A 57,671-nucleotide genomic window follows, 5' to 3' on the forward strand; every position below is an offset into this window, starting at 1 on the left:
TTTCACAGCCCCAGTTATTGGCGCTTGGAAGATTCGAACTGGCAGCAGATTGCACGGTTTCCGTGATGCTGGTACGGCACTGTGATGCAGCCAGGATCACTTCAGACACTTTTGCACGAATGGTGTAGTCCTGATAGGCAGGCAGAGCCACCGCAGCCAGGATACCGATAATCGCCACGACGATCATCAATTCGATCAGGGTAAAACCCTTTTGGATTGAACGCTTCATAAAAACTCCTTGGTTAAAAACCGGCTGTAGCAATTTAAACAGTTACGGCAGTTTGATGCCAGTTTAGATAGTTACAGCAATTTCTGAACCATATTAAAGAGTTTTCTTTTTTTGCGATTTTAAAGCTACAAAAAGCCGAAAAATTACTTTTTTGACGTATGTCTTTAAACTTCACGACATTTCTGTCATTTGATGCAGACGGATCGGACCATCTTTAAATCTGTCATGCCCATGAGTACCTTTTCCATGCCATCCATCTTGAGCGTCCGCATGCCGCTGTTGACAGCGCTTGCAAACAGCTCCGCGACACGCGCCCGCTCCTGGATCAATTTTTTGGCAGCATCATCGGCAATCATCAGTTCATGCAAGCCAATACGGCCCTTGTAGCCGGTCTTGTTGCACTTGTCGCAGCCGACCGCACGGTACAAGGTCAATTTATCGTCCTTCCCATAGCGCGCCATCCAGTCTTCATAGAGTTTTTGTGACTCGCCACCAGGATCGGCTTTCCAGGCTTCGGTATGGCGCAGCTCTTCGGCGTATTCCTTGATGAAATCTTTGACTTCCTGAGCACTCGGCTGATAAGCCTCTTTGCAGTCGCAGAGTTTTTTGGCCAGACGCTGAGCCAGGATACCCAACAATGCGTCCGCAAAATTAAAGGGATCCATGCCCATGTCCAGCAGGCGGGTGATGGACTCGGGGGCCGAATTGGTGTGCAGCGTCGAGAAAACCATGTGCCCCGTCAATGAAGCTTCCACGCCCATCGCCACGGTTTCTTTGTCGCGGGACTCACCGACCATGATGATGTCGGGATCGGCTCGCAGGAAAGCACGCATGACCAGTGCGAAGTCAATGCCCGCCTTCCTGTTAATTTGCACCTGACGCAAACCCTTCTGGGTAATTTCCACGGGGTCTTCGGCGGTCCAGATTTTGGTGTCCGGGGTGTTGAGAAACTTCAGGATGGAATGCAGGGTCGTGGTCTTGCCGGAGCCTGTGGGGCCACATACATAAAAAAGACCATAAGGCTTGGAGATCGTTTTTTCCAGTCGCTCCTTGTTGTGCGCCGTCAATCCGAGTTTTTCAAGCGGGATCGGCTCACCTGCGGCAAGAATCCGCATGACCACATCTTCCACACCACCGGCGGATGGAATCGTGGCAACACGCAACTCGATGTCCAGTGGGCCGTATTTCTTGAACTTGATCTTCCCATCTTGCGGTTTGCGCTTTTCAGAGATGTCCAGGTCGCACATGATCTTGAGCCGCGTGACCATGGCCTGGCGAAACTGCGCCGGCACTTCGATATAGGGCTGCAAGGTACCGTCAATGCGAAACCGGATACCGGTTTTGGCTTTGCCTGGCATGGGCTCGATGTGAATGTCCGAAACCTTCTGGTTGTAAGCGTCAATGATGACCTTGTTGACAAACTTGACCAGCTCGTTGTCCGCTGCGGCAGACTCCAGCGAAGAATCGTCATTTGACTCACTCTCCAGTGGTGAGTCCATGTCTGCAAGCAATTGGTCGATGGTGCTACTGTCTGCAGCCACGCCAAAGAGCTGCCCCAGGGTTTCTTCAAATTCGGTCTGGGTTGTAACGCGGTAAGAAAATTTGGAGACGCGGGGAAACACCTGTGGAACCACGCGTGCCCCTCGCACAGCCTCCGGATCCACACACATGATCACGAGGCCTTCGGTAGTTTCCTCCAGCGGAATCCAGCCTTGCTGTTCAATAAAGTCCCGTTTTAACGCACCATGCAACATCTCCGAGCGAATCCGCCCAGCATTGAATGCTTCGTAGGCCACACCAAAAAACTTGGCAAGCGAAGCACCAATCTGAGTGGGCCGGATGTGGAAGTTGGCCATGAGCATATGCTCGACAGACTGACCTTCTTCCCGGGCCTGGCGGATGCATTGCTGTAATTCTTCTTGGGACAGCACACCTTCCGTCACCAAGCCGTCGTACTTGGTAGCTTTGCGCCTTTGGCTGTCGCCCGCTTTTTGCATTCGCTGGCGTATGGCAATGCCCAAAGTCTTGCACAGCTGCAGCGCACCGTCTTCCTCAAGTTTTCCAAAAGGCTGATCGCTCCGGTTGTTGATAACCTGCAGCACGCCGTACAACGTCTCTCCGTCCATGACGGGAGCCACCAGCATCTGCTTGGTTCTGTACCCGGATCGCTTGTCAACTTCCTGGAGAAAGCTCAACGCAGGATGAATTTTCTTCAGCGCCTCCTCATCGTAGACGTCCGCAATATTCACCATCTGGCGAGCCATGGCAACGTAGCCCGCAATGCTCTGCGCACTGACCGGGAGTTTCAGGTCGCGGCTGGTATTGAGCCCCGTCTTGACCTTGGAAACAATGGAACTGCGGTCTTCGTTGACTGCATAAAGTGTTAACCGGTCTGCGTTAAAAAGCTTGCAGATGTCCTGGCTGGCTTCGAGCATGATCTGCTCGACATTTTCCGTTTCGTGAATCCGGTTGGTAACCAGCTGAAGCTGCCGGAAATACAGGGCTTCAAAAGTAACGCCCCGCTCCTGGGGAGGCAACATCTGCGAGTCAAAAAACTCGTCCTCGGGGTCACGTTGCAATACGGCGCTCATAGCTCAAACTCCTGGCCCGCCCTCAACCACCGGATGTCGTGCGATACATTCGGGCCAAACGGGCGGGTTTGGTCAAAACGCTGTATCTCGGCCATGATCAGGTCGGTCTCGGCCGGTTTGGTATGGGTAATGTAGATGGGATAACTGTGTCCTCGCTCGATGCAATCGAGTTCATTGGCAAGCGCATGAGGAGAAAGATGAAGGCTCCGCTTGGCAAGGTCGCGCTCACGATTGCTAAATGCCGTTTCGATGACCAGCATGGCAACCCTTATCTGATTAATGCGGGCCCACAGAGCCGGATTCTGTTCCGTGTCGCCCGTGAACACCCAATACCCCTTGCCCGTGGCCACCGCGTAGCCTGCAGCCGGGACGGTATGCACGGCAGGTAGAACCTCTATTTGCTTACCAGCCAATAACAAGGTTTGTCCGATTTCCAGAGGGTGAAAACTGACAAACGGGGCCTCGGGGCTGGGAATGCGGGAAAAGTCGGGCCAAATGGTGTTGTTGAAAATATGCGCCTTCAGTGCGTCAATCGTGCCCTGCAGCGCATGAATCTGGATAGGTGTTGTTCGCCGGGCGGCAATGGCGTCCACCATCAACGGTAACGCGGCCACGTGATCGAGGTGCGAATGCGTCAACAGAACATGGTCAACACCGGCCATCTCATCCAGCGTGAGATCTCCCACTCCCGTACCGGCATCAACCAACAAATCATGGTCAAGCAAAAAAGACGTGGTCCGGCAGTCTTTGGCAATGGCTCCCGAGCAGCCGAGTACACGTACTTTCATGAGATTTCCCGGTTGGCCTTGACTTGGAGGGTTGTGCTATTTGGTTTCAAAATTGGTTGCGCCATCCCATTCCGGATCAAAAGGCAACAGCCTCATAGAGGCTACACGCTCCGCATACAGCCGGTAAAGGAACTTTTTGCCATTTATCCGATGTAAATTGAGCAATTGCACATCGCATTGATCCCAATCCTGCGCGCGATAAGCTTTTAACGCCATTCCCCAGGTTTTCAGCTCAGCCGCAATGTCCTTGTCGATCTGGTCTACCGGCACCAACGGCCAGAAAATGGAAACCGCCTGATCTTTGCCCTTCACGCGAACCTTGTCGAGTTCCTGCCATGCAAAATCATTCGCCTGCTTTCGGGTTGACTCGCTGACCACGATATCCACTCCGTAGGTTTTTGAGAGCCCCTCCAGACGCGAACCCAGATTCACGGAATCGCCAATCACGGTGTAACTGCGGCGGATATCCGAACCCATGTCACCCACACACATCGTGCCCGTATTGACACCGATACCTATGCCAATCTCGGGTAAACCCTTGATCTTGTGTTCCTCGTTGATCTTCTTGACTGCATTCGACATCTCAAGTGCCGTTTTGACTGCAAGACCAGCATGATCTGGCGTGTCGACAGGGGCCCCCCAAAAAGCCATCACGCAGTCACCCATGTATTTGTCAATGGTGCCGCGATTGCTGCGAATCAGGTCTGTCAGCCGGCTGAAAACACTGTTTAGCAAAGCCTGTAGTTGGGTAGGCTCCATCGACTCCGACATTTTGGTGAACCCGCGCATGTCGCAAAACATGACCGTCAGCTCCTTGGTCGTTGCCTTCATGCTGTAGCTGTCGGGATCTTTCACCATCTCGTCAACCAGTTCGGGGGGTACATAGGTGCCGAACAGATGGGCCAACTCACGCTTGGATCGGCTTTCCACGAAATATCCATAACTCATGTTCAACGCAAATGCGGTCAAAGCCATAACCAGCGCACTGGCCAACGGCAGCACAAGACCGTAACCAGAATAAAGCCAGAAATTCAAGCCGGCTATGGCGGCAATCACCGCCAAGCTGACCAGCACCGCACGGGAAGCCGAAAGCAGGGGCAGTGCAAAGGCCAGCGTCAGCCCCGAAAAAAGCAGGATGACCACCTCAAATCCGATGGCGTAGTCCGGCTTGACGAATACCTTCCCGTCAAGGAAACCGGAGATGACATTGGCATGCGTTTCCACCCCCGGATAGGTTTCCCCTACCGGAGTCACTCTCAAATCGAGCAGGCCGGGCGCTGTGGTGCCGACCAGGATGATCTTATCCTTGAGCGTGCCAGGCGCAAGGCGTTTGGCCAGGACATCCGCTGCGGAGATATACCGAAACGAGCCGCCGTTCGCACCACCATTACCCCTGAAGGGCACCAAAGTGGCTACGCGATCATCGACCGGAATCGCCAGGGTTTTGTTGCCTTGCTTAAGCAGAATGCTTTCCAGCCCTTGATAGTTCCGGGTCAGGAATTTTTCCTGCGGAAAACCAGGCTCGACCTTGGGCAAACCCGCAAGCATGCGAAACATGGCGAGCGCCAATGACTCGTAGTACTGCCCCTTGAACTCCGCCAGCAAGGGAATAGAGCGCACCACACCGTCGCCCTCGGTAATGGAGTTGAAGAAACCTCCCAAAGGGGCCGCTTTGGCCAACAACTCAATGTTGGCCCCGTATCCGTTCCAGCTGGTGAATTTGATAGGACGGCCACCAAGCGCATCGCTGCCCATAACCGGTGGCGGCAAAACGCCATTGACCCGGCCATCCCTGTCGCTGGTGAAGTAATACCCCATCACGACGGGGCGTTTTTCGATCGCTTTCGCGAAAATCGCGTCGTAATCCAGGCTGGTCTGCAGCTGGCTGAGTTTTTCCGAGAAACCCGGTTGATCTTTCAGCTCCGCCTGTGCAAGCTGCTTGAGCCGCTTTAGACCCGAGCTTTCGTCGGCTTCGGCAAATACGACATCAAACCCCAACAGCGCCGTTTTTTGACGATCCTGCAGCTCTTCGACCAGCTCCGCCAACCTGTTACGGCCCCAAGGCCACCGCCCCACCTCCGCAAGGCTCTTCTCATCGATGTCAACGATAACAATGCGTTCGTCCAGTGTATGCGGCATGGTCGCGCGCAGGCGTGCATCGTAGATGATGTCGTCCAACCTTTGCAGAACACCAATGCGAGCGACCCCGCTGGCATGCATCAATGCAAACACCAGCGGAATCAACGTGACGGCGATACGAGGCCAGTGCCGGAAGAGGAGTCTCATGCGACCTCGTTTGAAGGGTGCTTGCGGTCCGCTTGGTGCGAGACCTCTCAACACCAATGTCAGTGTTGGACGAACTGCATTTGCGTTCCGGCCAGCTCAAGCATGTCCCCATTTTTCAGGACAACCGGCTCAGCCCCGATGGGAGCTCCGTTAAGCGTGGGCTTGCCAGTGCCCTCTACATGGGCAACGACAAAACCCTGCGGCCGCTTGGTAATGGCGGCAACTGCGACCCCGGGCTTTCCGATGGTTGTGACTACCTTCACCAATGCCACTTCACGGCCAGCTGCAGCACCTGACATCACTTTGATCGCCGCCGTGAGGCCCGTACCACCGGCTTCAGTTGATGCCGCTGGCGAACCTGTCGGCGCCGGAGGCACAAGACCGGCAGAGCCAGCCTTGATAATCATGGTTTTCTCAAAGCCTGCGGGTGCAGCTTCGTTGACGTACTTGATTTTGTACTTGCCAATTTCAACGGTATCGCTATTTTGCAGCAGCAGCTTTTTAACGGCCTTCCCGTTGACATAGGTGCCATTGGTGCTGTTGAGATCCTCTAGATAGACCTCGTTGCCGGTCATTTGCAAAACGGCATGCTCCCCGCTGACAGCTAGGTTGTCGATGACAATGTCGTTGTAGGGCCTACGGCCCAAAGAAGTCCGGTCTTTCGTCAACTGGACTTCCTTGATCACAACGCCGTCAATAGAGACGATCATTTTCGGCATGGCCGACTCCTGTCTGTTTGTAATATTTCAGTCATCGCTATTTTCCCAGCATTCTGGACAAAAGGCCGCGCTTGGTCGAGTCTTCTTTCGCGTATGCCAACAGTACGGAAATATTATCGCGTCCACCAGCCTCATTCGCCGCAACAATCAGCTGTTTCGCTTTTTGCTCCAAGGTCCCTGCGCCTGTAAGGATAGCCGCAATGCCCGGATCCGCAACCATGTCCGAGAGCCCATCCGAACACATCAGATAAAGGTCCCCCGCGTCCACACGATGCTCATTGACCTCAACCAGCACCGTGTCTTCGACGCCCAAGGCGCGTGTGACCAAGTTCTTGTTCAGGGAAGTCAGTGCCTGCTCGGGAGTTATCAGCCCGGCGTCAATTTGTTCTTGCAGCAGCGAGTGGTCTTTGGTGATTTGCTGCAGCTCCTGGCCGCGCAGACGATAGCAACGGGAATCGCCAATATGACCCAGCATCAGTCGCCCGTCCTGGAACACCCCCACCACCAGCGTGGTACCCATACCCGCGTACTGGGGGTTGGAGTTCGCCGCGTTGAAGATCGAATGATTGGCATTTTCCACGCAGATTTCTAAAGCCCGGCGCACTTCCTTGGCATTGGCATGCCTGCCCGCCTGGGAAAGCCAACGGCCCATTTCCGACTTGATGAAAGCGGCAGCCATGCCGCTTGCAATTTCGCCTGCGTTATAGCCACCCATTCCGTCCGCCAGGATGCAAAGCCGCGTCGCAGCATCAAAAGCAACCGCATCCTCGTTGTTGTCCCTCGTCAACCCCGGGTCGGTATGTGTACAAATCTCGTAGTTCATCTTGTTCGTGTGATCACTGGGTGTCGGTATCGGCAGCAGGTGCTTTGGAAACCACGGTTTTCTCAAATGTCTGCGTGCCGTCGACATTCACGGCCTGGGTCGCATCATAGGTCTTCGGGCCAGCAGCTGGTACAGTCGCTGATTGCACGACCGTGGCGTCAAATTGGGCTGCTGGCGCACCCTGTTGAGGCGCAAACGATGGGGCCGGTGCAGTACCTTCCATTGCGGCAATGACAGCGCGCAGATCTGTCGCCAATCGATCACCATCCTGATACCGCAACTCCGGCTTCTTGGCCAGAGACAGCGCAACAATCTCGGCCAGTCGCGCCGGCAGCTCTTTACGGATGATACGGATATCGGGGGCTTCTTCGTTCGCGATCTTGTACATCAGTTCGGCCATGGAATCGCCACGGAATGGCAACACGCCAGCCAGCATCTGAAACAGCATGACACCCAGCGAGTACAAGTCCGAGCGCCCGTCGACTTTTTTACCTGCAATCTGCTCCGGCGACATGAAGCTGGGCGTCCCCAATACAAGACCGGTCTTTGTTTTGCTTGAATCCGTAATGCGAGCGATGCCGAAGTCGGTCACCTTCACCGTATCGCTTTCGATTTCATACATGATGTTGGCCGGTTTGATGTCCCGGTGCACCACATTCTGCTTGTGTGCGTAAGCCAGGGCTTCAGCCACCCGTGCCACGATGGACAGGACCTTCGGGACCGGCAACAAATGGCCGTCCTTGGTGACATCTGCCAGATCCTTGCCCTTCAGAAACTCCATGGCAATGAATGCCAGGTCGTGTTCTTCACCCGCATCAAAAATCGTGACAATGTTCTGGTGCTGCAGCCGGCCAGCGGTCTCGGCTTCCCTGAAGAAGCGCTCCCGCGCATCGTCAAGCTCCTCGCCCTCGAACTCCTGACTCAAAGCCATAGTCTTGATGGCGACGACACGGCCAATCTTTGGGTCCTTGCCGAGGTACACCACGCCCATGGCGCCCTTGCCCAATTCCTTTTCGACTTGATAGCGACCCAACATGGGCTTTTCAACACCCCCACCGTCAAGGAGCATGGTCCCGCCCGGGTGCGCGCCGCCACCGCCCAAAATGACGGTTTCCGACAGGTTTTTGGCCCGATTAAGCTTGGACTGCAGGTCTTTGTGGTTCTTGTTGTAGGTGGCCATGTACTCGTACACGGCTTGAGCTTTGTTGAACTGGCGCTTGCGCTCGAAATCCAGCGCTAGGTTGTTCATGTTGTCCATCAGTGCGTCAGTGAAAGGTACGCGGCGAAAACGATCAAACGCCATGTCGAGCTGGCCTTGACCTTGCAGCGCCAGACCCATCATGCGATTGGTCTCGGCCGATTCCTCGTCGGACTTGAGCTTGCCAGCCTCGGTCATGAGGAAGCGCTTGGTCGTCAACGCCAGGTGGCCGATCACCAGCAGGGCTGCGGGAAAGACAAACTTGAGCCAGGTCGCGGCCGCCGACAGCAAGCCGAACTCAACCACCAGCAACACCAGGAACAGTGCCAACGTGATGACCGCAGCCTTACCAGCGGAGAGGCGAGGCAACCCGGCGATAAGGTAAGCCGCAACCACGAGCAGAACAGCCAACGTAGCCCAGACACCCCAAGTCGGCTGGACAATGAAGTGTTCACTCAGGATGCTGGAAGTGATGTGCGCAATGGTCTCTGCCGGTGACAGCCCCGGACCGGCCGGCGTCGTGAAGAGGCTACCCACGCCCTGCGCCGTGGCGCCGATCACCACAATCTTGTCCGCATATTTGGTGGCAGGGATTTTGCCCGTCAGCACGTCATAGAAGGAGTCAACTGCAAAAGCAGGCTTGCCGCCGCTGCCTTTATAAAACTGCGGCAACATCAGGGCCGACTCGTCGGTGCGCACTCGGAGCTTGCCGATTTGCACCGACTCCCCCACGTTGAGCTTGATATCAGAGGTGTTGAGGTTGAGGCTTTTTGCGGCAGCCAGCAGCGCCATAGAGGGCACACCCTTGCCGTAATAATTGACAAGCAGCGGCTCCTGGCGAACTGCCCCATCAACGGGATCCTGTATCTGGTTCAGGTGGCCTATACCGGCGGCGGCATTGCCTATGGCTTCAATCGGCTGGGTGCCGCGTATTGCCGCAATGGAAAAGCCGTTGCTCTCGTCAATCGCGCTTTTGAGCGCGTAGGCCGGCAGCGGATTGTCTGGCCTGCCCTGCGGCTCGCCAAGAGTAAACACCGAGGGCACAAGCACATTGCCGGCATTGACCATACTGGCAGCCAGCTTGGCATCGCTATCCAGCGCCACCTCGGCATCCGCAATCACCTTGCTCAATTGCTCGCCAATACCAGTTTGCGCGACAGCAGGATCGCCGAGGACCTCTTTCATCTTGCGGATAAAAGCGAGACCTCGGTCGGTTTGAGGCTCAAAGAAAAAAGCCGTGTGGACGACTGTCTTGGTCTTGGCGGCTGTCAACTGGTCTATCAGCTTCGCATGGACGTCCCGGGGCCAGGGCCAACGGCCTATATTCGCGATGCTTTGGTCGTCAATCGCAATAACCGCTATACGGTCTGAGGGCTGACGATTGCTGCTGGTGCTCGCATAGTCATAGTAACGGCGCTCAAGTGTGCCGAAAAAATCGGTCAGGCCATGCAAAAAAAGGACGGCCAGCACCACCAGAACGCCCACAAACCAGTCGGCCCGCCAGAACTGACTCAATTTCCTAGATGTTTTGGCCACTTCCCGTCCCTTGTCCTGATTCGCTATGCATAGCCCCAGCCATTTTTGTAATTGCTTTGTACTATCGGTCCTCCGGCAGCAAATTTCGTGCGCCGGATATCACCCGCCGACTGTTTCGGCAGGTTACAAGTCTCCTGACAATGGACATTAACAGACGGGGTGCGGCTGGACAAGCGACTTCTGCACCGCAAGCGTGCCGACTGTTGCAAATAAGTGGTTTTCTGGTATGCGCGGCGCGCATCCGGTCCGCAGCAGGTGGCGAACGCTAAGAAACGACCCTAACCGCCAAAGGGGCTGCGGCGGCCGGGCCGTACGCCGGTTCAGGCGGAAGGCGCCTTTGTCTGCTGCCGTTTGGTCAGGTAGGTGCCCAGTGCCACCACGAGCACGGCACCCACAATCCCACCGGCAGTCACCGTATGGTCGCTAACGGCACCAAAATAGCTCACCACCGCAGGATCCGTCAGCAACATCTCACCCGCCAGGAAGCCCAAAAGAGCTGCACCGATGGTAATGATGATGGGGAAGCGCTCCATGACCTTGGTCAACAAGGTGGCGCCGAAAATAATCAGCGGGATGCTCACCAGAAGACCCAGTACCAGCAACGGGAGGTTGCCCTTGGCGGCTGCTGCGACTGCCAGAACGTTGTCCAGGCTCATTACCAGATCGGCAATCAGGATAGTGCGAATCGCAGCCATCATGCCGTTGATTTCGTGGCCTTCGCCGTCTTCATCTTCTTCGCCTTTGAGCAGGTCCACGCCAATGTAGACCAGCAGTACGGCACCGATCATCTTCAGGTATGGCAAGCTCAACAGCTGAATGGCCACAATGGTCAGCACGATACGCATCACGATCGCGGCGGCGCTGCCCCAGAAGATCGCCTTGCCACGCTGCTCGGGTTTGAGTGTGCGCGCAGCCATGGCAATTACCACGGCGTTATCCCCAGACAGCACGATGTTGGCAAGAAGGATGGAGCCGAAAGCGCTCCAGAAGAGGGGGGACGCGAGGTCCAGTCCGAAAAACATGGCAGCTCCTGTTATGAATTAAAAAAGCGCTGGGAAGCGCTTTTTTGTTTTGGAGAGTCTAAGCCGCAATAGGCCAATCCCGATTGGTATTACTGCTTACCTGCTTGACCGTGGTCAAGTTTTCAAATCACTTTTTTGTGGTGGCGCCTTACAGCAGCGCTTTGAGCAGTTTGGCCATTTCCGAAGGATTGCGCGTCACGGTGAAACCGCAGGCTTCCATGATGGCAAGTTTGGCATCGGCCGTGTCGGCGCCGCCGGAGATCAGCGCGCCCGCATGGCCCATCCGCTTGCCGGCAGGGGCAGTCACACCAGCAATGAAGCCAACGATCGGTTTTTTCATGTTGGCCTTGCACCACTGGGCGGCTTCGGCTTCATCGGGACCGCCGATTTCGCCGATCATGATGACGGCGTCAGTGTCCGGATCGTCATTGAAGGCTTTCATCACGTCAATGTGCTTGAGGCCATTGATCGGGTCGCCGCCGATACCGACTGCACTCGATTGGCCCAGGCCGATTTCGGTCAATTGCGCCACAGCTTCATAGGTCAGCGTGCCGGAGCGGCTGACTACGCCGATACGGCCCTTGCGGTGGATATGTCCTGGCATGATGCCGATCTTGATTTCTTCAGGCGTGATCAGACCGGGGCAATTGGGGCCCAGCAGCAGGGTTTTCTTGCCGCCGGCAGCTTCCTTGGCTTTCATGCGGTTGCGCACTTCCAGCATGTCCTTGACCGGAATGCCTTCGGTGATGCAGATCGCCAGGTCCAGGTTGGCTTCAACAGCCTCCCAGATGGCGGCGGCAGCGCCTGCAGGGGGCACATAGATGACCGACACGGTTGCGCCGGTCGCCTTGGCGGCTTCGGTCACGTTGGCAAAAATCGGGATGCCTTCGAAGTCTTCGCCGGCTTTCTTGGGATTCACACCGGCCACAAAAGCTTCTTTGCCGTTCGCGTAGTCGCGGCACATGCGGGTGTGGAATTGACCGGTTTTGCCGGTGATGCCCTGGGTGATGACTTTGGTGTTTTTGTTGATGTAGATGGACATGTTCTTGGCTCCGGGCTTTTATTTGACAGCGGCGACGATTTTGGTCGCGGCTTCGGCCATGGTGTCTGCGGCGATGATGGGAAGGCCAGAATCGGCCAGCATCTTCTTGCCCAGGTCTTCGTTGGTGCCCTTCATGCGCACGACCAGTGGAACCGAAAGGTTCACGGCCTTGCAGGCGGTGATCACGCCGTCGGCGATGGTGTCGCACTTCATGATGCCGCCGAAGATGTTGACCAGGATGCCTTTGACATCAGGGTTCTTCAGCATGATCTTGAAGGCTTCGGTGACTTTTTCAGCTGTTGCGCCGCCGCCCACATCCAGGAAGTTGGCTGGCTCGCCACCGAAAAGTTTAATGGTGTCCATGGTCGCCATGGCCAGGCCTGCGCCGTTGACCAGGCAGCCGATGTTGCCGTCCAGGCTGATGTAAGCGAGGTCGAACTTGCTGGCTTCGACTTCGGCCGGGTCTTCTTCGTCCAGGTCGCGATAGGCCACGATTTCGGGATGGCGGAACAGCGCGTTGGCATCGAAGTTGAACTTCGCATCCAGGGCCATGACTTCACCCTTGCTGTTGCGGTTCAGGGGGTTGATTTCAACCAGCGACGCGTCGGTCTCCATATAGCACTTGTAGAGCTTTTTCAGGATGTCGACGGTCTGCGCCACGGAGTCGGCAGGCATGCCGATGCCGGCGGCGATTTGCTTCGCCTGGGCGTCCGTCATGCCGACCAGCGGATCGACAAACACCTTGATGATTTTTTCAGGGTTGGAATGAGCCACCTCTTCGATGTCCATGCCGCCTTCGCTGGAGGCGATGAAGGCCACCTTTTGCGACTCACGGTCGGTCACGGCCGAAACGTAGTATTCCTTTTGGATGTCGGCGCCGTCTTCAATATAGAGGCGGCGGACTTTCTGGCCTTCTGGGCCGGTCTGGTGCGTTTTCAGCTGCATGCCGAGGATTTCGCCGGCAATGCGCTTGACGTCGTCGATGGTTTTGGCAACCTTCACGCCGCCGCCCTTGCCGCGGCCGCCCGCGTGGATCTGGGCCTTGACCACCCACACCGGGCCACCTAGCTTCTGGGCGGCTTCCACCGCCTCCTGCACCGTGAAGGCCGGGATGCCGCGCGGCACTGGCACACCAAAATTGCGCAAGATTTCCTTGCCCTGGTACTCGTGAATTTTCATGAAAGACCTTCAGAATTCAGTAAAAGAGGGGGGTGCAACAGGGATTTGGGCAGAGGAATGGGGTGTCGGAAACAGGCCACACCGGCCCAAAAAACCACGTCGGCGGTCACTGCAGGCAGCAACGCAGAACTGTATCATGGTGCGACGCACAACTCTTGTGCCCGCCTTACACCCCGAAAAGGGCCGAAATTGACCTCTGGGGCGGCCAGCCGCCCACTTTGTTTTGTACCTGGAAGCCCATGCCTAAAGTATTTATTGACGGCGAAGCCGGCACCACGGGCCTGCAAATCCGCGAGCGGCTGCAAGCCATGCCGCAGATCGAACTCGTCAGCATCGCGCCCGAGCTGCGCAAGGACGCGGCCGCCAAGCGCGCCCTGATGGCGCAGGTGGATATGGTGATCCTGTGCCTGCACGACGACGCGGCACGCGAATCGGTCGCCATGATTGACAGCTTGACCGGCAAAAAGCCCAAAATCATTGACGCCTCCACGGCTCACCGCACCGTGTCCGGCTGGGTTTACGGCTTTCCCGAACTGACCCAGACCCAGCGCGCCGCCGTGGCCGCTGCCGACCGCGTGGGCAACCCCGGCTGCTACGCCACCGGTGCGATCGCGCTGATCCGTCCGCTGGTTGACGCCGGCATGATCCCGGCCGACTTCCCGCTGAGCCTTCCCGCTGTGAGCGGTTACTCCGGCGGCGGCCGGCAGATGATTGAAGACTACGAAGCCGGCACCGCTCCCCTGTTTGAACTTTACGGCCTGGGCCTGAAACACAAACACCTGCCCGAAATCATGAAATACACAGGGCTCACACGCCGGCCGGTGTTCATTCCGTCGGTAGGCAACTTCAAGCAGGGCATGCTGGTGCAATTGCCGCTGCACCTTGACTTGCTGCCCGGCAAACCAACCGGGGCGCAGTTGCAGGACGTACTGGCCAAACACTATGCCGGCAGCGAATGGGTAACCGCGGAGGCCGCGCCCGAGTCAGGCAAGCTGGATGCGCTGGCGCTGAACGACACCAACAAGATGGAGTTGCGCGTGTTTGCCAATGAAGAGTACCGCCATGCGGTGCTGGTGGCGCGGCTGGACAACCTGGGCAAGGGCGCATCCGGCGCTGCAGTCCAGAACCTGAAGCTGATGCTGGGTCTCTAATCGTCCGGACCGGACAACCAAACTCCTTGCCTCCCAAAGTTGAAGCTCAGCCTTCCCTTTTGATGTGTTCAAGCGCCTTTGGCAATTCACTGCCGACTTTCTTTACTACTTCTTCCCAACAACGGCTCTCGCCTTGGCGGAATAGGCGCGCCGTGGGGTACCAGGGGCTGTCGTCCCGTTCAAGCATCCAGCGCCAATCTGGCCGATAAGGCAGCATGAGCCACAGCGGTTTTCCCATCGCGCCAACCAGATGGGCGACGCTGGTGTCGACGCTGATGACAAGGTCCACGCAATCAGCCAGAGCAACTGTGTCTTCAAAGGTTTTCAGCGCGTCACCTGCAAAGAAGATGCCGGCCGACTCGACCAGCTCTTGGTCAGCCTCACGCACCTCTTTTTGCAGGCACACCAGCTGGCAGGACTGCGGCAAAGCGTCCAGCAGCGTCGCCAGCGGCATCGACCTGTTCGCATCATTCTGATGTGTCGCGCTACCTGACCAGACCAAGCCCAGCCTTGGGCCGCGCTCTGTGCTGAGCTTTCGCAACTCTCCTTCCCATCCTGTCTTCAGGGCAGGAATGCTTCGCAAGTAGGGAATGGCCGCCGGAATGCTGGTCAGGTCGGTTTCAAACGCGAACGGTAGGCTGAACAATGGGCAGTGAAAGTCAAAATCCCCAGGCAATTGCCCGCGGCCCACAAGAATGCAGTCATCCTTGAAGTCCGCGCAGAGCGGCTCTATCGAAGCCGGGACCGATAAAAATACTTTCGCGCCTCTGGTGGCAATCAAAGGGATGTAGCGCAGCAACTGTATGGTGTCGCCCAAGCCTTGTTCACCATACAGGAAAATGCTTTTACCAATAAGCGACTCGCCGGTCCAAATAGGCTTGCCGAAATTGGGCCTAGGCGGACGCGGACCAAGCGCGCTGGCAAACCACCGCCATTCGTATTCAGGCCAGCCTTGGCGCAGGTCGCCAAGCAGCAAATGGGCAACGGCCTTGTTCCAGTGGAGATTGGCATGGTCGCCCTCCGCCGCGAGACCGCGATCAGCAACCGTCACCACTTCAGCACAGCGACCCAGATTCAGCAGGGTGCAGCCCATGTTGTACAGAACGTGCGTATTTTGCGGCTGCAGGCTAACGGCGCGTTCATGAAAAGCCATGGCCTGATCAAGCCGACCCAACCGGTCGCAGGCCGCACCGGCATTCGACAGCGCGTCCGCATGCTGGGGCTGCAATGCGATCACCTGCTCGTAACTTTGCAAGGCTAACGCATGCTTGCCCTGTGCAGCCTGAATCGCCGCTTTGCCGTCGAGCGCCGGAACATTCCCGGGATGTTCAGCCAGAATGGCATCGATCAGGGCAAGGGCTTCGTCATGGCGGGCCAAACCGTTCAGCGCGCACGCTTTCTGGATGCCGAAGCCATGGGGTGCTCCGTTTTTCATCTGCCCGTCCGCCACCGTGATGACCTCCTGCCAGCGCTGCAAGTCAAGCAACAGCTTGACCTGGTTGGCTGCCGCATCTACAAAGGCCGGATTGATACGCAGGACCTGCTGGTAGCTATCCAGCGCCGCATCCACCTGGTGCAAATTTTCCTGCACGCGGGCCAGCTCAAACCAGGCCAAATCAAAATCAGGCTTCAAAGTCAGAGCCGCTCGGAAACTGCGGACCGCGTCTTCAACCAACGTCTGGCGCATCTGCACCTGTCCCATCAGGAAATGGGCATCCAGAAGACCGCCGTCCAACGCGAGGGCCTGCCTGAAGCTAGCGCTGGCCTCAGGCAGTTCGCCCAGTTCCATCAGGCCATAACCCAGGTTGACATGGGCCAAGCCATCGTTCGGTGTCATGGCAACCACCTGGCGATAGCAGTCGGTGGCCTCGGAAATCCTGCCTTGTGCCAACAATTCGTTGCCACGTGAGCGCAATGACTGGGCATCTTCGTCCGGGACAATCGGTCCGGCAGATACAGCGCTTTTATTGCGTGCCAGTAGGGTGCGGATACTCTGGAAAATGGCTGACTCCTGAAAGTTTTTCACATTCCCAGGCCAGACTTTGGGAGGAAGGGCCACTGCAGCCTGGATCTCAATACCCTTCCTTGTCGGGATTTTTGAGGACCCACGATGCAACCTCCAGTGTAAAACCTCTTCCCGCCAGAAATCGGATTTGCCGGGCATGTTCTGCGGGGTTGGCCGGGGCTGTGCCAAACTTTCGCTGCCAGATGTCTCGCGCCCGTTCGCGCTCGGTGGCCTTAAGCTGCCCAACCGCCTCCCGTATGGCCGTCACGTCCAGTCCTTTGGCCTGCAGCTCCTGCTGGATACGCGAGGCGCCCAGCTTGCGGGAACGCCGGTTGATGACCGAATCGATGACACGCTCTTCGCTGATGAAATCCTTGAGCTCAAGGTCGTCGAGCACCGCCTTCAGCTGGCCCGGCGTTTCTTCATGCGGAGCCAGCTTGCGTTCAAGTTCGGCGCGTGAATGTTCGCGCGCGGCAAGGTAACGCAATGCGCGGCCCTTGAGGGAAAGGCCAAAACCCGCACGGCGGGCGGGTTTGGCGGGGGAGCTGTCTGCCGGGTTTTCCATGTCAAAGGACCCAGCCAGATTGAAATGCAAGCGCTACTCTTTTGATAGCTGCTTGCGCCCATTCTGATTGGTATGTCGCCTTATTTGGCATTCAAAAGACAGGCTCAGGCGGCTACTTTGGCGGGTTTTTCGGCTTTCTCGGCCTTGGGCGCCTTTTCAGCCGGTGCTGGCTCGGTGCCGGCCGCGGCTTGCACCAGCGGAATACCCAGCGATTCGCGCACCTTGTTTTCGATCTCGATGGCGAGTTCGGGGTTTTCTTTCAGGAACTCACGCGAGTTGTCGCGCCCCTGGCCAATTTTTTCGCCGTTGAAGGCATACCAGGCGCCGGCTTTTTCGACGATGTGGCCGGCCACACCCAGGTCCAGCACCTCGCCCAGCCGGCTGATGCCCTCGCCGTAGAGGATGTCGAACTCCGCCGTCTTGAATGGCGAGGCCACCTTGTTCTTGACCACCTTCACCCGGGTTTCGTTGCCGATCACCTCTTCGCCTTTCTTGATGGAGCCGATGCGGCGAATGTCCAGCCGCACCGAGGCGTAGAACTTCAGCGCATTGCCGCCGGTGGTGGTTTCGGGCGAACCGAACATCACGCCGATCTTCATGCGAATCTGGTTGATGAAGATGACCATGCAGTTGGCCTTCTTGATGGTGGCGGTGAGCTTGCGCAGCGCCTGGCTCATCAGGCGGGCCTGCAGGCCGGGCAGCGAGTCGCCCATTTCGCCTTCAAGCTCGGCCTTGGGCGTGAGCGCCGCCACCGAGTCGACCACGATCAGGTCGACCGCGCCGGAGCGGGTGAGCGAATCCACGATTTCAAGCGCTTGCTCACCGGTGTCGGGCTGGCTGATCAGGAGGTCTTGCAGGTTGACACCCAGTTTTTGCGCGTACTGGATGTCCAGCGCGTGCTCGGCGTCCACAAAGGCGCAGGTGCCGCCCAGTTTTTGCATTTCGGCGATGACCTGCAGGGTCAGCGTGGTTTTGCCCGACGATTCAGGGCCGTAGATTTCAACCACACGGCCGCGCGGCAGGCCGCCGACGCCCAGGGCGATGTCCAGGCCCAGGGAGCCGGTGGAAACGACCTGGATGTCTTCGATGACCTCGCCGTCGCCCAGCTTCATGATGGTGCCTTTGCCGAACTGCTTTTCGATCTGGGCCAGCGCGGCCTGCAGGGCTTTGGCCTTCTCGGTGTTCAGGGCGGCGCTTTGTACAGGGTTTTGGGCGGGGTTCAGTTTGCTGGTCAGTTCCATGAAAAACTCCTTGAAAATCAATGATGTAAAACTTTTTTCTCTAATTTCCAGCCTCTGCTTTTAATCACAGCGCTGGATGCATGATCAGTACTTTATGAGCACCATTGAAATAAGTAAACCATATTTTTAGTCAGTTTGCCTGATCAATTGGGTTACCATGATTTCATGGCCGAAACGCCCATTTCACCGACCCTGTCCAGCCCCTTTGGTGCCACCGAAGCAAGCTGGCGGCAGACCCACTTCGGCCGCCTGATGGGCCATGCGCTGCGCCGCTTTGATGAGCGCGTGCTGTCACTGATGGCCAGCAGCATCGAGGTACCGCTGGCGCTGTCCAACCTCGCGGCGCGCGACCAGGTCGGCGCCGCGCACATCCACATCACACGCCACCTGGCCGTGGGCGGCTCGCGCCTGACGGACCTGGCGCAAAGCGCGGGCATGAGCAAGCAGGCCATGGGCGACCTCGTCGACCAATGCGAAGCCTGGGGTTTGGTGACGCGCCAGCCCGACCCGCACGACAAACGCGCCCGCCAGGTGGTGTTCACCGAATCGGGCCTGCTCTGGCTGGAAGCCTTTCACAGAGCGGTTCGGCAAGCCGAGGATGAGTTTCGCCAGGCTGTGGGGCATGATGTAGCTACGGTGGTCGCGCTGGGACTCGAGGCCTACGCAGCAGCCTGATCCCAACCGACGTCAGCAAACCTCTGGCGACAAAAGCCTAAAATTTGCCGAACAAGTAAAACTGGCCCACAGCTCCCGTAATGCGGGCCACTCCCCGGAGACAACCATGCGTATCCTGATTGCCGAAGATGACCAGGTCCTGGCAGACGGCCTGCTGCGCACTTTGCGCGCCTCCGGTGCGGCAGCCGACCACGTGGCCAGCGGCACCGAAGCCGACGCCGCGCTGCTCACCAACACAGAATTCGATCTGCTGATCCTGGATCTGGGCCTGCCGCGCATGCACGGGCTGGAAGTGCTCAAGCGCCTGCGCGCCCGCGGCTCGGCCATGCCGGTGCTGATCCTGACCGCCGCCGACAGCGTGGAAGAACGCGTCAAGGGCCTGGACTACGGCGCCGACGACTACATGGCCAAACCGTTTTCACTGCAGGAACTCGAAGCCCGTGTGCGCGCGCTGATCCGCCGCGGCATGGGCGGCGCCAGCAGCACCATCAAGCACGGCCCGCTGGTGTACGACCAGGCCGGACGCGTGGCCACCATCGACGGCCAGATGCTGGAGCTGTCGGCGCGCGAACTCGGCTTGCTCGAAGTGCTGCTGCAGCGGGCCGGCCGCCTCGTCAGCAAGGACCAGCTGGTGGAACGCCTCTGCGAATGGGGCGAAGAAGTCAGCAACAACGCGATCGAGGTGTACATCCACCGGCTGCGCAAGAAGATTGAAAAAGGCCCGGTGCGCATCGCGACCGTGCGCGGGCTCGGTTACTGCCTCGAAAAAATACCAAATTGATGAGCCCCCACGGTTGCTCACTGCGTGTAGCGCCCTGCCCCCCGAGGGGGCCGCTGCGCCTGCGGCCCGGCAAAGCCGGTTCCGCGGCCCCTGCTGGCATGAAGAGCATGCGCGCCGGACGGACGTCCCGCACGCTTCTTGACCTGTGGCTCTGAGACTCTTCCAGCGCGAGCGCCGAAGCCTCTTCGGCGAGATCCTCGACTGGATGCTCACGCCGCTGCTGCTGCTATGGCCGATCAGCCTGGCGCTGACCTGGCTGGTGGCGCAGAACATTGCAGGCAAGCCATTTGACCGTGCGCTTGAATACAACGTGCAGGCACTGGCCAAGCTGGTGGCGGTCAAAAACAACCAGGTGCAATTCAACCTGACGGCGCCGGCGCGCGAGATCCTGCGCGCCGATGACACCGATCTGGTCTATTACCAGGTTGTGGGCACGCAAGGCGAACTGCTCAGCGGCGAACACGACCTGCCCCTGCCGCCCGATGAAGACAAGCCCACCAACGGCGAGGTGCGGCTGCGCGAAGACCTGATCCAGGGCGAGGATGTCCGCGTGGCCTATACCTGGCTCAAGGTCGAGGTCAAAGCCCCGGCGCCGACAGGCAAGGCGGCGGCACCGCGCAGCGACAAGAGCGCGGGTGCACCCGAAGCCGTGTCCGCCCAGATGGTGCTGGTGCAAGTGGCCGAAACGCTGGAAAAGCGCAAGACGCTGGCCACTGAAATCGTCAAGGGCACCATGGTGCCGCAGTTCGTAACGCTACCGCTGGCCGTACTGCTGGTGTGGCTGGCACTGGTGCGCGGCATCAAGCCGCTGGCCCAGCTTGAAAAGCGCATCCGCGCACGCAAGTCCGACGACATGAGCCCGCTCGATGAAACCGCGGTGCCAGAAGAGGTAGCACCGCTGGTGTCCTCCATCAACGATTTGCTGAGCCGGCTCAAGGTGTCGCTGACCACGCAGAAACGCTTTCTCGCCGATGCCGCGCATCAGTTGAAGACACCGCTGGCGGGCCTGCGCATGCAGGCCGACCTGGCGCAGCGCGAAACCGATGCCGACGAACTCAAAAAATCGCTCAAGCACATCGGCCGTGCCAGCATACGTGCCACCCACACCGTCAACCAGCTGCTGGCGCTGGCACGCGCCGAAACCACAGGCCGCAGCCTCGCCAAGCTGCACATCGACCTGGTGCATATCGTCTCGGAAGTGATGGCCGACTCGGTGCCTCGCGCCCTTGAAAAACAGATCGACCTCGGCTACGACGGGCCCGCCGCCGGCGAGCAGGCGACGCAGCTGGAAGGCAACCCGACCCTGCTCAAGGAGCTGGTGCGCAACCTACTGGACAACGCCATCAACTACACGCCCGAAAAAGGACAGGTCACGCTGCGGCTCATGACCGACCGCTTCAGCGGCGTACTGGTGCTGCTGGTGGAAGACTCCGGGCCGGGCATCCTGGAGTCCGAGCGCGAGCTGGTGTTCCAGCCGTTCTACCGGACGCTGGGCACCAACGTCGACGGCTCCGGCCTGGGCCTGGCCATCGTGCTGGAAATCGCCAAGCAGCATGGCGCCACCATCACCATTGAAGATGCGGCCCTGCCGGGCCACCCGCAAACGCCCGGTACCCGCGTCACCGTGCGTTTTGTCGGGATGGATTTACCTGACGGTCAGTAGCGGCAGCGGCAGCACCTGCACCCATGCACTTTCCCGGGAATTTTTAAGCAAATGAGCCTGCAATCCATACAGAACTTGCGCAAGCAGCTCCTGAAATGATAGCGAATCAGGGTTTGGCAGGCGGCCACTTGTCGTAAAGCTTCGCACCGATGCGCTCGCCCCACAGCTCGATTTGCGCAGGCGTTCCGGCATGCGGCTGGTTGGCGCTGTCGCCGCGCACATAACCCAGCGCCACGCAGGCGCCGGCCAGCGGGCTCCAGCCGACCGACGAAATTTCGCCCACCATTTGCCCGTCCATCACAATCGCCTCGCCGCCCCAGGCAAAGGCATCCGGCGTGTCAAACACCAGCGTGACCAGTTTCTTGCGCAGCGCCAGCCCCTGTGAATTGAGCAACGCGGCCTTGCCGATAAAGTCAGCCGGCTTGTCGAGCCTGACGCTGAAGGCCAACCCCGCCTCCCACGGCGTTTCGTCCGGGCCGAGCTCTGCGCCCCAGGCGCGCCGGCCTTGCTCAATACGCAGCGCATCCAGCGCGTAGTAGCCTGCATCACGAATACCGAGCGCCTTGCCGGCCTCCATCAGTGCCAGGTACACATGGCGCGCCATTTCGATCGGCGTGTAGAGCTCAAAGCCCGGCCCGCCCACATAGCTCATGCGGGCGGCGCGCACGCGGGCAAAGCCCACGTCAATCTCTTTCGTCCATGAGAACTTCAGCGCCTCGGGCGACAGGTCGTCCGGGCTAACGAGCGCCAGCAGCTCGCGCGCCTTCGGCCCCATCACCGACAGCACCGAGTACATCGTCGACACATCGGTCAACACGGCATGTTCCGCTTCGCCGATACGCCGCGTGATCCAGTCGAAGTCCCTTACCGTTTGCGCAGATCCGGTGATGATGAGGAATTGGTTCGCGGCTTGCCTCATCACGGTCAAGTCACTTTCAAAACCGCCGCGCTCATTGAGCATGGCGGTGTAGACCATCTTGCCGACAGACACGTCCATCTCGTTGGCGCACAGGCGCTGCAGCACGGCCAGCGCATCGCGGCCCTGCAACAGGTATTTGGAGAACGAGGTCTGGTCGTAAAGGGCAACGGTTTCGCGCGTGGCTTTTTGCTCCTCAATCATCCACGGGAGCCAGGCCGGTTTGTCGAGGGAGTATTCCGGGCGCGCCTGGCCCTCCGGCCTGAAATAGCTTGCACGCTCCCAGCCATTCTTGCCGCCGAACTCCGCGCCTCTGGCGGCCAGGATGTCGTACAGCGGTGAGGTACGCAACGGCCGCGCCGTTTCCAGTTCCTGACGCGGCCAGCGCATGGCGTAGTGCAGGCCCAGTGTCTCGCCGGTGCGCTCGGCCAGTGCCTTGCGGTTGCCGGTAAAGCTGCCGAAGCGGCGGATGTCCACGTCCCATAAATCGGTGCTGGGCTCCCCACCCACAATCCATTCGGCCATGAGCCGGCCCGCGCCGCCGCTGTTGGCAATGCCGGCCGAATTGAAGCCCGCGCAGACAAAGTAGTTTCGCAATTCGGGCGCTTCACCCAGGATGAAGTTGCCGTCCGGCGTGAAGCTTTCGGGGCCGTTGAGCAGCATCTTGACTTCGGCCGTCTCCAGGCACGGGGTGCGGTGCAGCGCGGCGGTCATCAGCGGTTCGAACTGGTCCCAGTCTTCGTCCAGCAATTCGAACTGGAAGGTCGCCGGAATCGGGTCCATCTTCCAGGGCTTGGCCTGGGGCTCAAAGCCGCCCATCACCAGGCCGCCGACTTCTTCCTTGTAGTAGATGTAGCCGTCTGGGTCGCGCATGACCGGCAGCATGGGGTGCACACCCGGAATCTTGCCGGTGACGATGTAGAAATGCTCAGCCGAATACAGTGGCACATTCACGCCCGCCAGCTTGCCGAACTGGCGCGCCCATTGGCCGGCGCAATTGACGAGGACTTCGCAGCGCACGTCGCCTTGCGCGGTCTTCACGCCCACGGCCTTGCCGTTTTCAATGATGACGCCGGTCACCTCGATGCCTTCGACCATCTTCACGCCGCGGTTGCGCGCGCCCTTGGCCAGCGACATGCAAAGGTCCGCGGGGTTGGCCTTGCCGTCGCCCGGCAGCCAGATCGCGCCCTGCAAATCGTCGGTGCGCATGATGGGGTATTTGTCACCGGCTTCCTGCGGCGAAATCTCATGGCATTCCACGCCGAAGCTGTTGGCCATAGCCACCTGCTTTTTGAGCACCTTCATGCGTTCAGGCGTGCGCGCCACGTTGACGCTGCCGCATTGTTTCCAGCCGGTAGCCAGGCCCGTTTCAGCCTCCAGCGATGCATACAGCTCAATGCCGTACTTGCTCATCTGCGTCATGTTGCGGTTGGGCCGCATCTGGCCGACCAGGCCGGCCGCGTGCCAGGTGGTGCCGCTGGTGAGCTTGCCCTGCTCGAGCAGCAGCACATCGGTCTTGCCCATTTTGGCCAGGTGGTAAGCCACCGAACAACCGGCGATGCCGCCGCCCACGATCACGATTTCTGCATGGCTGGGAAGCGTCGTGGTGGTCATGGCATAAGCCTCACAGAAAGTCGGAAGTTTTGTGTCAAGCCAGGCGGATGGCCATCACGCCGCCAACGATGGCGCAAGTGCCAACAAAGCGGCGTACGGTAAAAGCTTCTTTCAGCAGCCAGCAACCGATCAACACGGCAAACAGCACCGAAGTTTCGCGAAGCGCCGCGACCGTAGCCACGGGCGCACGCGTCATGGCCCATAACGCAATGCCGTATGAGCCCAGCGAGGCCAGTGCGCCGCCGGTAGCCACGGGCCAGCGGTGTTTCGCGTAGTCGGCCATGGCGCGCCCGCGCCGCGCCATCATCAGGAGGCCGAATGGCCAGCCATCGAACAGGAAGAGGGTGGCAACGTACTGCAGGGCGTTGCCTGAAGCGCGAACGCCCAACCCATCGACCACGGTGTAGACGGCGATGATGACGGCGTTGGCCAGCGCAAAGCCGACGGCCTTGGGCGCATGCAGGGCGTGGCGGCTCAGGCCCAGTACCAGCACACCGCAGCAAATACCCAGGATGCCGGCCCAGGCCAGCGGCGTGAGCGTTTCACCCAGGGTGAAACTGGCCGACAGGGCCACCAGCAGTGGCGCTACGCCGCGCATCAACGGGTAGGTCAGGCCCAGGTCGCCATGCTGGTAGGCGCGCGTGGTGGCAATGTAGTAGCCGATGTGAATCAGTACCGATGCGCCGATGAATGGCCAGGCCTCAACCCGCGGCCAGCCGACCAGCAGCACCAGCGGCAACGCCAGCACCGACCCAATCAGGTGAATGACCGCCATGTCCAGCGCTTTGTCGGCACTGGACTTCACCAGGGCATTCCAACCTGCATGCAGCAGCGCGCCAAACAGCACAGCGCCCAGCACCGGCCACGTCAGCGCAAGAATTTCAGGCGGCAAGCGAGGGCTCTGCGGCGGGAAGGGCACAGCGCCTGGCCCGTGCCAGGTAGTGCGCCAGTGGCGGCGTGGCCTTGTGCGCATCTTTCGCGAGATCGTCCCAGAGGCGCAGCTTCACCGCATCCCCGGCACCGGGCTGCGCGATGAAGCGCGCCGCCTCTTCTGCGGAAAAGATGCCGCCCTGCAGCTGCAGGCTGCGTTTGGAATCCGCTGAAAGGCTGGAATGGTAACCACGCCGCGCCGCGCACAGATAGCGCTTGGCATCCACATGCAGCTTTATGGCGTCCAGCACCTCGTCGGGGAAAAGACCCCGCAAAAAAGGCAGTGCTCGGTACTGGTGAACGTCATCCACACCACGCAGCGACGGTGTCTCACCCAGGTCGTGCAACAAGTGCCCCAGGTCATGCAACAGTGCCGCGGTCACCAGCGCATCGCTCGCGCCTTCGGCTTCGCCGAGCGCCGCAGTCTGTAACGCGTGCTGGAGTTGCGTCACGGGTTCGCCGCTGTATTGCTCGCCGCCGCGCTCTTTGAAGAGTTGTTCGATGTCGTCAAAGTTCAGCACGTGAATTCCTTACACAGTACGCATTGAAGAAGAAGGCTACTTAAGCCAGCGGCCGCCGTGGAACCGGCTTCGCCGGGCCGCAGGCTGCGCCCCCTGGAAGGGGGAGGCGCCGAAGGCGCTTCGGGGGTGAATCATGAGCTCCATGGGAGCGAATAGGTTTTTAGATTGGTGAAGCTTTTAATCGCTTCCTGCACGCCCTCTTTATAGCCCAGGCCCGAGTCCTTGATGCCGCCAAAAGGCGTGAGCTCCAGGCGATACCCAGGCACCTCCCGCACATTGACGGTACCGACGTGCAACTCGCTGACAAACCGGTTGATGTAGTCCAGGCGATTGGTGCAGACGGCACTTGAAAGACCGTAGGCCGTGCCGTTCGAAATCTGGATGGCTTCGTCAATGCTTTTGAAGCGGATCACCGGGGAGACCGGCCCGAAGGTCTCCTCGTGCGCCACCGTCATCTGCGGCAACACATGGTCCAGCAGCGTAGGTGAATAAAGCGCGCCGCGCCTATGGTTGCCCGCCAATAGTTTCGCGCCCTGCGCCACCGCTTCATTCACACGCGACTCAAACAGCATAGCCGCCGGCTCATCAATCACCGTGCCCATGTCGTTGGCCTTGTCGGCCGGGTCGCCGTATTTCCAGGCCAGGGTCTTGGCCAGCACCTGCTCCACAAACTCGCCCGCCACCGCCTCATGCACCATGAGCCGCTTGATGGCCGTGCAGCGCTGGCCTGAATTTTTGTATGAACCCTGCACGGCCAGCGTGGAGGCCTCATTGAGATCGGCATCCTCCATCACGATGATGGGGTCGTTGCCGCCCAGCTCCAGCACCACGCGCCGGTAACCGGCCTTGCCGGCGATGTACTTGCCGATGGCCACGCCACCCGTAAATGTCACCAGGTCGACCATCGGGTTGGTAATCAGTTCGTCCGCAATCTCGCGCGGGTCACCCGTCACCACGCTGAGCATTTCGGGCGGCAACCCCGCCTCATAGAGGATATCGGCGAACAGGATGGCCGAGAAAGGCACTTTCTCGGAAGGTTTGAGCACCATGCGATTGTTGCTTGCAATGCTGGGCACCACCTTGTGCGCCACCTGGTTCATCGGGTGGTTGAACGGCGTGATGGCGGTGATCACGCCCAGGAGCGGGGAGCGGTGCGTGTAGACGCGACGCTTCTTGCCGTGCGGCGTGAGGTCGCAGCTGAAGATCTGGCCGTCGTCCTTGAGCACCTCGGTTGCGCCGAAGAGCAGCACGTCACTGACACGGCCTGCTTCGTAGATGGAGTCCTTCAGGCAGAGCCCCGCCTCCGCCGTGATGAGATTCGCGACCTCCATCAACCGCGACTGGACGATGGCCGCCGCGCGGTTGAGGATGGCTGCGCGTTCATAACGGCTCAGCTGGGGCTTGCAGGCGTGCGCCCTGGCGAAGGTTTCACGGACTTCCTCAAGCGTGGCCTTGGGCACGCTCCCCAGCAGCTTGGTCGTGTACGGATCGAACACCTCGATCGCGCGGTCACCGGTCCGGCCAGCGCCAACCTTGCGGCCAGCCAGTCGCATGGCATTGAGCTGGTGGTCGCGGATGTACTGGTCAATCACTCTGCGGCTTTCAGGACAGGTTATGTGCGGACATGTTTCTTGCGCTTGTTGCCGGATATCTATTGGGCGTAATTGAGCGCCAGATCGAAGGCATCGAAATTACGAAAACGCCGGTTACGGTTCAGGCCCGGCAAGTCCCGGTTCACGATCAGCGGGACACGCTGCTCGCTCATGCCGCCGTGGGACCGCAAGGGCACTTCGAGCGCAGAAAGATCGTGGCGCGAGGCCGACGTCCCGATCACGGTGAAACGTTCGGACACCGCCACGATGTCACCGATCCGGTCGGCCGGGAGTTCGAAGCGCTCGGCGGCCTGTTCACGTGAAAGCACCAGCTCCATGCCCTTGAGCGCCGCCAGCCGTTTGCGGGCAGCCTCGATGTTCGTGCCCTCGGGCAAGTAGACCGTGGCGAAGGATCCCAGCGCGCCGTGATGCACCACATAGGGGTCGGTGATCGGAAGAATCACACGCGCAACGCCCGCGCCCAGCCAGTTGTCAAACCAGTCCTGCAGGTAGATCACGTCGGGCGTGCCGTCCATGGCGACCTTGGCATTCATGCCGTGGTCGGCCGTGAGCACGATCACGCAACCCAGGTCGTCGAGCTGCTGCATATAGCCGTCCATCATGCGGTAGAAGGAATTGGCGCCGTCGGTGCCGGGCGCGTGCTTGTGCTGCACGTAGTCGGTAGTCGACAGGTACATCACATCAGGTTTGTACTTCTGCATGATCTTCACGCCGGCGGCAAACACGAACTCCGACAGGTCTGCGCTGTAGACGCTGGGCAGCGGCTGGCCCACCAGGCCCAGCACGTCTTCAATGCCGTTTTCTTCCAGCGTGACCTGGTCGGCCTTCTCGGATGAAAAACAAATGCCCTTCATCTTGTGGCCCAGCAGCTTGCGCAACTTGTCTTTGGCTGTGACCACCGCCAGGGACTTGCCCGCGTCTGCAAGGGCCGCAAGCAGCGTGGGCGCACGTAGCCACTTGGGGTCATTCATCATGACCTCGGTTTCGGTGGCGGTATCGAACAGGTAGTTGCCGCAGATGCCGTGCACGCTGGGCGGTGCGCCCGTCACGATAGACAGGTTGTTGGGGTTGGTGAAGCTGGGCACCACGCAATCACCCGTCAGGCCCGAACCCAGCGCCAGGGTGCGCTTGAGCCACGGCATGTGGCCGGTGGCCACGGCCTGCGCCAGGTAGTCGGGCTCGCAGCCGTCAACGCACACCACCACTACAGGCTGGGTCGGCAACCGGTACGCCCGGCCATTGACTTTCACTTCGGTTTTTTTATCAGCGACTGCCACGTTGGAGTCTTCCCTTTTCCATGTTTTTCTCTGGGCTTTTTGCGGTGTCGTCTTCGATCAGGTGCGCAGCTTTGGCCTGTGCCGAACGGGCAGCCGGGCTGGCCTGCAGGCGCGCCTGTCGCCGCAGGTCGTTTTCAATCGTGCGCTCCTTGCTTTCGATCACGTGGTCGTACATGGCCCGGCCCGCGACGTCTGCGTCGCCGGACGCGATGGCCTTGACGATCTGCCGGTGTTCGCTGGCCGAGATCGGCATGAGCCAGCCGTCGGCCAGGTTCAGGCGCCGGAACAGCGACAGCTCCTTGATGAGCTTGCGATAGATGGCCGTGAGCTTGCTGTTGCCGGCCATTTCCACCAGCCGGTCGTGGAATTTCAGGTTAAGCAGGTGGTAGTTGTAGGCGTCTTCTGCCTTGACGGCCTTTTCCATCGAGTCGACGAGACCCCGGATTTCCTTGAGCTGGGCCGGCGTGATGTTCCTGGCAAGCTGGCGGCCTACGAGTTCGTCCATCGCGGCGCGCAGATCGAAAATCTCGACAGCTTCCTCGATGGGAATGTCACGCACGAAGACGCCGCGGTTTTTTTCGTTGCGCACCAGGCCGGCTTCCTCCAGCATGCGGAAGGCTTCACGCACTGGTCCGCGGGAGACACCCATCTTTTCGGCCAACGCCGCTTCAATGAGTTTGCTGCCCGGTTCGTATTCGCCAACAAGAATGGCACGCTCGATTTCCTGCTGCACCACGGTGGTGAGGGAACTGGTCTGCAACAGCGCGATAGTGGGATGAAACACGGCATTCATGCTCTGCATTGAAGCACAAAACACAGGATTGTCAACAATCTGCAAAAAACAATTGACAAGATAAAAGGGGCAGCGTTAAATAAATATTGAGCTGGGTTGATATGACCTGAACACAGGTTGGTCATCGCAGTGTCACTGCCCCGACACGAACAGGTCACAACATTGCAGGTTTTCCACAAAGGACTTTTTATGCAGCTGGCTACCCATCTCAAATCCCTGCCAAAGGCGATCGCTCTTATCGGCTTTTTTGGCCTGCTCACCGCTGCCACCGGCGCATTCGCCCAGAAAACCCAGCTGCTGGTCTACACCGCGCTGGAAACCGACCAGATCAAGGCCTATCAAGAGGGCTTCAACAAGGTCTACCCCGATATCGAAATCAAATGGGTCCGCGACTCGACCGGTGTGATCACCGCCAAGCTGCTCGCCGAAAAATCCAACCCCCAGGCCGACACCATCATGGGTGTGGCCGCCTCCAGCCTGGCCCTGCTCGACAAGCAGGGCATGCTCGAACCCTACGCGCCGATCAACCTTGACGGCATCATGAGCCAGTACCGCGACAAGAAAAAAGTCCCCGCCTGGTTCGGCATGGACGTGTGGGGCGCCACCGTGTGCTTCAACACCGTCGAAGCCAAAAAGAAAAACATCCCCACACCCGAGACCTGGCAGGACCTGACCAAGCCCATTTACAAAGGCCAGATCGTCATGCCCAACCCCGCCTCCAGCGGCACCGGCTACTTCGACGTGACCGCCTGGCTCACGCTTTTCGGCGATAAAGACGGCAAGGGCGGCGGCTGGAAGTACATGGACGCCCTGCACGAAAACATCGCGCAGTACACCCATTCGGGTTCCAAGCCCTGCAACATGGCCGCCTCCGGAGAATTTCTGGCGGGCATTTCGTTTGAGTACCGCGGCAACACCAACAAGGCCAAGGGCGCGCCAATTGATCTGGTGTTCCCCAAGGAAGGACTGGGCTGGGACCTGGAAGCCTTTGCCATCCACAAAGGCACCAAGAAGCTGGACGCCGCCAAGAAACTGGCTGACTGGGCTTCGAGCAAGGACGCGATGATGCTCTACGGCAAGAACTTCGCCATCACCGCGCAGCCTGGACTGGCGCCGCCTCTGGCCAATGTGCCGAAAGACTATGAGGCCCGCCTCGTCAAGATGGATTTCAGCTGGGCAGCGGACAACCGCGAGCGCATTTTGAACGAGTGGACGAAGCGCTATAACTCCAAAACAGAGAAGAAGTAGCCCCCTGTCGGCGGCCTTTTGGCCGCCGTCTCCCCCTCAGGGGGACAGCCGCTGTGGCCCGGCGGAGCCGGTTCCACGCCGCTGCTTGCCCTTTGCGCTGGCGCGACCGTTCAGGTAATACACGTATGACCCACGAATGAACAACGACACTTTTCTGAGCCTGCGTCATATCCGCAAGGAGTTCGGCGCCTTCACCGCGCTGCAAGACATCAACCTGGACATCCGCAAGGGCGAGTTCGTGTGCTTCCTCGGCCCATCAGGTTGCGGCAAGACGACTTTGCTGCGGATCATTGCCGGGCTGGAGGTTCAGACCTCGGGTGAGGTGCACCAGGGTGGGCGTGACATCTCGCGGCTGCCGCCGGCTTTGCGTGACTACGGCATCGTGTTTCAGAGTTACGCGCTCTTTCCCAATCTGAGCGTGGCCGATAACGTGGCCTATGGGCTGGTCAATCGCAAGACGCCCAAGGCTGAAGCGGCCCAACGCGTGAGCGAGCTGGTCAAGCTTGTGGGTCTGCCGGGCAGCGAAGCCAAATATCCCAGCCAGTTGTCGGGCGGTCAGCAGCAGCGTATTGCGCTGGCGCGCGCGCTCGCCACCTCCCCAGGCTTGCTATTGCTCGATGAACCTCTTTCGGCGCTCGATGCGCTCGAGCGCGTCCGCCTGCGCCAGGAAATTCGCGCGCTGCAGCAGAAACTGGGCGTAACCACCATCATGGTGACGCACGACCAGGAAGAAGCCTTGAGCGTGGCCGACCGCATCGTGGTAATGAATCACGGCCTGATCGAACAGGTGGGAACACCGATGGAAATTTACCGCGAGCCGGCTTCGCCGTTCGTGGCGGATTTTGTCGGCAAGGTCAATGTCATGCCTGCGCATGTCAACGGCGGCCAGATGAGGTTCGGCACCTTGTGCCTGCCTTGCGACGGCACCGACCGCGAGGTCAAGGTTTACCTGCGCCCGGAAGATGTGCTGGCCCGGCCCATTGCAGCGGATGATGCCCACGTGTTCGACGCCACTATCGAAAAGATCGAATTCCTCGGCTCCTTCTGCCACGTTCACGTGGCCTCTCCTGCACTCGGCAGCCACAAGCTCACGGTTTACCTCTCGCTCAATTTCCTGTCGGAGCAATCCTTGCAGGTAGGCTCGACCCTCCCCCTCAAGTTGCTGCCAGAGCGCATCAAGGTGTTCTGATGCCCGTCTACACACCTCCTGCTTTGCCCCTGGTGCGGCAGCGCGTGCACTGGATTGACCACCTGGCCTACGCTGCCCTTGCGCTGGCGGCTATTATTTTGATAGCATTTCTGGCAGCCCCGCTGCTGGCCATCCTGCAGCAGGCCGTACAGGACAAGGCCGGGGATTTCATCTGGCTTGACAACTTCATCGAGTACGCCAAGACTCCGGCTCTACTGGAAAGCCTGTGGAACAGTCTCTGGATTTCAGGCGCCGTCACCCTGATTGCGGTACCCCTGGCGTTTGGTTTTGCCTATGCGCTGACCCGTTCGTGCATGCAATACAAGGCGCTGTTTCGCGGCATCACGCTGGTTCCCCTGCTGGCACCTTCCCTGCTGTCAGCCATTTCGCTGATTTACTGGTTTGGCAACCAGGGGGTGCTCAAGGGCTGGATGCAGGGTATCGGTATCGACCAGATTTATGGTGCGCCCGGCATTGTGGTGGCCGAATGTTTTGCGGTGTTTCCGCATGCGCTGATGATTCTGGTTACCGCGCTCAGCCTGTCCGACGCTCGGCTGTACGAGGCAGCCAATGCCATGGGCACCAGCGCCAGGCGCAAGTTCTTCACCATCACGCTGCCCGGCGCCAAATACGGTCTCATCTCCGCAGCGCTCGTCACCTTCACGCTGGTCATGACGGACTTCGGCATTCCCAAGGTGATAGGCGGCAACTTCAATGTGCTGGCCACCGACGTTTTCAAGCTGGTGATCGGCCAGCAGGATTTCGCCAAGGGCGCAGTGGTCGCCATCCTGTTGCTGGCGCCTGCCGTCCTGACATTCGCGGTGGACAGCTACGTCAGCAAACGCCAGACCGCGATGCTGACGGCGCGTGCCGTGCCCTACCGGCCCACGCCTTCGCTCGGCTACGACCGGGTCATGACGCTGTACTGCTGCGCCATCGCCTTCCTGGTGCTGGCCATGCTGGGCATGGCGGTGTTCGCATCCTTCGCCAGCTTCTGGCCCTACAACCTTACGCCCAGCCTGCGCCACTACACCATGGGCCTGATCGACGCGGAAGTCGGTGTCGGTTTTCTCAACAGCCTGAAGATGGCGGCGGGCACGGCCTTCTTCGGCACCGCGCTGGTGTTTTGCAGCGCCTACCTGCTCGAAAAGACCAAAGGCATGGACGGCCTGCGCGGCTTTGTGCGCATGCTGGCCATGTTGCCCATGGCCGTACCCGGCCTGGTGCTGGGCCTGGGCTACATCTTCTTTTTCAATGCGCCCGACAATCCTCTGAACGGCCTGTACCACACGCTGACCCTGCTCACGCTGTGCACCATTGTTCACTTCTACACCACCGGCCACCTCACAGCGGTGACCGCACTCAAGAGCCTTGATGGCGAATTTGAAGCCGTCAGCGCCTCGCTCAAGGTGCCCTTCTTCAAGACCTTCTGGCGCGTCACACTGCCCATCTGCACGCCCGCGCTGGTCGACATTGCGCGCTACTTCTTCATCAACGCCATGACCACCATCTCCGCCGTGGTGTTTCTCTATTCGCCCGAAACCAAAGTCGCGTCGATCGCCATCCTGAACCTGGATGAAGCCGGCGAAATGGGCGCTGCCGCAGCCATGGCCGTCCTGATCGGTATGGCATCAACGATTGCAACTCTGCTTTTCATGGCGCTGGCGTGGTGGGTCAACCGCCGTACGCAAGCATGGCGAATCAGTTCGCGCTAGGCGCTTTATGACAGCCCAGCGCAACATCCGCATGCTCACACGTTACAGCGCGTGGGCCAACGACCGTCTGTTCGGCGCATTAAAGCAACTTCCCGCAGCTGAACTCCTGGCATCGCGCGCGACCGGCTTTGGCAACATGCTTCGCACGCTGAACCACGCCTATGTGGTGGATCTCATCTGGCAGGCGCACCTGCAGGGGCGGCCGCATGGCTTCAGCTCCCGCAACACAGAGGCGACCCCCACACTGGAAGAGCTATGCGCAGCTCAGGGGCAAATCGACATCTGGTACATCGAATACGCAGACGCCATGAGCCTTGAAGCGCTCGACGAGATCGTGCATTTCACGTTCATCGATGGCGAAGCGAGTGCCATGACACGGGGAGACATGCTGCTGCACGTTGTCAACCACAAGACCTACCACCGGGGCTACGTGGCCGACATGATCTACCAGGTTCCTGCGCGCCCCCCAGGCATGGACCTGCCCGTATTCCTGCAGGGATACCCGGCCCGACTGAATTGAATCGCCCGCAACGAAGACCACAGGCATAACAAATGGACAGAGACAAAATCCTCCTCACCCCCGGGCCGCTGACCACCACCCTGCGCACCAAGCTCGCGATGCTGAAAGACTGGGGCTCCTGGGACAGCGATTTCAATGCAGTGACCGCGAGTGTGCGCAAAAGCCTGCTGGCCGTCATCCATGGGCAGGAATCGCACGTCGTCGTTCCTCTGCAAGGCAGCGGCACTTTCAGCGTGGAGGCGGCGGTGGCTACGGTGGTACCGAAAGACGGCCACGTACTGGTGATGGACAACGGCGCTTATTGCAAGCGTGCAGCCAGGCTCACCACGCTGATGGGACGGCGCTGCACCATCATGCCCTTCGACGAAGCTGCACAGGTCTCTCCCGCCGCACTGGACGCCATGCTGGAAGCCGACACCAGCATCACCCACGTCATGCTGATCCACTGCGAGACAGGCGCGGGGGTACTTAACCCGCTGAAGGAAGTGGCCGATGTCTGCAAAACCCATGGCAAGGGCCTGCTGGTGGACGCCATGAGTTCCTTCGCCGCGATAGACATCGACGCGCGCAAGGTGCATTTCGACGCACTGGTGGCGGCCAGCGGAAAATGCCTTGAAGGTGTGCCCGGCATGGGTTTTGTCTTCATCCGCAAGGCCGTACTGGACGGTTGTGCCGGCCGCAGCCAGTCGCTGGCCATGGACCTGCACGACCAGCACGCCTACATGGAAAAAACCACGCAGTGGCGCTTCACGCCGCCCACCCATGTGGTGGTGGCGCTGGCCGAAGCCATTGCCCAGTTTGAGGAAGAAGGCGGCCAGCCAGCGCGCCTGGCGCGCTATACCGCCAACTACACCACCCTGGTCACCGGCATGGCAAGGCTCGGTTTCAAACCCTTCCTGGACCCGGCCATCCAGGCGCCCATCATCGTGACCTTCCACGCGCCAGGCGACAGCCGCTACGAATTCAAGAAGTTCTATGCCGCTGCACGAGATCGCGGCTTTGTCCTATACCCGGGCAAGCTCACACAAGTAGAAACTTTCAGGGTGGGCTGCATCGGTGCGATCGGCCCGAACGAGATCGAGCAAGCCGTACTGGCTGTGGCGGGTGCCCTGCAGGACGTGGGCATCACGTCCGCCGCACCGGCAACCCACGCGCACGGAGCGTAGGCCCTGAGAACGTCTCTTTACAAGCATGAGCCGTGGAACCGGCTTTGCCGGGCCACAGGCGGGCGTCCCCCTCGGGGGGCAGGGAGCTACACGAAGTGAGCGACCGTGGGGGCCTAGTGACTTCGGCGAAACGCCTCGGAAGGCAACTCGCCAAACATTTGCTGATAGTCGTGCGCGAAATGACCAAAATGCCAAAACCCAAGGTGCGTTGCAGCCGCCGTCACGGACGTAGCGGTCTTCAATGCCTGCCTGGCCGCGTTCAAACGCACGGCGCGCAGGTAAGCCAATGGGCTGATGCCCAGCGCCGTTTGAAAACCGTTTTGCAAGGTTCGGCGGCTCACGCCGAGCTGTTCACACAGGGCCAGGACCGTAGGCGGTTGATCGAGCTGCGTATGCACCAGCTCGCGGGCGCGCCGCGTCAGCGTCCAGTGCGCATGGGTGCCGGCCGAATCCACGGTATCCACCGGCGCAAGTACGCGGCCGAGTTGCTCCATCACGGTGTCAAGCATCGCCGCCTGGACGGATGCAGACTGCAGCAGCGCCGGGGCAGCCTCCACGGTATCCATCACACCCGTGAGGCATTGCCGGAGACTGGCCTGTGCCGCAGCGTCCAGCCTGCGCAAGCCGGCCTGCGCACCCAGCCGGGCTTGCAGTGCCGGGTCATGTCGGCTGCAGCGGCGCCAGGCCGCCTCATCGAGCTCCAGCCCCAGCATCACATGACGCCGGGAAGAGCGGAACTCAAAACCCGACGCCCCCGAAAACACATGCAATGCACCAGCGTCGCTGGGCGCGCCGCAAAAAACGCTGGGGCCTTCGACCTGAAGCGGCAGCCCCAAGGCCAGGGCACCATCGCGTATCCGTCCGGTCTGGTACACCGACTCCCGCAGGCTTTCCACAAAGAGGCGAAGGCCCGCGAATTCCAGCTGGCGCACTTCCCCACCGAACGCACCGCGAGACAGCTGGAGGTAGCTCTGGTTCCAGCCCGTGAGTGCCGCCGCCTGCTCGTCTGCGTCGGCGAACGACGCGCGGGACAGCAGGGCTGGCGGGAGAGTGTCAGGCGTGTGGACCATGGCCGCATTCTTGCAGGATTCGTGCCGTGTGCAAGCAACGCTTTGAAACACTTCGACTTACTCGCCGTCTCTTTAAGCTCACTCTCGCTGCGTTACTTGCCGAAATGGGATTTCAGCGCACCTACGCTCGCCCTACGATGCAAGACAGCCCCACCGGGCCCTCAACCTTGCAACCTATAAGGGAGCCACCATGTCAGAACGTTCCAGCGTGCAATACGCGAAAGTCGACGGCAGCTATTTTGAAAAGAGGGGGCTGCGCCGCTATGCCGGTGTCTGGTCGCTCTGGGCACTCGGCGTTGGCGCCGTGATCTCCGGCCACTTCGCCGGCTGGAACCTGGGTCTGGCCAACGGCTGGGGCAGCATGTTGCTGGCCACCATCATCATCTCCGTGATGTATCTTGGCCTGACCTTTTCGCTGGCCGAAATGTCGCCTGCGCTGCCCCATACCGGTGGCGCCTATTCCTTTGCGCGCACCGCCATGGGGCCCTGGGGTGGCTTTCTAACCGGGCTGGCCGAAAACGTGGAATACGTGCTGACGCCGGCCGTCATCGTGTTCTTCATCGGCAGCTACATGGGCAGCATCTTCGGCACACCACCGGCCTGGCAGCCTTTGTGGTGGATCGGTTTTTACATCGTCTTCATCGGGCTGAACATCATCGGCGTCGAGCTGTCGTTCAAGATCACACTGGCCGTCACGCTGCTGGCGCTGGCCTGCCTGGTGGCGTTCTGGATCAGCGCCTTTCCCAAGATCGACTTCGCACGCTGGGCCATGAATGTCGGCGCCGGCGGCGCCGTGCTGCCCGAGGGCCGCGGTCCCTTCCTGCCGCTGGGCTTCGCCGGCGTGCTGGCGTCGCTGCCATTTGCGGTGTGGCTGTTCCTGGCAATCGAGCAGCTACCGCTGGCGGCTGAAGAGTCGGTGGACCCGCGCCGTGACATGCCGCGCGGCATCATTGCCGGCATCTTCACGCTCATCCTCTCGGCCTTCATGATCCTCTGGCTCAACCCCTCGGTCGCAGGCATAGGCTCGCACGCGCTGAGCACCTCGGGTGAGCCGCTGCTCGACGGCTTCAAGGCAATTTACGGCAACGGCATCGCCAAGATACTGGCGCTGGTGGCCGTGCTGGGCCTGGTGGCGAGTTTTCACACCATCATCTTTGCCAAGGGCCGGCAGATCTATTCGCTAAGCCGCGCCGGGTACTTTCCTTCGGCACTGTCCGTCACGCACGGCAGCCGCAAGACTCCGCACATCGCCATGATCGTCGGCTCGGTGGTGGCGCTGGTGGTCATGTTTGTGCTGTGGTTTTCGCTGGGCGTTGACAAAGGCTCGGCCGTCATCGGCGGCACCTTGCTCAACATGGCGGTGTTCGGCGCCATGTTCTCTTACGTCATGCAGGCGCTGTCGTTCATTCGGCTCCGCAGCAAGCTGCCGAATATGGAGCGCCCCTACCGCAGCCCCCTGGGTGTCACGGGCGCGGTGCTGACCCTGCTCATCGCCCTGGTCACCATCTACTTCCAGCTCAGCGACCCGATCTACCGCGTGGGCGTGCTGTGGGTGGCGCTGTGGTTTGCCATCGGCGTCAGTTACTTCGCGGTGATGGGCCGGCACCGGCTGATCCTCTCGCCGGAAGAAGAATTTGCGATTGGCCTGGCCGAAAAAGGCCGGGCAAGCGCCCACCCCTAAAACCAAAAGGTGCCCACGACCATGCCCAAAAAAGCCACCAAATCCTCCGCCCCCCATCCAGCCCTGGAGATGCTGCGCAAGTCGGGCGCCAACAAGATGAAGGTTGCCGTCAGCGACATCGACGGTGTGCTGCGCGGCAAGTACCTGCACAAGGACAAGTTCTTCGGCGCGGCCGAGCCCTACCCGGCGGGCGGTTTTGGATTTTGCGACGTGGTGCTGGGCTGGGACATGATGGACAACTGCTACGACAATACCTCGGTGACAGGGTGGCAGCACGGCTTTCCGGATGCGCTGGCACGGCTGGACCTGGCCACCACACGTCACGTGCCCTGGGACAACAACGTGCCCTTTGTGCTGGGTGAATTCGTGAATGCCGACGGCACGCCGCACGCCGTCTGCCCACGCCAGACGCTCAAGCGCGTGCTCAAGCGCGCCGAAAAAATGGGCTTCATGCCCATGACCGGTATGGAGTTCGAGTGGTTCAACTTCCTGGAAACGCCGCACAGCTGGGCCGCGAAAAACGGCGTGGGGGCCGAAAAACTCACGCCCGGCATGTTCGGCTATTCGCTGCTGCGCATGAACGAGAACCAGGATTTCTTCAACGCCATCATGGACGAGATGCTGGCCTTCGGCATCCCCATCGAAGGCCTGCACACCGAAACCGGGCCGGGCGTGTATGAAGTAGCCATTGGCTTCAGCGAGGCACTGGAGCAGGCCGACCGCGCCATCCTGTTCAAGACCGGCGCCAAAGAGATCGGCTCGCGTTTTGGCATCATGCCCAGCTTCATGGCCAAGCCCCATCAGCAGCTGCCGGGCTGCAGCGGCCACATCCACCAGAGTTTGTCGGACGGCAAGACCAACCTGTTCTTCGACGCAAAGCACCCACGCAAGATGAGCAAGCTGTTCGAGAGCTATGTTGCCGGCCAGGTCGCCTGCATGATGGAGTTCGGTCCCATGATCTGGCCCACCATCAACAGCTACAAGCGCCTGGTCGACGGCTTCTGGGCGCCTGTGAAGCCGACCTGGGGCATGGACAACCGCACTGCAAGTTTCCGCGTGATCGCGGGCAGCGCCAAAGCCACCCGGCTGGAAACCCGTTGCCCCGGCGCCGACGTGAACCCCTACCTGGCGATGGCGGCCGTCATCGCTGCGGGACTGGACGGCGTCGAAAAAGGCCTCAAGCTGGGCGCGCCGATCACCGGCACCAACCAGGGAGCCGAACACATTGCCCGCGCACCGCGCACCTTGATCGAAACCACACGTATTTTCCAGAAATCGGACATCGCGCGCGACTGGCTGGGCGATACTTTCGTGGATCACTTCGCGGCAACGCGCGAGTGGGAATGGCGCCAATGGCTGGACGCCGTCACCGACTGGGAAATGAAACGCTATTTTGAAATCATCTGACCTCCTGATCCGCAGGCTGACCGTGCCCGACGCCGCCATTTACCGCGAATTCCGCCTGCGCGGCCTGCGCGAGCACGCGGATGCCTTCACCTCCAGCTTTGAGGAAGAAAACCTGCGCGTGCCGGCCGACACCGAAAAGCGCCTTTCACCCGCCGGCGACACCGTCATGTGGGCCGCCTTTGTGGACGGTGCGATGGCCGGCGTGGTGGGGCTGAACCGCGAGACGCGGCTGAAGAACCGTCACAAGGCCACGCTGGTCGCGATGTACGTCGCGCCCGAATACCAGGGGCATGGCATAGGCCGGGCGCTGGTCGGCAAGGTGCTGGACGAGGCCCGCGCCGGCGGCGTGGAGCTCGTGGTGCTGACGGTCACCGCCGGCAACCGCGAGGCGACGGCGCTCTACGAGAAATGCGGGTTTAAATCCTTCGGCATAGAGCCCGACGCGATTCGGGTCAACAATGTCTCTTACGGCAAACAACACATGTACTTCCAGGTCGCACCACTATGAGCATCACCGGTTTTTCCTTCCCCACCACCATCAAGTTCGGCGCAGGCGCGCGCAAGCTCGTCGCCGACACCCTGAAAGAAGCGGGCTGCAAACGCCCGCTCATCGTGACCGACAAGGCGCTGGGCGCCTTGCCCGTGCTGGCCGAATTCAGGACCCACCTGGCCGGCCTGGACGTGGCCGTGTTCTCGGGCGTCTTCGGCAACCCGACCTGCAGCCAGGTCATGGACGGTGCCGCAGCCTACAAGGCCCACAAGGCCGACTGCGTGATTGGTTTCGGCGGCGGCGCGGCGCTGGACGTGGCCAAGGTGGTCGGCATCGCCGCCACGCATGAGGGCGACATCCTTGAATACGTCTGGGACCATCCGCAGGTACGGCCCATCGTCAATGAGCTGCCGTACTTCGTGGCCCTGCCCACCACCTCGGGTACCGGCTCCGAAGTCGGCCGTTCCAGCGTCGTCAGCGAAAACGACACGCACCTCAAGCGCGTGGTGTTCAGCCCAAAAATTCTGGCGAAAGTGGTGTTTGCCGACCCCGAACTCACGCTCGGCCTGCCACCGCATGTGACGGCCGCCACCGGCATGGACGCGCTCACGCACAACATCGAGAGTTACCTCTCACCGGCCTATCACCCGCTGTGCGACGGCATTGCACTCGAAGGCACGCGCATCGCAGCCCACGCACTGCTCAAGGCTGTCAAGGAACCGTCGAATCTGCAGGCGCGCAGCGACATGATGATGGCCTCCATGATGGGCGCCATCGCCTTCCAGAAAGACCTGGGCGCCGTGCATTCATGTGCCCACGCGCTGGGCGCTGTCTGCGACCTGCACCACGGCCTGGCCAATGCGCTGATGATCGACACCGTGCTGGCGTGGAACTACGAATCGGCGCCCGCCAAATTTGACGAGCTGGCCCACGTATGCGGCGTGGCCGGCGGTGGCAAGGCTTTTGTAGCCTGGCTCAAGCAGCTCAAGGAGAGCGTGGGCATCACCGGCCCGCTGTCGGCCCACGGCGTCAAGCGCGAACACCTGCCGCGCCTGGTCGAGATCGCCACGGCCGACATCTGCCACCAGACGAATCCACGGCCCTGCAAGGCTGAGGACTTCCAGCGATTGTTCGAGGCCGCCTTATGAATGTGGCCCCCACGCTTTTCACTGCGTCTTCGACTTCGTGTAATGCGCTGCCCCCCGAGGGGGCCGCTGCGCCTGCGGCCCGGCAAAGCCGGTTCCGCGGCCCCGGCTTGGGCAGAACAGAACGATCACTTTTGAGAAGGGTACTCGCATGATCGCCGCTAGTCGTCTCAAGATTGGGTTGTCAGCGTGTTTCTCGCATGCCGACCCAACCCGCTCTTTCTTCACCGGCAAGACGCTACAGTATGTCGAACAGTCGATCGCACACTGGGTTATGTCTTCCGGCGCCATGGTCGTCATGGTGCCTTGCCCCACGGGCAGCACGCAGCGCGGCGACGTTACATACGAACACTATGCACAGTGGCTGGACGGCCTGGTGCTGCACGGCGGCGCCGACGTCTGGCCCGGCAGTTACGGCGAGGAGCCGCTGGAAGAAAAATGGTCGGGCGACCGTGTGCGTGACGAATACGACAAGGCACTGGTAGCCGCGTTTGAAAGAGCCGGCAAACCGGTGTTTGGCGTTTGCCGCGGCCTGCAATTGCTCAATGTTGCATTCGGCGGCACGCTCTACCAGGACATCAATACGCAGGTGCCTGACTCCTTCGTTCACCGCGACGCCGTCACTTACGACCAGAACTTTCACAGCGTGAACATCGTGCAGGGCTCCAGGCTTTCCGCCATGTACCCCGGCGTGGAGCGCGTGCGCGTCAACAGCATCCACCACCAGGGCATCAAGGATTTGTCACCCGAGTTTGAAGCCGAGGCTTTCAGCGTGGACGACGGCATCGTGGAAGCGATACGCCGCAAGGACAAAACCAAGAGCTATATCGCCGCCACCCAGTGGCATCCCGAATTCCACAAACCCGGCTCCGACACGATTGACGACGCCGCCGTACTCGATGATTTCCTCACCGCCGTAGCGGCGGCCAAAAGCAAAGCCAACAAACATGACCAAACTCGCCATTCATAACCCCGCCACAGGTGAGATGATCACCGAACTGCCTGCGGACGACGCGGCTTCCGTCGCTGCCAAGGCAAAGCAGGCGCGCACCGCGCAGGCTGCGTGGGCCGCCGTGCCGGTGGCCGAGCGCAAGACCTGCATCACGCGCTTTCGTGCCGGCATCGTTGCAGAGCTCGATACCCTGGCGGCCGTCATGACGCGAGAAACCGGCAAGCCGATCAAGATGTCACGCAATGAACTCAACGGCCTGCTGGGCCGCATTGATTTTTTCCTGGCAGAGCTTGACGCGTCCACGACCACACAGACCGTGTTTTCCGATGGCGGCATGACCGAGCAGATCGAGCACACACCGCTGGGCGTGGTCGCCAATATTTCGGCCTGGAACTACCCCTGGTTTGTCGGCGGCAATGTATTCATTCCCGCGCTCCTGACTGGCAATGCCGTGCTTTACAAGCCCTCTGAATATGCGGCCATGACGGGCCAGGCCATCGCGCGCCTGCTGCATGCGGCCGGTGTTCCGCAAGATGTGTTTGTGCTGCTGATCGGCGGCGGCGCAGTCGGTGCGGCGCTGATGGAGCAGCCGGTGGACGGCCTCTTTTTCACCGGCTCCTACGCCACCGGGGCAAAGATCGCAAAAGCCATCGGCCCGCGCATGGTCAAGCTCCAGCTGGAGCTGGGCGGCAAGGACCCGACTTACGTCTGCGAAGACGCCAACCCCCAGGCCGCCGCCGAGTCGCTGGCCGACGGCGCGATGTACAACACCGGCCAGAGCTGCTGCTCGGTTGAGCGTATCTACGTGCATGAAAAAATTTACGACGCGTTCGTCACCGCCTTTGTAGACACCGTGAAGACCTTCAAGACCGGCGACCCGATGAGCGAAGACACCTACATCGGCGCCATCACCCGCGCGCCGCAGCTAGAGGTGTTGGATGCCCAGGTCGCCGATGCCAAAGCCAAAGGGGCGACCCTGCTGGCAGGTGGCAAGCGCGGCGCTGGACCCGGCACCTGGTATGAACCCACGGTGTTCAGCAACGTCAACCACAGCATGGAGCTGATGCGCGAGGAAAGCTTCGGGCCGGTCATCGGCATCCAGAAGGTATCGGGCGATGCAGAAGCCGTCAAACTCATGAACGACACACGCTACGGCCTGACCGCCGGCGTCTTCACGCCAGACGAAAAGCGCGCCAGGACGCTGCTGTCCCAGGTCAACGCCGGCAGCGTCTACTGGAACTGCTGCGACCGCGTCAGCCCGCGTTTGCCCTGGAGCGGCTACGGTGATTCCGGTGTGGGCCTGACCTTGTCCACCTACGGTATCCAGACATTCACCCGGCCAAAGGCTTGGCACCTTCGTCAATCCTGAACATGAAGCTCACCCTCTTCGATCTGGACCACACCGTACTCAACGGCGACAGCGATGTGCTGTGGTGCGATTTCCTGATCGAGAAGGGTTACCTGGGCAAGACGGAATTCACCGCACGCAACGCCGACATGGCAGCGCGCTACAAGGCGGGCACCGTGGGCCTGAAGGAGTTTGCCGATTTTTATGTGGGCACCCTGGCAGGTCGCACCGCCCAGGAATGGGAGCCGATGCGGCAGGAATTTTTAGCGGACTGGATTGTTCCGCGCATCACACCGGCTGCGATCGCACTGGTCGACAAGCACCTGGAGGCCGGCGACCTGGTGGTCATGACGACGGCCACCAACCGCTTCATCACCGAGCTCACGGCAATCTACTTCGACATCGAGCACCTGATTGCCACCGAGCCCGAAATACAGGGCAGCCGTTTCACCGGCAGCACCACCGGCGTACTGAACATGCGCGAAGGCAAGGTCGAGCGCTTGCATGCCTGGCTCACCGCACGCGGCCTGCGCTTCAAGGATTGCAAAACCACCGCCTACAGCGATTCCATCAACGACCTGCCGCTGCTGGAAGCCGTGAAACACCCGGTGACTGTGAATGCCGATGCGACGCTGGCAGCGATTGGGACTGAGCGCGGCTGGCCCGCGCTGCAGTTGCACTGAGCAGCCCGGCCTGCGCAGCTGAAACAGCCCCAGAGAGGGTTGCATCCGCCTCGTTTGAGTATAAAAATGGYCTGCAAGGCAATCAGGGCGGGCGCCAGCAGCTATTAAAAGAATAGCATTTACGCCCGCATCTGCCCGCTTACTCCGCGCTCAGATGCTTGCCCACAATCCCGGCCAGCTCGAACATCGTGACCTGCGGCTTGCCGAACACCGGCAGCAGCTTGGTGTCGGCGTTGATGGCGCGCTTGTTGGCCGCGTCCTGCAGGCCTTCGGCCTTGATGTAGTCCCAGAGCTTTTTGATGACCTGGGTGCGCGCCACCGGTTCGGCGCCAATCACCGCGGCCAGTGCGTCGCTGGGCTTGAGGCCTGCGCCCGGCTTGGCGACGCGCGGCGTTTTGGGCTTGGCGGTTTTGGCGGCGGGCGTCTTCTTGGCGGCGACTTTTTTGGCTGCAACCTTTTTGGCCGCAGGTGCGGCGCCCTTGGCCGCCACCGTCTTGCCGAAAGGCGTCTTCACCGTGCCGGTCTTGGCCGCCGCCGGCTTGCGCGGCGGAAATTTGGACGGCGCGAACTCGAAGTTCACCTTGTCGGCCTCCTTGTCCCAGGCCAGCATGGCCTTGAAGGGGCGGCGCGTGCGCATCGAAACGAACTTGTCGAGCAGATCAGTCTTGCCAGTTTCCAGCAGCTTGTGCATCTGCTCGCGCTCAATCGGCTGCTGCAGGATCACCTGCCCGGTCTTGAAGGTGCAGCTGGGCGTGGGTTGGGCCAGTGTGGGCACCGACTTTTCGCAGACGTAGTTTTTACCGAGCTCGAACACCCGCGCGGCGCAGCGCGGGCAGGGGCCCAGCGACTGCTGGTCGCCAAAGTCGACGATCTCGCCGGTCTCGGCATTCTTGTCGTCGCCGAAGTCGAATTCAAGCTTGTAGTTCTTCGTCTCTTCGTCGAACTTGATCACCATCTCGGCGGTAAAAGGCCAGCCGGCCTTGGAGCGGAAGCCGTCCAGCGGGCCGATCTTCTTGTCGCGCAGGAACTGCTCAACCTCAGCCACTTCAAAGGTGCGGCCCGCCGGCGTTTTGCCGAAGCTGAAACCACAGCCGTCGTCGCCGTTCTTGCCGGTGCAGGTGTAGCGCCGGTAGTTTTCCTTCATGACACCGCCGCAGTTGGGGCAGGGCGCTGAGAGCGTTGCGTAGTCGCCGGGAATCGTGTCCTTGTCGTAGCCTTTGGCCTTGGCCACCATGCGCTCGGTCATGGTGGCAATTTCGGCCATGAAGGTTTCGCGGCTCAGCTTGCCGTGTTCCATCTGCGCCAGCTTGAACTCCCACTCACCGGTCAGTTCGGCCTTTGAAAGCTCCTGCACATCCAGTCCGCGCAACAGCGTCATGAGCTGGAAGGCCTTGGCCGTGGGGATCAGCTCGCGGCCTTCGCGCAGCATGTATTTCTCGGCAATCAGCCCTTCAATCGTGGCGGCGCGCGTCGCCGGCGTACCCAGGCCTTTTTCCTGCATGGCTTCGCGCAGCTCGTCGTCGTCAATCGTCTTGCCGGCGCCTTCCATTGCGCCCAGCAATGTCGCTTCGGAATAGCGGGCGGGCGGCCGGGTCTTGAGGCCCTTGGCCTCGACCACCTCGGCGCGCACCATTTCGCCCGGCTTGACCGGCACCAGGCTCTGGCCCTTGTCGCCGTCCTTGGCGTCGGCCACTTCATCGGCGGCTTCCTTGCCGTAAATCGCCAGCCAGCCCGGCTTGACCAGCACCTTGCCTTCAGTCTTGAAGCTGTGGCCGACCGACTGGGAAATACGCGTGGTGACCAGGTATTCGGCGCTCGGGAAAAACACCGCCATAAAGCGGCGCACCACCAGGTCATACAGTTTTTGTTCGGCTTCGCTCAGGCCGCTAGGCGCCTGCAGCGTTGGGATGATGGCGAAGTGGTCGCTCACCTTGGCATTGTCGAAAATGCGCTTGCTGGGCTTGATGTAATTGCCCTTCAGCGCCGTCGCCGCGTGCGGCGCCAGGTGCTTCATGCCGCTGCTTTCCAGCATTTCAAAGGTCTTTTTGACCACCGGCAAATAGTCTTCGGGCAGCGCGCGCGAGTCGGTACGCGGATAAGTCAGGGCCTTGTGGCGTTCATACAGGCTTTGCGCAATCGACAGCGTCGTCTTGGCTGAAAAACCGAACTTGCCGTTGGCCTCGCGCTGCAAGGAAGTCAAATCAAACAGCAGGCCGGCGGCCTGCGTGGTGGGCTTGCTTTCTTCCGTCACCGTGGCGGACTTGCCGCGCACGGCTTCGGCAATCGCCATGGCTTCGCGCTCGGACCAGACGCGGTCGGCTTTCAGTTCGGCATCGGGCTCCGTGTTGTCGGCATTGGCCGCGGCTTTTTTCCACTTCGGGTCAAACCACTTGGCGGGGTATTCGCCGGCCTCGGCCAGGAAGGTCGCGTGGATTTCCCAGTAGTCGCGGCTCACGAACTTGCGGATTTTTTCCTCGCGCTCCACCACCACCGACAGCGTCGGCGTCTGCACACGGCCCACGGTGGTCAAAAAGAAACCGCCGTCACGCGAGTTGAAGGCCGTCATGGCGCGCGTGCCGTTGATGCCGACCATCCAGTCGGCTTCCGAACGTGAGCGCGCCGCATCGGCCAGGCCCTGCATCTGCTTTTCAGTGCGCAGGCTCTCAAAGCCGTCGCGGATGGCTGCCGGCGTCATGGACTGCAGCCACAGCCGTTTCACCGGGTGCTTGCTGTTGGCGTATTGCTGGATCAGCCGGAAGATCAGCTCGCCTTCGCGGCCCGCGTCGCAGGCATTGACGAGGGCGCCCACGTCCTTGCGTTTGGTCAGCTTGACGATCGCGTTGAGCCGCGTCTTCGTCTTGTCCATGGGCTTCAGGTCAAAGTAGGGCGGAATGACAGGCAAGTTGGCAAAGCTCCATTTGCCGCGCTTGACGTCAAACTCCTCAGGCGCCTGGATCTCGACCAGATGGCCCACGGCCGAGGTGACCAGCCACTCGTCGCTCTCGAAGTACTCGTCGTGCTTTTCAAATTTGCCGGCCGTAGGCGTGATCGCCCGCACAATGTCTTGTGCGACCGAGGGTTTTTCTGCAATCACCAGAGTTTTCATAAGTACTTCTTCAAACCTTCTACATCTTCGGGGAACATTTCCCCGCTTTCGGCAAATACGACTTTGCCTTCACGTCCGTTCGCCGCCACCTTGAGCACCACCACCACGGGCAGGCCCACCGGCTTGGGCAGGAATTTGGCAACCTCGGGGGTCAGCATCCCGGCGGGAAAGCTGTAGCCCTTGGTCTTCATATAGGCAGCTGCGGCCGCCGGCTGCTTGTCAATCGACAGGGCCAGCACCTCCAGCCCGTCGGCCTTCTGGGCCCGCCACAAAGCTTCTATATGGGGCGACTGCACCGCACAAAAAGGGCACCAGCTGGCCCACCAGTACACCACAAGCGTCTTTCCGGCCACCTCGACAGGCTTCCAGGCGCTGCCGTCCAGCAGCGTGACGGCCGGCAAAGGCAGGGTGCTGCCGGCCTTGGGCAAGGGGCTTTCCCCGCCTTTGGACCACGCCGGCAGGCCCAGCCCCGCCGCGGTCGGCAAGGCAAGGGCAGCAGCGGTCTGCATCAGGTTTCTGCGGTTGAACACGGGGACTCCTTGGGCGCATCACTACAATAGCGGCTCTCGCGCATGTACGCGCGCGGGTGCGCACGCATGCGCACGCACGCGCACATGCATGAATTAACCATACCAAAAAAATACGTCGTGTCAAAAACCCAGGCTTCCGCAGTCCCCGCATCTCCTTCCAAACCCGCGGCTCCGGCTGCCGACGGGCGCCGCATCCAGACGCGGCGTTCCGGCGTCCACGGCAAGGGTGTGTTCGCAGTGCAGGACCTGGCTGAAGGTGAAACGCTGATCGAATATGTCGGCGAAATCATCAACTGGAAAGAGGCGCTGCGCCGCCACCCGCACGACCCCAAGGACCCCAACCACACGTTCTACTTCCACATCGACGAAGAGCATGTGATCGACGCCAAACACGGCGGCAATTCCTCGCGCTGGATCAACCACAGCTGCAAGCCCAACTGCGAAGCCGACGAAGAGGGCGGCCGCGTCTTCATCAAGGCGCTGCGCAACATCAAGGCCGGCGAAGAGCTGTTTTACGACTACGGCCTGATCATCGACGCGCCTTACACCAAGAAGCTGCTGGCCGAATACCCCTGCTGGTGCGGCGCCAAAAACTGCCGCGGCACCCTGCTGGCGCCCAAGGACGACGAAGGCAAGAAAAAGAACAAGAACAAGGACAAGGACAAAAAGAAGTCCAAAAAAAAAGCCGACAAAAAGGCTGAAGCCAAGGCTGACAAAAAGGCAGCCGATAAAAAGGCCGGCAAGAAACCCAAAAAGAAAAAGAAGGACTGAGCAGGCGCTCAACCCGCTTCACAGGCCATGCCGCCGGCGCAACCGGCTGCAACCTTCTCATGAGCACTCCCCTTACATCCCCCATCCGCTGGCCCGCCGAAGCTCTCTGGGAGGCCCTGGCGCCGTCCTTGCCGGGGTTCACGGTGGAAGTCCTGCCCGAGATTGATTCGAGCAACACCGAGCTGATGCGGCGTTTTCGCGGCAGCCCCGGTGTCCTGCCCCGTCCAGAGCCCCTGCTGCTGGTGGCCGAACAGCAAACCGCCGGGCGCGGCCGGCTGGGCCGCCAGTGGCAAAGCCGCCGCGGCGACAGCCTCACGTTTTCGCTGGGCCTGCCGCTTGCGCCCGTCGACTGGTCCGGCCTCTCCCTGGTGGCCGGCATCAGCGTAGCCGAAAGCCTTGAGCCGTTCGCCGGCAGCGCCTCCGGCCAGGCCGCCAAACCCCGCATCGGCCTGAAATGGCCCAATGACCTCTGGCTGTCCACACCCGAAGGCGACCGCAAGCTGGCCGGCATCCTGGTGGAAACCGCCAGCTGGGAAGGCATCCGTTACGTGGTGGTCGGCATCGGCATCAACATCCGCGCGGTGGAAATCCCCGTTGCGGCTGACGCACCCGCCATGCCCGGCATTCCGCCGGGCGGCTTGCAGACGCTGCTGCCGACGCTGGACGCACCCGCCACCTTGCTGCGCATCGTGCCGCCTCTGGTGCAGGCGATGCAGGCGTTTGAACGCTTTGGCTTTGCGCCTTTCCAGGCGCGTTTTGCGGCGCGCGACGTTCTGGCAGGCCGGGCCGTGCAGCTGTCCGACGGCCAGAACGGCCTGGAAGGCACGGCCCACGGTGTGGGCGAAAACGGCGCGCTGCTGGTGCATACTGCGGCTGGCATGAAACAAATCACCAGCTCCGAAGTCAGCGTACGGCCCGTGGCGGCGCAACCTCCCAAGGATGCGCGCCCATGCTGAGGCTGCTGGTGCTGGCGCTGGTCCTGGCCAACGCAGGCTACTTCGCCTGGACGCAAGGCCTGCTGGCCGACTACGGTTTTGCACCCATCGCCCAGGCCGAACCCCAGCGCCTGGCGCAGCAGATCCGGCCCAAGGCGATGCGCCTTCTGAGCGCCACCGATGCCGGCCAACTGGAAAGCGCCAGCACCGCCGCTGCAGCGCCGCCACCCGCCCCTGAATGCCTGCAAGCCGGCCTTTTCACCCCCGAGCAGACCATCGCCCTGCGCTTCGGACTGGAGGCCGGCCTGCCCATTGGCAGCTGGTCACTCGAGAACAGCTCGGAGCCGGGCCGCTGGATCGTCTACATGGGCAAATACACCAACGAGGATGCGCTGGCCAAAAAGCGCGGCGAGCTGCGCGGCATGGGGGTCTCGTTCGAGCCCTTGCTCAACTCCTCGCTGGGACCAGGCCTCTCGCTGGGCCATTTCAGTTCCCAGGCCGACGCCGAGCGTGAACTGGCCAAGGTCGCCACGCGCGGCGTACGCACCGCCAAGGTGGTGCAGGAGCAGCCTGAAATACGCGGCCAACTGCTCAAACTCCCGGCCGTTGATGCGCCGCTCATGGCCAAACTCGAGTTGCTCAAGCCGCAGTTGGCGGGCAAGGCCTTGCGGCCTTGCTAGATAAGACCCCCACGGTCGCTCACTTCGTGTAGCTTCCTGCCCCCCGGGGGGCCGCCCGCCTGTGGCCCGGCAAAGCCGGTTCCACGGCTCATGCTGGCTTAAGAGCTCGCCGCGGTTGCACAGCGCGATCCGATCATCCCGAGCCTGTCGAAGGTTCCGTATCCGGTACGCACCCCGTTGCTATTGATTTAGGAGCTGCTTGCGCTCGTCCCGCTTGGCTCTCAGTACTATTTTCCTGAAAAATACCTGAGCCGCCACACCCAGTCCAAGCCAGCAGGGGCCGCGGAACCGGCTTTGCCGGGCCGCAGGCGCCGCCCCCTCGAGGGGGGAACGGGCTACACGCAGTGAGCCCGGACGGGGGTGGGCTTATTCAGACGGCTTTCCAGTGCCGCAGCGGCACACAGGTCTGCAGCCGCGTCACGGCCTGGTCCATCAGCGCGGGGTGCAGCTCGTGGCCCAGCCTGGCGGCAACGTCCAGGGTGGCGTCGGCGCCCAGTTCCATCAGGTGGTCGAAGTCGCCGCGCGTACGTGCCAGCGGCACCACGTCGTCGTTTTGCCCGTGCAGCAGGTGCAGGGTGGTCAGCGCAGGCGCTTTCGCCGGCCAGATCTGGTAGCCGCCGCCGAAGGCCAGCAGGCGGCCGGCCAGGCCGTCATGCGCATCGCTGAGGGCCAGCGCCAGGCTGGCGCCGGCGCCAAAGCCGGCCAGTGCCGTGTCCGACTGCAGGATCTCAAACCGCTGCTGCTGCGCACGCACAAAGGCCGCCAGAACCTCCACGCGCGCGGCCAGCGCAGCGGCGTCGTCCTTGCCGGCGGCGGTAGCGCCCGCCGCATCGGCATGCGGGCCCGAAAGGCCTTCCGGAATCAGCACGGCCGCCTCGGGAAATGCGCCGCCCAGCAGGTTACCCAGCTCCAGCATGTCGGTGGCCGTGCCTCCCGCGTCGTGCAGCAGCACAAACAGTTGACGGGGGGCGCCGTTCACGGGCAGCAGTTCAATGGTTTCGGTCTCGGACGGGTTCATGGCAGGGCAAGCGTGAGCAGGGTGAAAAAAGGTAATTGAGGCCTTTTCAGCCTCTTTCAACCACTTTAACCAGCCCCGCCTTTTTACGCCGCGTTCCGCCCGTTCTTCCGCGTTATGCCGCTGCGGTTTCCCCGCGTTGCGCGTCTTCCGTGATCAGCGAAGAGTGCAGCCTGACGCCGGCCGCCACACCCCCGGCAGTGGCGAAGGTGATGCTGTGCGGCACGCGCGCCATGTCGCCGGCAGCGTACACGCCATCCACGCTGGTCATGCCCCAGGCATCGACGCGCACGATGGGGCCAAACGGTGAATCGTCAAACGCGCAGCCCAGCGCTTCAGCCAGCGGACTGGCCATGCGCACCTGCGTGCCCACCAGCAAGGCCTTGATCGCCACGCGCCGGCCATCCTGCAACAGCACGCTTTCCAGCGCGGGCGCCGTGCCCTGCAGTTCGGCGACAGGACTGGGCTCGACCCTGACCTTGCGCGCGGCCAGCAGCCCATGCTCTTCGGCCGACACATCGACCACGCCTTGCGTAAACAGGGTCACCTCGCCCCAGTCGGCAAACATCAGCGCCTGGTGTACCGACATCGGGCCCGTGCCCAGCACGCCGACGGCGCCACCGCCGATTTCATAGCCATGGCAATAGGGACAGTGCACCACCGTCTTGCCCCAGCGCGCCTCCAGGCCGGGGATGTCGGGCAGCACGTCCGTCACGCCGGTGGCCAGCAACAGGCGGCGCCCGGTGAACCAGCGCATGCCCTCTTCCGCTTCCGCCACAAATCCTGCCTCGCCGGTTTCAATGCGGGTCACACGGCCGCTGAAGATCTTTGCCGTCGGATAGGCCAGCAGCTGCTCCCGGGCCGTCGCCAGGAGTTCGAAGCCCGGCTTGCCGTCGTGCCCCAGCACGCCGTGAGACTCCGGGGCAAAGCGGTTGCGCGGCAGGCCCGCGTCGATCACCAGCACATTTCTTCTGGCGCGAGCCAGCTGCAATGCCGCAGACTGCCCCGCAAAGCTTCCGCCCACAATGATGGCGTCATACAGCATGGGAGGCCTCCGGTGACAGGGCGTGCGCAGCCATCGCGCGGTTGAAATCGGCCGACAGGTCGGCCAGCGTGACTTCCGCCAGGCGTTTCATCAGCAGGGCTTCCGCCTCGCGCAGGCTGCCGGCCAGGGCGCGCTGCACAGACTGTTCAATGACACAGCCGTCCGCATGGGCGCCTTCTTCGGCGCCCGGCGCGCCGGCATCGCCCACAGCCATCTGCACGTCCAGCAGCGTGACGGAAGCCAGCTCCCGCGCCAGCACCCAGCCGCCGCCATGGCCTCGCTCCGACACCACAAAACCGGCATCACGCAGGCTTGCCATGGTGCGCCGCACCACCACCGGGTGCGTGCGCAGGCAGGCCGCCAGCTCGTCCGACGTCATCGGCCCCTGGCGATGGGCCATATGCAGCAGGGCATGCAAAACGGCGGAAAGCCGGCCTCTTAATTTCATGTAACTTATCATGTTGCATGATTCTATGGAGATCTCGTACCGGCGCTGCAAGGCCGCGTCAAACCCCCACGCCTCAAGGGGGCACTGCACCGCGGTGCCCGGCCGTCCGGACGGTTTTGGCCCGGGTCGGCGAGAATCAGCGTTTTTCACGCACCAGAGATCTGGAAAAACACCATGAAAATCGGAAAAAACACCGCCGTTACCCTTAGCTACAAGGTGGCAGACGCCCAGGGCAAGCTGGTCGAGCAAAGCAGCGCCCCCATGGTTTACCTGCACGGCGGCTATGGCAACACCCTGCCCAAGATCGAAGAAGCGCTGGACGGCCAGGAAAAAGGCTTCCAGACCGTGTTGGCGCTGGAGCCGGCGGACGCCTTCGGCCTGCGCGACGAAAGCCTGGTGCGCACCATCCCCCGCACGCAGTTTCCGCCCGGGGTCAAAGTGGGCGGCCAGCTCGAAGGCCGGGGCGACGACGGCCGCGAGCATGTCTTCAACGTCACGAAGATCAAGGGCGACACCGTCCTGCTGGACGGCAACCATCCGCTGGCCGGCAAGGCCCTGCGTTTCACGCTGAAAGTGACCGACGTGCGCGCTGCTTCGGAAGAAGAAATTGCCCACCGCCATGTGCACGGCGAGCATGGACACCACCATTAATCTGCGCAACGTGACCGTTCGGCGATTAAGCCGTTAGCGTTACGTACCGTTACCGCTCTGGGGAGCCCGCTGAACTACAGTGGGATTGAGCCTACATCCCCCGGTGATGCACGACCACAGCCCCGGCGCAGGATGATGGCTAACTTCATGGATTAACTTCAGAGGTACCCATGGTCATCAACGCGTTTCTTGTCGAAGACAAGCCGGACATACGCAAAACACTGGTTGAGGCCATGGAAGAAATCGCACCCCTGCGGTTCGTCGGCCACGCCGATTCCGAGTCCAGTGCCCGCCAGTGGCTGGGTTCCCACCACGATGACTGGGACCTTGCAATCGTCGACCTCTTTCTCGCCGAAGGCTCCGGCTTTGGCGTGCTGAAAGACTGCCAGCAGCGCACAGCCCGCCAGAAGGTCGTGGTGCTGACCAGCCACAACCAGGAAAACATCCTGCACTACTGCCGTGAGCTCGGCGCCGACGAGGTGTTCGACAAATCGCAGGACGTGGAAAAGCTGGTGCTTTATTGCCAGGCCCATGCGGCCAGCCTGGGCGGTACGGCCCCGCTGCTGCCCCAGTAATCCCCACGTTCAAGCGGCAGGCGTTCTGCTCAGGCGCCCGCTAAAACAAGCCCACACATAAAAGCGGCGCCATGCCGCGACTCTCGCTGCCCGGCAGGCCCTGATGTGAACGCCCGCCTGGGCGCGCTGCTTCGCCACGCCCGCACTCCGCGCCGGCTTCCGCGCCAAAACCAGAAAAGTGCTGCCTGCAGCGGCTCCGTTTGATCTGGATCAACAGCGCCCAGGGACCGATGGCTAACCATAGGTGTATCTCGAATGCATCTTATGAAGACCACTCGCGATTCCTTTGAAAGAATCCCCATGACACACACCGCTTCCCACACCAGGGTGGATCTCCGCGAGCTCGCGCCCAGCGAGCGCCATCCGCTGGTCTTCTCGACATTCGACCAACTCGGCACCGGCCAGGCCATGGAGTTGATCAACGACCACAACCCGAAGCCCCTGCATGCCCAGTTCATGATGGACCTGCCCGGCAGATTCTCCTGGGACTACCTGGAGCAGGGGCCCGACACCTGGCGCGTCGCCATCACCCGGCTTGCACCCGCGCAGGGTAGCAAGCAGTGCTGCGGCGCCTGCGGTGGCGGCTAACTTCCACGCATTCCCACTCAAGACTTCCCAAGAAAACCCGATGAAAAACAACAACATGCTGTGGCGCTGGCTCGGCTTCGTATTCGTCCTGTCCTTCGGGGCGCTCGGCTACCTCGGCTGGCAGATTTACCTGACCGCACCACCCATCCCCACAGCCGTCGTCAGCACCACAGGCGACGTGCTTTTCACGGGCGAGCAAGTGCAAAGAGGGCAGCGCGCCTGGCTGGCCAGCGGCGGCCAGCAACAAGGCAGCGTCTGGGGCCACGGCGCTTATGTGGCGCCGGACTGGTCTGCCGACTGGCTGCATCGGGAAGCGCTGGCCCTGCAGGCCCTGCGCACGCAGGAGCTCCGCAAGGCGCCCGCCGCGCTCACGGCCTCAGACCGCGGCGCAGTCGCAGCGGCGCTCAAGGAAGAAATGCGCCGCAACACCTATGACGCAGCCAGCGGCGCCGTCACCGTCACACCCGCGCGGGCGCAAGCCATCCGTGAGGTCGCGCGCCACTATGAAGGCCTGTTCGGCCACGACGCCAGCCAGGACGCCTTGCGCGAGCAATACGCCATGAGCGAAGGCGCGCTGCCCGACGCGGCCGACCGCCAGGCGCTCACGGCATTCTTCTTCTGGACTTCCTGGGCCGCCGTCACCGACCGCCCCGGAGAAGAGAACCTCTCGTACACCAGCAACTGGCCGCATGAACCGCTGGTGGGCAACACCATGACCAACTCGGCCGCCATCTGGTCGATGGTCAGCATCGTCCTGTTGCTGGCCTGCATCGCCGCCATGCTGTGGCTGCACGGAAGCCAGCGGCATGGGCCCGAGGCGCAGCCGCCCCAGGCCGACCCTTTGCTGGGCGCCGTTGCCACACCTTCGATGAAGGCCACGCGCAAGTACTTCTTTGCCGTGATCGGCCTGATGCTGCTGCAAATCGGCATGGGCGTGGTCACCGCGCATTACGCAGTTGAGGGGTCATCCTTCTTCGGCCTGCCGCTTGCGCAGGTGCTGCCCTATGTGGTCAGCCGCACGGTGCACACGCAAGTCGGCATCTTCTGGATCGCCACCGCCTGGCTGGCTACGGGCCTTTACATCGCACCGCTGCTGTCGGGCCGTGAACCCAAGCTGCAAAAGCTCGGCGTCGACGTGCTGTTCTGGGCGTTGATCGCCATCGTGGTCGGCTCTACCGCCACCGGCTGGCTGGGCACGCTGCAGCATCGCGGCGTCGACTTCAGCTTCTGGATCGGCAACCAGGGCCTGGAGTTCACCAGCATGGGCCGTGTCTGGCAGCTGCTGCTGTTCGTGGGCCTGCTGTTCTGGGTATTCCTGCTGGGCCGCGCGCTGTGGCCGGCACTGGTCAAACCTTCGGAAACGCGCGGCCTGATCGCCATGGTGTTCCTGTCGGCCACCTGCATTGGCGGCTTCTACGCCTCGTCACTCACCTGGGGCCAGCACACCCACTATTCGATGATCGAGTACTGGCGCTGGTGGCTGGTCCACCTCTGGGTGGAAGGCTTCTTTGAAGTGTTCGCCACCGCCGTCGTCGCGCTGATCTTCACCAAGCTGGGCCTGGTGCGCACCGAAAGCGCCAACCGCGCCATCATCGCCGAGACCATCGTGTTCCTGTTCGGCGGCATCCTGGGCACCCTGCACCACCTGTATTTCACCGGCACGCCGATCTCGGTCATCGCCGTCGGCGCGGTGTTCTCGGCGCTCGAAGTGGTGCCGCTGACACTGATCGGCCTGGAAGCCCTGCAAACTTACCGGCGCTCCAAAGCCATGCCGTGGCTCGCCACCTACCAATGGCCCGTGATGTGTTTTGTGGCAGTCGGTTTCTGGAACACCGTAGGCGCCGGCCTGCTGGGCTTTGCCATCAATCCGCCGGCTTCGCTGTACTACGTGCAGGGGCTGAACATGACAGCGGCCCACGGCCATGCCGCGCTGTTCGGTGTCTACGGCATGCTGGGCATCGGCCTCATGCTGTTCTGCCTGCGCGGCCTGTATGCGCGCCACCTGCATGCCGACAACCTGCTCAAGCCCGCCTTCTGGAGCCTGAACATCGGCCTGGCAATGATGGTCTTCCTGTCGCTGCTGCCTGCCGGCATCTACCAGGCCTGGGCCAGCATCACCAAGGGTCTGTGGTACGCCCGCTCGCCCGAGATCATCCACTCCGGCGTGATGGAAACCCTGGTCTGGATGCGCGTGCCCGGCGACATCCTGTTCGCTATCGGTGCGTGCTTCCTGGCCTGGTACGCCGCGCGCCTGCTGCGCCGCCCGGCCGTGCAGCCGGCCGGCATGACCGCGGTGCCCGCAACAGCGGGGCCCTGACCCGGCAAGCCGCCATGAAACTCACGGCTTTCACCGACTACAGCCTGCGTGTGTTGATCTACCTGGCGGCGCAGCCAGAGCGGCGCGCCACCATCGCCGGGATAGCGGATGCGTTTGACGTGTCCGAACACCACCTGACGAAGGTCGTGCACTTCCTCGGCAAGAACGGCTGGCTGGCCAACGTGCGCGGCAAGGGCGGCGGGCTGGCACTGGCGAAAGCGCCGGAGCTGATCGTTGTGGGCGAGGTGGTGCGCGCAACCGAAGGAACGGACGTACCGGCCGAATGCTTTGAAGCGGCGGGCGGCCATTGCGCCATCACCCGCATCTGCCGCCTGCGCGGCGTGCTTGGCGAAGCGGTCGACGCGTTTTACGGCGTGCTCGACCGCTACACGCTGGCAGACCTCGCTCGCAACCGTCAGTCGCTCGCCAGGGTGTTCTTCACCGGCCGCACGGCTGCCGCTTCACCGGCCGGGCGTGCCTCATGAATGCAGCCCCCGCCGGCACCGGCGTTGCCGCAAGCGTGTGCAAGCCACCCTTTCCCTACGACGGGCCCGAGGCGCTGCGCCAGCCCATCATCGACGCGCTGAGGCGGGTGGTCGACCCGGAGGTCGCGATGACCATCGTCGACGTCGGGCTGATCTATGGCGTCACCGTGACCGGAGAAAAATTGCATGTGCTGCTGACAATGACCTCAGCCGCCTGCCCGGTGACCGACCTCATCATCGAAGAAGTGGAAACCGAGCTGGACCGCGCCGTGCCGCCCGAACTCCTGATCGAAGTCGAACTGGTGTGGGACCCTCCCTGGTCTACCGACCAAATGAGCGAGAGCGCCAAGCGCTTCATGGGCTGGTGAAACCCTCACGCCCGCTTCGCCCAACGCTGCACCACAGAGCCGCGCCGCCCTGGGTCAAGGTGGGCGCGCGGCTACTGCTGCCGGCAGTAGTGGTGCTGTCGCTGCTGGCCGGTATCGCAGGTGGCTTGCTGCGCGCAGGCGTGGCCCTGCCCGCCGTGGCCGATGCCGCCTGGCTCGGCCATGCCGCCCTTTCGCATGCCGCACTGATGATCTGCGGCTTCCTGGGCACGGTCATCGGTATTGAACGGGCGGTGGCCGTCAAACTGCGTGCCGCTTTTTTTGCGCCTCTCGCCTCGGGCCTGGGCGGCCTGTGCCTGCTGCTCGGGCAGGCACAGGCAGGCGCCTGGCTGGGCGTAGCCGCAGCGGCTGCTTTTACGGCCGTCAA

General features: G+C 61.3%; 51 protein-coding genes (1 of these 51 running past the window's edge). 26 read left to right on the forward strand and 25 right to left on the reverse strand.

The features are described 5' to 3' along the window. From AC1DZE_RS22620 to sucC, 10 genes are all read right to left on the reverse strand, one after another. On the reverse strand, positions 1-229 hold a 229-nt coding region (locus AC1DZE_RS22620), incomplete at its 3' end, for a pilin (protein WP_477700574.1). Positions 230-414: 185 nt separating this feature from the next. Next, positions 415-2,820 (reverse strand): GspE/PulE family protein, encoded by a 2,406-nt coding sequence (locus AC1DZE_RS22625; RefSeq protein ID WP_477670597.1) that lies wholly within the window; start codon positions 2,818-2,820, stop codon positions 415-417. After that, complete coding sequence (locus tag AC1DZE_RS22630; protein ID WP_477670596.1) at positions 2,817-3,608, reverse strand: 3',5'-cyclic-nucleotide phosphodiesterase; 792 nt, start codon at positions 3,606-3,608, stop codon at positions 2,817-2,819. Before AC1DZE_RS22630 ends, AC1DZE_RS22625 begins: the two co-directional genes overlap by 4 nt. A 36-nt stretch (positions 3,609-3,644) precedes the next feature. Continuing rightward, entirely contained in the window at positions 3,645-5,894 is a 2,250-nt protein-coding gene (locus AC1DZE_RS22635; protein WP_477670595.1) for a CHASE2 domain-containing protein, read from the reverse strand. A 59-nt stretch (positions 5,895-5,953) separates the two neighbouring features. Next, entirely contained in the window at positions 5,954-6,613 is a 660-nt protein-coding gene (locus AC1DZE_RS22640; RefSeq protein ID WP_477670594.1) for an FHA domain-containing protein, read from the reverse strand. Between the two features lie 37 nt (positions 6,614-6,650). Beyond that, positions 6,651-7,436 (reverse strand): Stp1/IreP family PP2C-type Ser/Thr phosphatase, encoded by a 786-nt coding sequence (locus tag AC1DZE_RS22645; protein ID WP_457282073.1) that lies wholly within the window; start codon positions 7,434-7,436, stop codon positions 6,651-6,653. A 13-nt stretch (positions 7,437-7,449) separates the two neighbouring features. Further along, positions 7,450-10,149: a CHASE2 domain-containing serine/threonine-protein kinase gene (locus tag AC1DZE_RS22650; protein ID WP_477672343.1), complete on the reverse strand. Its 2,700-nt coding sequence runs from the start codon at positions 10,147-10,149 to the stop codon at positions 7,450-7,452. Positions 10,150-10,490: 341 nt separating this feature from the next. Then, on the reverse strand, positions 10,491-11,192 hold the full coding sequence (locus AC1DZE_RS22655; RefSeq protein WP_477670592.1) for a TerC family protein: 702 nt from the start codon (positions 11,190-11,192) through the stop codon (positions 10,491-10,493). A 148-nt stretch (positions 11,193-11,340) separates the two neighbouring features. After that, a complete protein-coding gene (sucD, locus tag AC1DZE_RS22660; RefSeq protein ID WP_457282070.1) occupies positions 11,341-12,234 on the reverse strand; it encodes a succinate--CoA ligase subunit alpha in 894 nt (297 codons plus the stop codon). 18 nt (positions 12,235-12,252) lie between these two features. Further along, entirely contained in the window at positions 12,253-13,413 is a 1,161-nt protein-coding gene (sucC, locus tag AC1DZE_RS22665) for an ADP-forming succinate--CoA ligase subunit beta (protein ID WP_477670591.1), read from the reverse strand. Between the two features lie 239 nt (positions 13,414-13,652). Here sucC and argC point away from each other — a divergent pair, with 239 nt between their 5' ends. Then, positions 13,653-14,564 carry an N-acetyl-gamma-glutamyl-phosphate reductase gene (gene argC, locus AC1DZE_RS22670; RefSeq protein WP_477670590.1) on the forward strand — a complete coding sequence of 304 codons (912 nt, stop codon included), beginning with the start codon at positions 13,653-13,655 and terminating at the stop codon, positions 14,562-14,564. A gap of 46 nt (positions 14,565-14,610) precedes the next feature. Here the strand turns inward: argC and AC1DZE_RS22675 are convergent, their stop codons facing one another. From AC1DZE_RS22675 to recA, 3 genes are all read right to left on the reverse strand, one after another. Then, positions 14,611-16,590, reverse strand: coding sequence for a tetratricopeptide repeat protein (locus tag AC1DZE_RS22675; protein ID WP_477700575.1), 1,980 nt, complete (start codon positions 16,588-16,590; stop codon positions 14,611-14,613). Between the two features lie 46 nt (positions 16,591-16,636). Then, a complete protein-coding gene (recX, locus tag AC1DZE_RS22680; protein ID WP_477670588.1) occupies positions 16,637-17,164 on the reverse strand; it encodes a recombination regulator RecX in 528 nt (175 codons plus the stop codon). Between the two features lie 74 nt (positions 17,165-17,238). Further along, positions 17,239-18,375, reverse strand: a complete 1,137-nt coding sequence (recA, locus tag AC1DZE_RS22685) for a recombinase RecA (protein ID WP_457282065.1) — start codon at positions 18,373-18,375, stop codon at positions 17,239-17,241. 165 nt (positions 18,376-18,540) lie between these two features. Here recA and AC1DZE_RS22690 point away from each other — a divergent pair, with 165 nt between their 5' ends. The 3 genes from AC1DZE_RS22690 to AC1DZE_RS22700 all read left to right on the forward strand — a co-directional run bounded on the left by AC1DZE_RS22690 (position 18,541) and on the right by AC1DZE_RS22700 (position 21,494). Then, positions 18,541-19,050: a MarR family winged helix-turn-helix transcriptional regulator gene (locus tag AC1DZE_RS22690; protein ID WP_477674212.1), complete on the forward strand. Its 510-nt coding sequence runs from the start codon at positions 18,541-18,543 to the stop codon at positions 19,048-19,050. A gap of 106 nt (positions 19,051-19,156) precedes the next feature. Continuing rightward, positions 19,157-19,831: a response regulator gene (locus tag AC1DZE_RS22695; RefSeq protein ID WP_477670586.1), complete on the forward strand. Its 675-nt coding sequence runs from the start codon at positions 19,157-19,159 to the stop codon at positions 19,829-19,831. Between the two features lie 151 nt (positions 19,832-19,982). After that, entirely contained in the window at positions 19,983-21,494 is a 1,512-nt protein-coding gene (locus AC1DZE_RS22700; RefSeq protein ID WP_477670748.1) for a sensor histidine kinase N-terminal domain-containing protein, read from the forward strand. Between the two features lie 106 nt (positions 21,495-21,600). Here AC1DZE_RS22700 and AC1DZE_RS22705 read toward each other — a convergent pair whose 3' ends face one another. From AC1DZE_RS22705 to AC1DZE_RS22730, 6 genes are all read right to left on the reverse strand, one after another. Beyond that, positions 21,601-24,024: a GcvT family protein gene (locus tag AC1DZE_RS22705; protein ID WP_477700576.1), complete on the reverse strand. Its 2,424-nt coding sequence runs from the start codon at positions 24,022-24,024 to the stop codon at positions 21,601-21,603. A 34-nt stretch (positions 24,025-24,058) separates the two neighbouring features. Then, complete coding sequence (locus tag AC1DZE_RS22710) at positions 24,059-24,916, reverse strand: EamA family transporter (protein WP_477674384.1); 858 nt, start codon at positions 24,914-24,916, stop codon at positions 24,059-24,061. Further along, complete coding sequence (locus tag AC1DZE_RS22715; RefSeq protein ID WP_477674385.1) at positions 24,906-25,475, reverse strand: phosphonate degradation HD-domain oxygenase; 570 nt, start codon at positions 25,473-25,475, stop codon at positions 24,906-24,908. Before AC1DZE_RS22715 ends, AC1DZE_RS22710 begins: the two co-directional genes overlap by 11 nt. A 131-nt stretch (positions 25,476-25,606) precedes the next feature. Then, positions 25,607-27,028, reverse strand: coding sequence for a phosphonoacetaldehyde dehydrogenase (gene phnY, locus AC1DZE_RS22720; RefSeq protein ID WP_477700590.1), 1,422 nt, complete (start codon positions 27,026-27,028; stop codon positions 25,607-25,609). A 98-nt stretch (positions 27,029-27,126) separates the two neighbouring features. Beyond that, a complete protein-coding gene (gene phnA / locus AC1DZE_RS22725) occupies positions 27,127-28,365 on the reverse strand; it encodes a phosphonoacetate hydrolase (RefSeq protein WP_477672119.1) in 1,239 nt (412 codons plus the stop codon). Next, the gene (locus AC1DZE_RS22730) at positions 28,352-29,167 is read right to left on the reverse strand and encodes a phosphonate utilization associated transcriptional regulator (protein WP_477672120.1); all 816 of its coding nucleotides are present in this window, start codon (positions 29,165-29,167) and stop codon (positions 28,352-28,354) included. Before AC1DZE_RS22730 ends, phnA begins: the two co-directional genes overlap by 14 nt. A 180-nt stretch (positions 29,168-29,347) precedes the next feature. On the opposite strand from AC1DZE_RS22730, the gene AC1DZE_RS22735 reads away from it, so the two are divergent. From AC1DZE_RS22735 to AC1DZE_RS22755, 5 genes are all read left to right on the forward strand, one after another. Further along, on the forward strand, positions 29,348-30,406 hold the full coding sequence (locus AC1DZE_RS22735; protein WP_477672121.1) for a putative 2-aminoethylphosphonate ABC transporter substrate-binding protein: 1,059 nt from the start codon (positions 29,348-29,350) through the stop codon (positions 30,404-30,406). A gap of 136 nt (positions 30,407-30,542) precedes the next feature. Then, positions 30,543-31,595, forward strand: a complete 1,053-nt coding sequence (locus AC1DZE_RS22740; RefSeq protein WP_477672122.1) for a putative 2-aminoethylphosphonate ABC transporter ATP-binding protein — start codon at positions 30,543-30,545, stop codon at positions 31,593-31,595. Further along, entirely contained in the window at positions 31,595-33,310 is a 1,716-nt protein-coding gene (locus tag AC1DZE_RS22745; RefSeq protein WP_477672123.1) for a putative 2-aminoethylphosphonate ABC transporter permease subunit, read from the forward strand. Before AC1DZE_RS22740 ends, AC1DZE_RS22745 begins: the two co-directional genes overlap by 1 nt. Before the next feature lie 31 nt (positions 33,311-33,341). Beyond that, positions 33,342-33,830, forward strand: a complete 489-nt coding sequence (locus tag AC1DZE_RS22750) for a DinB family protein (RefSeq protein ID WP_477700577.1) — start codon at positions 33,342-33,344, stop codon at positions 33,828-33,830. A gap of 32 nt (positions 33,831-33,862) precedes the next feature. Then, positions 33,863-34,996, forward strand: a complete 1,134-nt coding sequence (locus AC1DZE_RS22755; protein ID WP_477672125.1) for a 2-aminoethylphosphonate--pyruvate transaminase — start codon at positions 33,863-33,865, stop codon at positions 34,994-34,996. A 113-nt stretch (positions 34,997-35,109) separates the two neighbouring features. On the opposite strand, the gene AC1DZE_RS22760 is transcribed toward AC1DZE_RS22755, so the two are convergent. Further along, complete coding sequence (locus AC1DZE_RS22760) at positions 35,110-36,066, reverse strand: helix-turn-helix domain-containing protein (protein ID WP_477670576.1); 957 nt, start codon at positions 36,064-36,066, stop codon at positions 35,110-35,112. A 190-nt stretch (positions 36,067-36,256) separates the two neighbouring features. Between AC1DZE_RS22760 and AC1DZE_RS22765 the strand changes: the two genes are divergently transcribed. From AC1DZE_RS22765 to AC1DZE_RS22795, 7 genes are all read left to right on the forward strand, one after another. Beyond that, on the forward strand, positions 36,257-37,747 hold the full coding sequence (locus AC1DZE_RS22765) for an amino acid permease (protein WP_477672126.1): 1,491 nt from the start codon (positions 36,257-36,259) through the stop codon (positions 37,745-37,747). A gap of 21 nt (positions 37,748-37,768) precedes the next feature. Beyond that, positions 37,769-39,154: a glutamine synthetase family protein gene (locus tag AC1DZE_RS22770; RefSeq protein ID WP_477670574.1), complete on the forward strand. Its 1,386-nt coding sequence runs from the start codon at positions 37,769-37,771 to the stop codon at positions 39,152-39,154. Then, a complete protein-coding gene (locus AC1DZE_RS22775; RefSeq protein ID WP_477670573.1) occupies positions 39,141-39,662 on the forward strand; it encodes an N-acetyltransferase family protein in 522 nt (173 codons plus the stop codon). Before AC1DZE_RS22770 ends, AC1DZE_RS22775 begins: the two co-directional genes overlap by 14 nt. After that, the gene (locus AC1DZE_RS22780) at positions 39,659-40,792 is read left to right on the forward strand and encodes an iron-containing alcohol dehydrogenase (RefSeq protein WP_477670572.1); all 1,134 of its coding nucleotides are present in this window, start codon (positions 39,659-39,661) and stop codon (positions 40,790-40,792) included. The genes AC1DZE_RS22775 and AC1DZE_RS22780 overlap by 4 nt, the downstream gene beginning before the upstream one ends. Before the next feature lie 148 nt (positions 40,793-40,940). Beyond that, entirely contained in the window at positions 40,941-41,759 is an 819-nt protein-coding gene (locus AC1DZE_RS22785) for a gamma-glutamyl-gamma-aminobutyrate hydrolase family protein (protein WP_477648783.1), read from the forward strand. Continuing rightward, positions 41,737-43,110 carry an aldehyde dehydrogenase family protein gene (locus tag AC1DZE_RS22790; RefSeq protein ID WP_477670571.1) on the forward strand — a complete coding sequence of 458 codons (1,374 nt, stop codon included), beginning with the start codon at positions 41,737-41,739 and terminating at the stop codon, positions 43,108-43,110. Before AC1DZE_RS22785 ends, AC1DZE_RS22790 begins: the two co-directional genes overlap by 23 nt. Positions 43,111-43,112: 2 nt before the next feature. Further along, positions 43,113-43,772 carry an HAD family hydrolase gene (locus AC1DZE_RS22795; protein ID WP_477670570.1) on the forward strand — a complete coding sequence of 220 codons (660 nt, stop codon included), beginning with the start codon at positions 43,113-43,115 and terminating at the stop codon, positions 43,770-43,772. A gap of 139 nt (positions 43,773-43,911) precedes the next feature. Here the strand turns inward: AC1DZE_RS22795 and AC1DZE_RS22800 are convergent, their stop codons facing one another. Beyond that, the gene (locus AC1DZE_RS22800; protein ID WP_477700578.1) at positions 43,912-46,878 is read right to left on the reverse strand and encodes a DNA topoisomerase III; all 2,967 of its coding nucleotides are present in this window, start codon (positions 46,876-46,878) and stop codon (positions 43,912-43,914) included. After that, positions 46,875-47,408, reverse strand: a complete 534-nt coding sequence (locus AC1DZE_RS22805) for a TlpA family protein disulfide reductase (RefSeq protein WP_477700579.1) — start codon at positions 47,406-47,408, stop codon at positions 46,875-46,877. Before AC1DZE_RS22805 ends, AC1DZE_RS22800 begins: the two co-directional genes overlap by 4 nt. 84 nt (positions 47,409-47,492) lie before the next feature. On the opposite strand from AC1DZE_RS22805, the gene AC1DZE_RS22810 reads away from it, so the two are divergent. From AC1DZE_RS22810 to AC1DZE_RS22820, 3 genes are read left to right on the forward strand one after another with little or no spacing between them, the layout of a single operon-like run. Further along, on the forward strand, positions 47,493-48,179 hold the full coding sequence (locus AC1DZE_RS22810) for an SET domain-containing protein (RefSeq protein WP_477700580.1): 687 nt from the start codon (positions 47,493-47,495) through the stop codon (positions 48,177-48,179). Positions 48,180-48,238: 59 nt separating this feature from the next. Then, entirely contained in the window at positions 48,239-49,135 is an 897-nt protein-coding gene (locus AC1DZE_RS22815; RefSeq protein WP_477674264.1) for a biotin--[acetyl-CoA-carboxylase] ligase, read from the forward strand. Continuing rightward, positions 49,129-49,794 (forward strand): SPOR domain-containing protein, encoded by a 666-nt coding sequence (locus tag AC1DZE_RS22820; protein WP_477674263.1) that lies wholly within the window; start codon positions 49,129-49,131, stop codon positions 49,792-49,794. The genes AC1DZE_RS22815 and AC1DZE_RS22820 overlap by 7 nt, the downstream gene beginning before the upstream one ends. A gap of 370 nt (positions 49,795-50,164) precedes the next feature. Here the strand turns inward: AC1DZE_RS22820 and ypfH are convergent, their stop codons facing one another. From ypfH to AC1DZE_RS22835, 3 genes are all read right to left on the reverse strand, one after another. Then, the gene (gene ypfH / locus AC1DZE_RS22825; RefSeq protein ID WP_477670564.1) at positions 50,165-50,812 is read right to left on the reverse strand and encodes an esterase; all 648 of its coding nucleotides are present in this window, start codon (positions 50,810-50,812) and stop codon (positions 50,165-50,167) included. Between the two features lie 112 nt (positions 50,813-50,924). Beyond that, complete coding sequence (locus AC1DZE_RS22830; protein WP_477670563.1) at positions 50,925-51,854, reverse strand: NAD(P)/FAD-dependent oxidoreductase; 930 nt, start codon at positions 51,852-51,854, stop codon at positions 50,925-50,927. Further along, the gene (locus tag AC1DZE_RS22835; RefSeq protein ID WP_477670562.1) at positions 51,844-52,302 is read right to left on the reverse strand and encodes an Rrf2 family transcriptional regulator; all 459 of its coding nucleotides are present in this window, start codon (positions 52,300-52,302) and stop codon (positions 51,844-51,846) included. Before AC1DZE_RS22835 ends, AC1DZE_RS22830 begins: the two co-directional genes overlap by 11 nt. A 174-nt stretch (positions 52,303-52,476) precedes the next feature. Between AC1DZE_RS22835 and AC1DZE_RS22840 the strand changes: the two genes are divergently transcribed. The 7 genes from AC1DZE_RS22840 to AC1DZE_RS22870 all read left to right on the forward strand — a co-directional run. Beyond that, positions 52,477-52,953 (forward strand): FKBP-type peptidyl-prolyl cis-trans isomerase, encoded by a 477-nt coding sequence (locus tag AC1DZE_RS22840; protein ID WP_457282038.1) that lies wholly within the window; start codon positions 52,477-52,479, stop codon positions 52,951-52,953. 170 nt (positions 52,954-53,123) lie between these two features. Beyond that, the gene (locus AC1DZE_RS22845) at positions 53,124-53,528 is read left to right on the forward strand and encodes a response regulator (RefSeq protein WP_477670561.1); all 405 of its coding nucleotides are present in this window, start codon (positions 53,124-53,126) and stop codon (positions 53,526-53,528) included. Positions 53,529-53,828: 300 nt separating this feature from the next. Further along, positions 53,829-54,116, forward strand: a complete 288-nt coding sequence (locus AC1DZE_RS22850) for a DUF2249 domain-containing protein (protein ID WP_477700581.1) — start codon at positions 53,829-53,831, stop codon at positions 54,114-54,116. 40 nt (positions 54,117-54,156) lie between these two features. Beyond that, a complete protein-coding gene (locus tag AC1DZE_RS22855; RefSeq protein WP_477672554.1) occupies positions 54,157-56,433 on the forward strand; it encodes a nitric-oxide reductase large subunit in 2,277 nt (758 codons plus the stop codon). Between the two features lie 14 nt (positions 56,434-56,447). Next, the gene (locus AC1DZE_RS22860; protein WP_477670558.1) at positions 56,448-56,918 is read left to right on the forward strand and encodes an RrF2 family transcriptional regulator; all 471 of its coding nucleotides are present in this window, start codon (positions 56,448-56,450) and stop codon (positions 56,916-56,918) included. Next, a complete protein-coding gene (locus tag AC1DZE_RS22865; protein ID WP_477670557.1) occupies positions 56,915-57,286 on the forward strand; it encodes a metal-sulfur cluster assembly factor in 372 nt (123 codons plus the stop codon). Before AC1DZE_RS22860 ends, AC1DZE_RS22865 begins: the two co-directional genes overlap by 4 nt. Then, positions 57,283-57,671: the 5' end (the start) of a hypothetical protein gene (locus AC1DZE_RS22870; protein ID WP_477670556.1), read on the forward strand. 781 nt of this gene lie beyond the right edge of the window; 389 of the gene's 1,170 nt are visible here — the first part of the coding sequence; the start codon lies at positions 57,283-57,285; its stop codon lies beyond the right edge, outside the window. Before AC1DZE_RS22865 ends, AC1DZE_RS22870 begins: the two co-directional genes overlap by 4 nt.

The organism is Polaromonas sp. P1_F1 (genome assembly GCF_056405795.1).

Bases quoted from the DNA above. Each gene is read 5' to 3' on its own strand.
- AC1DZE_RS22625 (WP_477670597.1), bottom strand. From the start codon at position 2,820: ATGAGCGCCGTATTGCAACGTGACCCCGAGGACGAGTTTTTTGACTCG.
- AC1DZE_RS22630 (WP_477670596.1), bottom strand. From the start codon at position 3,608: ATGAAAGTACGTGTACTCGGCTGCTCGGGAGCCATTGCCAAAGACTGC.
- AC1DZE_RS22635 (WP_477670595.1), bottom strand. From the start codon at position 5,894: ATGAGACTCCTCTTCCGGCACTGGCCTCGTATCGCCGTCACGTTGATT.
- AC1DZE_RS22640 (WP_477670594.1), bottom strand. From the start codon at position 6,613: ATGCCGAAAATGATCGTCTCTATTGACGGCGTTGTGATCAAGGAAGTC.
- AC1DZE_RS22645 (WP_457282073.1), bottom strand. From the start codon at position 7,436: ATGAACTACGAGATTTGTACACATACCGACCCGGGGTTGACGAGGGAC.
- AC1DZE_RS22655 (WP_477670592.1), bottom strand. From the start codon at position 11,192: ATGTTTTTCGGACTGGACCTCGCGTCCCCCCTCTTCTGGAGCGCTTTC.
- sucD (WP_457282070.1), bottom strand. From the start codon at position 12,234: ATGTCCATCTACATCAACAAAAACACCAAAGTCATCACCCAGGGCATC.
- sucC (WP_477670591.1), bottom strand. From the start codon at position 13,413: ATGAAAATTCACGAGTACCAGGGCAAGGAAATCTTGCGCAATTTTGGT.
- argC (WP_477670590.1), top strand. From the start codon at position 13,653: ATGCCTAAAGTATTTATTGACGGCGAAGCCGGCACCACGGGCCTGCAA.
- recA (WP_457282065.1), bottom strand. From the start codon at position 18,375: ATGGAACTGACCAGCAAACTGAACCCCGCCCAAAACCCTGTACAAAGC.
- AC1DZE_RS22690 (WP_477674212.1), top strand. From the start codon at position 18,541: ATGGCCGAAACGCCCATTTCACCGACCCTGTCCAGCCCCTTTGGTGCC.
- AC1DZE_RS22695 (WP_477670586.1), top strand. From the start codon at position 19,157: ATGCGTATCCTGATTGCCGAAGATGACCAGGTCCTGGCAGACGGCCTG.
- AC1DZE_RS22705 (WP_477700576.1), bottom strand. From the start codon at position 24,024: ATGACCACCACGACGCTTCCCAGCCATGCAGAAATCGTGATCGTGGGC.
- phnY (WP_477700590.1), bottom strand. From the start codon at position 27,028: ATGCGACTGGCTGGCCGCAAGGTTGGCGCTGGCCGGACCGGTGACCGC.
- AC1DZE_RS22730 (WP_477672120.1), bottom strand. From the start codon at position 29,167: ATGCAGAGCATGAATGCCGTGTTTCATCCCACTATCGCGCTGTTGCAG.
- AC1DZE_RS22735 (WP_477672121.1), top strand. From the start codon at position 29,348: ATGCAGCTGGCTACCCATCTCAAATCCCTGCCAAAGGCGATCGCTCTT.
- AC1DZE_RS22740 (WP_477672122.1), top strand. From the start codon at position 30,543: ATGAACAACGACACTTTTCTGAGCCTGCGTCATATCCGCAAGGAGTTC.
- AC1DZE_RS22745 (WP_477672123.1), top strand. From the start codon at position 31,595: ATGCCCGTCTACACACCTCCTGCTTTGCCCCTGGTGCGGCAGCGCGTG.
- AC1DZE_RS22750 (WP_477700577.1), top strand. From the start codon at position 33,342: ATGCTCACACGTTACAGCGCGTGGGCCAACGACCGTCTGTTCGGCGCA.
- AC1DZE_RS22755 (WP_477672125.1), top strand. From the start codon at position 33,863: ATGGACAGAGACAAAATCCTCCTCACCCCCGGGCCGCTGACCACCACC.
- AC1DZE_RS22760 (WP_477670576.1), bottom strand. From the start codon at position 36,066: ATGGTCCACACGCCTGACACTCTCCCGCCAGCCCTGCTGTCCCGCGCG.
- AC1DZE_RS22765 (WP_477672126.1), top strand. From the start codon at position 36,257: ATGTCAGAACGTTCCAGCGTGCAATACGCGAAAGTCGACGGCAGCTAT.
- AC1DZE_RS22770 (WP_477670574.1), top strand. From the start codon at position 37,769: ATGCCCAAAAAAGCCACCAAATCCTCCGCCCCCCATCCAGCCCTGGAG.
- AC1DZE_RS22780 (WP_477670572.1), top strand. From the start codon at position 39,659: ATGAGCATCACCGGTTTTTCCTTCCCCACCACCATCAAGTTCGGCGCA.
- AC1DZE_RS22785 (WP_477648783.1), top strand. From the start codon at position 40,941: ATGATCGCCGCTAGTCGTCTCAAGATTGGGTTGTCAGCGTGTTTCTCG.
- AC1DZE_RS22790 (WP_477670571.1), top strand. From the start codon at position 41,737: ATGACCAAACTCGCCATTCATAACCCCGCCACAGGTGAGATGATCACC.
- AC1DZE_RS22795 (WP_477670570.1), top strand. From the start codon at position 43,113: ATGAAGCTCACCCTCTTCGATCTGGACCACACCGTACTCAACGGCGAC.
- AC1DZE_RS22800 (WP_477700578.1), bottom strand. From the start codon at position 46,878: ATGAAAACTCTGGTGATTGCAGAAAAACCCTCGGTCGCACAAGACATT.
- AC1DZE_RS22810 (WP_477700580.1), top strand. From the start codon at position 47,493: ATGCATGAATTAACCATACCAAAAAAATACGTCGTGTCAAAAACCCAG.
- AC1DZE_RS22815 (WP_477674264.1), top strand. From the start codon at position 48,239: ATGAGCACTCCCCTTACATCCCCCATCCGCTGGCCCGCCGAAGCTCTC.
- AC1DZE_RS22820 (WP_477674263.1), top strand. From the start codon at position 49,129: ATGCTGAGGCTGCTGGTGCTGGCGCTGGTCCTGGCCAACGCAGGCTAC.
- ypfH (WP_477670564.1), bottom strand. From the start codon at position 50,812: ATGAACCCGTCCGAGACCGAAACCATTGAACTGCTGCCCGTGAACGGC.
- AC1DZE_RS22830 (WP_477670563.1), bottom strand. From the start codon at position 51,854: ATGCTGTATGACGCCATCATTGTGGGCGGAAGCTTTGCGGGGCAGTCT.
- AC1DZE_RS22835 (WP_477670562.1), bottom strand. From the start codon at position 52,302: ATGAAATTAAGAGGCCGGCTTTCCGCCGTTTTGCATGCCCTGCTGCAT.
- AC1DZE_RS22840 (WP_457282038.1), top strand. From the start codon at position 52,477: ATGAAAATCGGAAAAAACACCGCCGTTACCCTTAGCTACAAGGTGGCA.
- AC1DZE_RS22845 (WP_477670561.1), top strand. From the start codon at position 53,124: ATGGTCATCAACGCGTTTCTTGTCGAAGACAAGCCGGACATACGCAAA.
- AC1DZE_RS22850 (WP_477700581.1), top strand. From the start codon at position 53,829: ATGACACACACCGCTTCCCACACCAGGGTGGATCTCCGCGAGCTCGCG.
- AC1DZE_RS22855 (WP_477672554.1), top strand. From the start codon at position 54,157: ATGAAAAACAACAACATGCTGTGGCGCTGGCTCGGCTTCGTATTCGTC.
- AC1DZE_RS22860 (WP_477670558.1), top strand. From the start codon at position 56,448: ATGAAACTCACGGCTTTCACCGACTACAGCCTGCGTGTGTTGATCTAC.
- AC1DZE_RS22865 (WP_477670557.1), top strand. From the start codon at position 56,915: ATGAATGCAGCCCCCGCCGGCACCGGCGTTGCCGCAAGCGTGTGCAAG.